This window comes from Microbacterium rhizosphaerae (genome assembly GCF_034120055.1).
GTDB classification, from domain to species: Bacteria; Actinomycetota; Actinomycetes; order Actinomycetales; family Microbacteriaceae; genus Microbacterium; species Microbacterium rhizosphaerae.
The window spans coordinates 626652-684322 of the sequence record NZ_CP139368.1; the positions used below are offsets into that span (position 1 = coordinate 626652).

Sequence of the window (57671 nt, forward strand, 5' to 3'; positions counted from 1 at the left end):
GGGCGCCCCGTCGCGACTGGACGAGAAGCAGCGCCATCGAGACGACCCCGGTGATCACGCCCCCGGCCAGCAGCGGGATGCGGAACAGCAGGTTGAGGGCGACGGCCCCGCCGATCACCTCTGCGATGTCGGTCGCCATCGCGACGAGCTCCGCCTGGAGCCAGTACGCCCGCCGGCCCCAGGGATTGCGGATGCGGCGCCCCATCGCCTGCGGAAGGCTTTCGCCCGTGATGAGCCCGAGCTTCGCGGAGAGGTACTGGACGAGCCAGGCGATGAGGTTCGCGAGGACGACCACCCACACCAGCAGGTAGCCGAACTGCGAACCGGCGGTCATGTTGCTGGCGACGTTGCCCGGGTCGATGTAGGCCACCCCGGCGACGAGCGCAGGCCCGAGGAGCCACGCGGCGCGTCGCGTCGTCGCGGGCTTCGCGGGCGCGCCGCGGCGGATCTCGGGAGCCGTTTTCGGCATGCCGAAATCGTACGCCGGTTTTCGGGCTGCCGAAACCGGCCGGGTGGATACCCTGGGCCGATGACCGACCACCTGCACGAGCACGGAGATCTGCACGCGAGCGGACTCGATCGAGAGGATGGATCCGCGGGAGCGCAGATCTCCGCGCGGGCGGACGACTCCGATCACGGCATCGGTCCCGACCACGGCGTCGGGCCGTGGCCCGGCGGCCCCGAGCACTGGCCGGCCGACCCGCGCTACGACCGGGAGCTGCTCGAACACGGCGACCGCCGCAACGTCGTGGACGGCTATCGCTATTGGACGATGGAGGCCATCGTCGCCGATCTCGACGCGCGCCGGCACGCCTTCCATGTCGCGATCGAGAACTGGCAGCACGACATGAACATCGGCTCGATCGTGCGCAGCGCCAACGCCTTCCTCGCCGCAGAGGTGCACATCATCGGCAAGCGGCGCTGGAACAAGCGCGGCGCCATGGTCACCGACCGCTACCAGCATGTGCGGCATCACGAGGATGTCGCCGCGTTCGCCGCGTGGGCGAGGGATGCCGGCATCCCGATCTTCGCCGTCGACAACATCGAGGGCGCGGTCCCCGTCGAGCGGGCCGAGCTCCCGGAGCGCTGCGTGCTGCTGTTCGGGCAGGAGGGGCCCGGCCTGTCCCCGGAGGCGCTGGCCGCCGCATCCGGCCATGTCGAGATCACCCAGTACGGCTCGACGCGGTCGATCAACGCCAGCGCCGCGGCCGCCGTCGTCATGTACGAGTGGTGCCGCCGCTGGGCCTGAGCGCGCTCTCAGACCGGGATGGCAGTCCAGGCGGAGCCCCGGACGCGGAAGCCGAGCGTGCCGAGTCGCGCGAGCATGTACACGCCGAAGAAGGCGACCGACAGCCACGCGAGTCCCGCGGCGCCGGAGCCGAACACGGCGACCAGCAGGAGCGCCGGCGCGTAGACCACGAGGTTGATCAGCCCGGCGAGGGCGAGATAGCGTCCGTCGCCCGCGCCGATGAGCACGCCGTCGAGCACGAACACGATGGAGCAGAGAGGCTGGGCGACCGCGAGCACGACGAGGGCGGGCTGGATGGGGGTGGATGCTGCGGCATCCCCCGTGAACAGGAACCCGAGTACTCCCGAGAGCGCGCCCACCCCGCAGCCGACGATGACGCCGAACCACGCGCCCCACGCGACGGTGCGCGCGAGCACGTGCCGCACCTCGTGGACGTCGCCGGCGCCGAGGGACTTGCCGATGAGGGCTTGGGCGGCGATGGCGAGCGCGTCGAGCGCGAACGCCGCGGTGGAGAAGATCGTGAAGACGATCTGCCAACCCGCGAGCTCCTTCGTCCCCAGACCGGAGGCCACGGCGACGGTCGAGAGCAGCGCGATGCGCAGGGACAGCGTGCGCAGGAAGAGCCACCCTCCCGCGCGCGCCGAGCCCCGCACGCCCTGGGAACGCGGCAGCACCGGTGCGCGATGGCGGCGAGCGAGGCGCCCGACGATCCACACGTAGGCGGCGACCATCGCCCACTGCGCGACCACCGTTCCGGCCGCCGAGCCGGCGACGCCCCACTGCAGGCCGTAGATGAAGAACGCGTTCAGCAGGATGTTGGCGCCGAACCCGGCGGCCGCGATCCACAGCGGTGTGACGGTGTTCTGCATGCCGCGCAGCAGGCCGGTCGCCGCGAAGACGATGAGCATGGCCGGCAGGCCCCACACCGAGATGCCGAGGTACGAGCGCGCGAGCTCGGAGACCTCAGGGGTCGCGCCGAACAGCTGCACGATGAGCGGCGTCGCGACGAACCCGGCGAGGGCCAGTGCCGCGCCGATGCCGAGGGCGAGCCACATCCCGTCGACACCGGCGGACACCGCCGTCGAGAAGTCTCCGGCGCCGAACCGGCGGGCGACCGCCGGTGTCGTGGCGTACGCGAGGAACACCATGAGCCCGACGATCGTCTGCAGCACCGCGGAGCCGATCGCGAGCGCGGCCAGCGGTGCAGGCCCGAGGTGGCCGACCATCGCCGAGTCGGCGATGAGGAACAGCGGCTCCGCGATGAGCGACCCGAGCGCCGGCACCGCGAGGCGCAGGATGTCGCGGTTCAGGGTCGCATGGGCAGGCACCCTCCGAGCGTAGAGGGGTGTCAGCGCGCGCCGAAGTCCACGTCTTCGGACGTGACGACCGCGGCCGTCTTGCCGGGTGCCGACTGGAAACTCCAGTAGAGGTTCGTATGAGCGATCACCTGGTCGACGGGCGGCGCGCCCCACTCGGTCTTGTCGCCGGCGGTGTGCGCATCCGACACGAGCGTCGTGTCGTAGCCGCGGACGAAGGCGCCGTGGATGGTCGATCGGATGCAGGCATCCGTCTCGGCGCCGGCCACGACGAGTCGATCGACACTGAGGCCCGCGAGGACGTCTTCGAGGTCGGTGCCCTCGAACGAATCGCCGTGCTGCTTGTGGATGTGCGCCTCGCCGTCGGCGGGAACGAGCTCGGGCACGAGCGCCCACTCGGTCGTTCCGACCTCCATGCCCTCGTCGTTGTGCTGCACCCAGATCACGGGCACACCCGCGTCGCGGGCGCGGTCGACCAGCCCGACGATCCGCCCGACGACCGCGTCGCGCTCATAGGCCGAGCCCACCACGTCGTTCTGCACATCCACCACCAGCAGCGCCGTCCGGCCACGGTTCTCGAGAGTCGACATCCTGTCCTCCATCCGTCCCCCGCGACGCTACGCCTTGCCCCGGACATCGGCGCCGAGCAATAGTGTTGGAACCATGACCGTCTCCCCCCGTTCCGGTCTCGCCCTCGATGAGCTGAGCGCCGAGATCCGCCCGCAGGACGACCTCTTCCGGCACGTGAATGGCAGCTGGATCGAGACCACCGAGATCCCGGACGACAAGGCGCGATGGGGCTCCTTCCACCTCATCGCCGAGCAGGCCGAGAAGGATGTCCGCACGATCATCGACGAGTCGCAGGATGCCGATCCCGACACGGAGGCTCGCAAGATCGGCGACCTCTACGCGAGCTTCATGGACACCGACCGCGTGGCCGAGCTCGGCGCGTCCCCGCTGGCTCCCCGGCTCGAGCGCGTCGACGCGATCGACTCGGTCGAGACGTTCCTGCGCACGGTCGGCGAGTTCGAGCGCGACGGCGTCGGCGGCATCATCGACCTGTACGTCGAGCCCGACCCGGGCGATCCCACGCGGTACGTGCCCTTCCTCGTGCAGGCCGGCATCACCCTGCCGGACGAGAGCTACTACCGGCTCGACAACTTCGCAGAGACGCGCATCGCGTATCGCGAGCACATCGAGCGCATCCTCGCCCTCGCCGGAATCGAGGATGCGGGCGCCCAGGCCGATCGCGTCTTCGCCCTCGAGACCGAGCTCGCCGCGCAGCACTGGGACAACGTCCGCAGTCGCGACGCGGTCGAGACCTACAACCTCCGCACGTGGGACGAGGTGGTCGCACTCGCGGGCGTCGATCTGAAGCCCTGGCTCGACGGCATCGCACCCGGCCGCCCCGAGGCCTTCGCCGAGGTTGTCCTCTATCAGCCGAGCTTCATCGAGGGGCTCGGCGGCCTTCTCACGGCCGGGCGGATCGAGGACTGGAAGGCCTGGCTGCGCTTCAAGATCGTGCACGGCGCGGCGGCGTTCCTCTCCGACGACTTCGTCGACGAGAACTTCTCGTTCTACGGCACGCAGCTCACCGGCGTGCCGGTCAACCGCGAGCGCTGGAAGCGCGGTGTGAGCGTCGTCGAGGCCGCGCTCGGCGAGGCCGTCGGCCGCGTGTACGTCCAGCGGCACTTCCCGCCGGCGGCAAAGGAGGCGATGGACCAGCTCGTCGCCGACCTCGTCGAGGCCTACCGCCGATCGATCGTCGAGCTCGAGTGGATGGGTGCCGAGACGCGCGAGCGTGCTCTCGCCAAGCTGGATGCCTTCACGCCGAAGATCGGCTTCCCGGTGAAGTGGAAGGACTACTCGACCCTCGAGATCGACGCATCCGATCTCGTCGGCAACATCCGGCGCGCCCACGTGCACGAGCACGACCGGCAGCTGGCCAAGATCGGCCAGCCGATCGATCGCGACGAGTGGTTCATGACGCCGCAGACCGTCAACGCGTACTACAACCCGCTCATGAACGAGATCGTGTTCCCCGCGGCGATCCTGCAGTACCCGTTCTTCGACGCAGACCGCGACGCTGCCGCCAATTACGGCGGCATCGGCGCGGTGATCGGCCACGAGATCGGCCACGGCTTCGACGACCAGGGCAGCCGTTACGACGGCGACGGATCGCTGCGCGACTGGTGGACCGACGACGACCGCGCCGCGTTCGAGGAGCGCACGAAGGCGCTCATCAGCCAGTACGACGCGCTGTCGCCCCGCGGTCTGCCCGAGCACCACGTCAACGGCGCCCTCACGATCGGCGAGAACATCGGCGATCTCGGCGGCCTCGGCATCGCCCTGAAGGCGTACGCCATCGCGCTCGAGCGTGAGGGCGGCCCTTCGACAGGCTCAGGGACCGATGGTGGCCCTTCGACAGGCTCAGGGACCGCGACAGGCTCAGGGACCGGGGCAGGCCCTTCGACAGGCTCAGGGACCGGGGGGGACGAGGTCGACGGATTCACCGGCATCCAGCGACTCCTGCTCAGCTGGGCCCAGATCTGGCAGCAGAAGGGGCGGGATGCCGAGACCATCCGCCTGCTGACAATCGATCCGCACTCCCCGAACGAGTTCCGCTGCAACCAGATCGTGCGCAACATCGACGCGTTCTACGATGCATTCGACGTCACCGAGTCGGACGCACTGTGGCTGCCTGTCGACCAGCGTGTCACCATCTGGTGACCGCCGCGTGACCCGCCGGTCGTGACGGACTCCGAGTCGGAGCCCGCATCCACTCCGTACCCGCCCCCATCCCCCTCAGGACCCATGTCCGAAACCCGAGCGTCGCGTCGCTCCCGCAATGAACCCCAGCCCGTTCCCCCGACGGGATCCTCAGCCGTACCCGAGGAGCGCGCCTCGGCGCCGATGTCGAGGCGCTCCCGCTCGACGCCTGCTCCACAGCGGTCGTCGACGTCACCCCGCCGGGAGGCCGGTGCCCGCCGCGCCGTCGCTGCATCGCCCCCGCCGGCACCGGGGCGCCGCTCGGCCAAGCCCGCGCGGCGGGGGACCGCCGCGCCGTTCCCCACGACGCTCGCTGCGCTCGACGAGCTCGCGGCCGCCGGTGCGAAGGTCGCGGTGCGCATCGTGGATCTCGACCGCGGCTCCGTCATCCTCGCCGGCGACGACAGCACGACCCTGCCCATCGCCGGGCTGGGCGTCGTCCCACTGCTGATCGAGGTGGCGACGGAGTTCGAGCGGGGCACGCTGCATCCCTACGAGATCATCGACCGGACCACGCTCGAGCCGGTGGAGACGGGCGGGGTGTGGCAGCACCTGAAGGCGCCGGCGCTGCCGCTCATCGACCTTGCCGTGCTCGCTGCGGCAACGGGCGACGCCATCGCGACGAACGCGCTGATCGACCGGGTCGGGCTGCCCGCGGTGCGCGCCCGCATCGAGTCGATGGGGCTGTCGCGGTCGGCGCTGCTCGACCGCTTCCGCGACCACCGCGGGCCCGACGACGCACCGCATTTCGCCCTCGGCTCCGCCGAGGAGCTGGCCTCGATGTTCGCGGCGCTCGTGAACTCCGAGGCGATCTCGGCCGGTGTGAGCGCCCAGGTCGCCGAGTGGCTGAGCCTCAACCACGACCTGTCGCTCGTCGCATCCGCCACCGGCCTTGACCCGTTCGCCCACGAGAACGACGACCACGGCCTGCTCTTCATCAACAAGACCGGCCGCGACGACGGCGTGCGCGTCGAGGCGGGCGTGCTCGCCGGACCGCGGGCCGGCGTCGCCTACGCCCTGATCGTCTGCTTCGACGACCTGTCGATCATGCACCGGCTGCGTGCGCACGGAGTCTTCCGGGCGCTCGGAGTCGAGCTGATGGAGTACGTCTACTAGAAGACGATCGTGTGGTTGCCGTGCCGGATGACCCGGTCCTCGGCGTGCCACAGCACCGCCCGGGACAGGACCTGACGCTCGACGTCGGCGCCGCGACGGGCGAGTTCGGCCGCCGAGTCGGCATGCGTGACGCGGACGGTGTCCTGTTCGATGATCGGCCCCTCGTCGAGGTCGCTCGTCACGTAGTGCGAGGTCGCGCCGATGAGCTTCACGCCGCGCTCCTTCGCCTTGCGGTACGGCTCGGCGCCGATGAAGGCCGGCAGGAACGAGTGGTGGATGTTGATGACCGGCACCCCGACCCGCTCGAGGAACTCCGGCGAGAGGATCTGCATGTAGCGCGCGAGCACGACGAAGTCGACGTTGCCGGCGAGCAGATCCAGGATGCGCGCCTCCGATGCGCTCTTGTCGGGCCCAGGTGTCGACGGCACATGGAAGAACGGCACGCCGAACGATCGCACGTCCTCCGCAGCCGTCGTGTGGTTCGAGACGACCATGGGGATCGACACCGGCAGGTCGCCGCGGCGGTGGCGCCACAGCAGGTCGAGCAGGCAGTGGTCCTGCTTCGAGGCCAGGATCGCCATCCGTTTCGGCGTCGACTGGTCGGTGAGCGACCACTGCAGGTCGAAGCCGCTGGCGAGCGTGCTCTCGAGATCGGCGCGGATCTCGGGCAGCGCCGCGGCGAGATCGGGCCGGTGGAACACGACGCGCTGGAAGTACGCGCCGCCCGTCGGGTCGTCGGAGTACTGGTCGAACGCGACGATGTTGCCCCGGTTGCGTGTGATCAGCGCCGAGACGGCCGCGACGATTCCCGGCTGGTCCTTCCCGTGCACGATCAGGCAGGCGTGGTCGGGGCGGAGGTGGGGGGCGGGCATGCATCGATTCTGCCCCACGGTCACGGCATCCATCTTGACAATTCTGAGTTCTGTATACAGAATACGGAGTGCCCGTCCAGCACCAGCGGGTGCGACCTTCAAAGACGAAAGAGGTAGGGACATGTCCCGCATCACCCCGAAGATGAGGTACATCATCGCGATCGGCGCAGCCTCCGCGCTGGCGGTCGGCATGGCCGGCTGCAGTGGAGGCAGCGGCTCGGGCAGCAGCGGGAAGACCGTCGTCTTCTCGACGTGGGGCTCGGCCGATGAACTCAAGCGGTTCAAGGAGTTCGACGCCGACTTCATGAAGCGCCACCCCGACATCACGGTCAAGCTGCAGCCCGTGGCCGACTACGGCGACTACCACTCGAAGCTGCTCGCGCAGCTGGCGAGCAACACCGCCCCCGACGTCTTCTACGTCGGCGACGACAAGATCGGCCAGTTCGTCGACTCCGGCCGGCTCATGGACATGACGACGCTCATGAACTCCAGCGCCAGCAAGTCCAAGCCCGACGACTTCTTCCCCGGCCTGTTCGGCGCCGCCGTGAAAGACGGCAAGTACTACGCCGCGCCCAACGACGCGAACCCCGATGTCCTGTGGTTCGACCTCGCCGCGCTGAAGAAGGCGGGCATCACCGACAACCCGGCCGACCTCGCCGCCAAGGGCGAGTGGACGACCTCGACGTACCTGGCCATGAACGACAAGCTGAAGGCGGCCGGCCTCACCGGCTCGATCTTCTGGAACTACTGGTCGACCCACTACAGCTGGATCTCGTCTCAGGGCGGGGTCGCCTACGACAGGTCCGGCGCCTTCGTCGGCAACACCGATCCGACGACCGAGTCCGCTGTCGGCCAGCTCGGCGATGGCTTCCAGAAGGGCAAGTTCGTCGTCGCGGACACCCTGCCCGAGGGCGCCGGCGCGGACAGCATGTTCGTGACGCACAAGGTGGGCTTCTACATCGAGGGCCGCTACGGCATCGCGACGGCCAAGCAGTCCGGCAGCCCCGCGGACTACGACATCGCGCCGTGGCCGACGCCCGACGGCACGCAGGCGCCCACCGGTGTCGCGACGTCGTACCTCGCCATGAACAAGGCGACGACCTCGAAGGATGCCGCGTTCACGTTCTGGACCGAGTGGCTGAGCGCCGAGGGCCAGACCTTCCGCCTCGCCGACGCGGGCAACGCCGTGCCGTCGATCAAGGGCGCGGACAAGGTCGTCCTCGAGGGCGGCTACCCGGCCCACGCGCAGACGTTCCTCGACATGCGCGACATCGGCTTCGAGGACTATGCGACCGAGGCGCGCGTCCCGAACCTGTCGACCGACATCAGCGACCTGTACCTCAAGCTGTATCAGGGCAAGGCGACGGCCAAGGAGACCCTCGACCAGAGCGCTGCGCTGATCAAGAGCAAGACCGGCGAGTGAGATGACGGGGATCGCCGCGGGCGAGCGGGAGCTGCAGGCTGAGCTTGCAGCTCCCGGCGAGCCGCAACTCCTGCGCAAAGAGGCGGCGTGGCGTCGCCGCGACCGCCGGTGGGGCTACGTCTTCGTCGCCCCGCAGCTGCTCGGCATGACGCTGTTCGTCGTCCTCCCGTTCGCGGCGAGCCTCGTCCTCGCGTTCGCCCAGTGGGACGGCCTCGGCACGCTCACCTGGGTGGGCCTCCAGAACTTCACGAAGGAGTTCCAGGATGCGCTGCTGTGGAAGTCCATCGCCAACACGCTGATCATCGCGGCCATCACCGTGCCGATCGGCCTCGGGCTGGCCGTCGTCATCGCGGTCGCCCTCGAGAAGCTGAAGACGCGCTCGCTCTATCTCATCCTGTTCTTCGCCCCGGTCGTGACCTCGACGGTGGCGGTCGCGATGATCTGGCAGCAGATGTTCCGCTCCGACGGCGCTCTGTCGACCGTCATCTCGAAGGTCTTCGGCATCGCACCGCCGGACTGGCTGCAAGACCCGCGCCTGGCTCTCCTGGCCGTCTGCATCGTCACGATCTGGTCGTCGCTCGGCCTCAACGTCGTCATCTTCCTCGCCGGGCTGCAGAACATCTCGCCGGCGGTCGTCGAGGCGGCCCGCATCGACGGAGCCGGCGCGACGCGCCTGTTCTGGAGCATCCGCCTGCCGCTCCTGTCGCCGATCGTGTTCTTCTCGTCGGTGATCGCGTTCATCTCGTCGCTGCAGACCTTCGACACGGTCTACGTGCTCGTGAAGAACGCCGGACCGGACAACGCGACCCGCACGATCGTGTACCAGATCTACGACCTCGGCTTCGGCCGGTTCGAGTTCGGGCCGTCGAGCGCGGCATCCATCATCCTGCTCGTTCTGACGCTCATCATCACCGCGATCCAGTTCGGCGCGCAGAAGAAGTTCGTGCACTACGAGGACGACCCGGCATGAGCATCATGAATCCCCCCGCGCCCGCGACAGAATCGACGATCGCGCTGACCGCGCCCGGACACGCGCCGCGCCCGGGCGGCGGCCGCACCCGTGCGAAGCGCCGCACCGGGGCCGTCCTGCTGCACGTCGTGCTCGTCGTCGTCGGGCTGCTGTTCGTCTTCCCGTTCATCTGGATGATCCTGACGTCGTTCAAGACGCTGCCGCAGCTGCTGAAGGCGCCGCTGTCGCTCCTGCCGCAGCCGTTCACCTTCCAGAACTACGTCGACGCGTGGAACGACGTGCCGTTCGCACAGGCGTACGTCAACAGCATCTACATCGCCGTGCTCGTGGTCGTCGGCACGATCATCACCGCATCGATGGCGGGCTACGCGTTCGCCCGCATCCGCTTCCGCGGCGCCCGTGCGATGTTCATCGTGTTCCTCGCGACCCAGATGATCCCGGCGCAGGTGACGCTCATCCCGTTCTACCTGCTGATGTCGAAGCTCGGCTGGGTCGACTCGCACCTCTCGCTCATCGTGCCGGCGCTGCTGGCGAACCCGTTCGCGGTGTTCCTCATGCGCCAGTTCGTGCTCTCGCTGCCCAAGGAGCTCGAAGAGGCGGCGCTCGTCGACGGCGCCGGTCGCTTCCGGATCTTCTGGAGCGTCGTGCTGCCGAACCTGAAGCCCGGCATCGCCGCGCTCAGCATCATCACGGCGATCAACGTGTGGAACGCGTTCCTCTTCCCGCTGGTGCTGCTGAACACGCCGGACCTCTTCACGGTGCCGCTGCTGCTGCAGAGCTTCCAGGGCCAGTTCGGCTCGGTGAACTACGGCCTCGTGATGGCGGCGTCGGCGATCTCGACGATCCCGATGCTGATCGTGTTCATCATCGGCCAGCGGCGGATCATCAGCAGCATGGCGGCTTCGGGGCTCGGCGGCCGATGACTCCGGCTGATCTCACGCGGCTCGCCGGCAGGCACCTCGATCTCGTCCGCGCGCCGTTCACGCTCCCCTCGTCGCGGATCCTGGTGTTCCGCGCGGCGGACGGCCCAGGCGTGCGCGTGCACACCGCAGAGTACGAGAAGGGGCTCGACGAGTGCCGGGTGCTCGACTCGCTGATCGTGCGGGATGCCGCGGGGTCGGCGCTGGCGATCACCGACGTGCAGCCGCACGCTGTGGAGCTCGGCGGCGGGGCGGCGACGCTCGTCTTCGACGGGACGGATGCGCTGTCCGTCGGCTCGGGAGAGCGCGGCCTCTCGGCGCAGTGGACCACGCCGGACGGGCAGACGCGGCGCGCGCCGCTCGACCCGGCGCTGCGGTTCGACGTGCATCCGGACCGGTCCGTCGAGGTCGCCGGAGCGGCAGGCCACCCGGAGGCGATGACGAGGTCGGCGGCCGTCTGGGCCGACTGGTTCACGAGGTGCCCGGCCGTTCGCGCCGACCTCCAGGAGATGACCGCGTTCTGCTGGTGGGTGCTGGGGGCGAACATCGTGTCTCTGCCCCGGCTCGGAGATGCCCGCGCCGTCGTGCCGTCCAAGATCGGCTACGTCGGCCTGTGGCAGTGGGACGCCTACTTCATTGCGATCGGTCTGCGTCACGGCGACCCGGCACTCGCCCGCGAGCAGCTGGACATCGCCTTCCGCTTTCCCACGGCTGCGGGTCAGCTGCCGGACGTCGTGCACGAGGAGGGGGTCCTCGCCTCGAGCGACGACCTGCCGCAGGCCGACCGCGACCGGCTGCGCCGCGCCGGCTCGCACATCGCCCAGCCGGATGCGCCGGTGCCGCTCACCAAGCCTCCGCTGTCGGCGTGGGCGCTGCGCAAGGTGCTCGAGGCCGAGCCGCTGACCGACGAGACCCGGATGTGGGCGCGAGCGCAGCTCGAGATCATCCGGCGCTCGCAGGACTGGTGGCTCGCCGCATCCGATCTCGATCACGACGGCATGCCCGAGTACGGCCACCCCTACTCGTCGGGCCTCGACGACAGCCCCATCTTCGACGGGCCCCTGCCGACGACGGCACCCGACCTCGGTGCGTATCTCGTGCTCCAGGATCTCGAGCTGGCCCGTTTCGGCGAGGAGTTCGGGTTCGATCCCGCGCCCCACCTCGCGCGTGCGGAGCGCACGACGGCGAAGCTGATGGAGATGTGGGATGCCGGTTCCCGCTCGTTCCGGGCACGGGCCGCAGGAGAACCGGTCACGTCGGACGCGATCACCGGCCTCATGCCGCTGCTCACGGGCCGACTGGCTGCCGAGGTCGTCGACGCTCTCGTGGCTGCACTCGATGACCCGCAGCGGTACGGCACGCCGTGGGGGTTGCCGACCGTGGCAGCGGGCGATCCCGACTTCTCCGCGACCCGCATGTGGCGCGGCCCGGTGTGGGTCAACACGAACGTGCTCGTCGCCGAGGGGCTCGCCGCATCCGGTCATCCCGAACGGGCGCGCGCTCTCGTCGAGCAGACCGTGGCCCTGGTGCAGCACGGCGGCGGGCCGCACGAGTACTTCAACCCGCTCACGGGCGAGAAGGCGCCGACCGCGACAACGGCCTTCGGCTGGTCGGCGGCGCTCTTCGTCGACCTCGCGGTGCAGCTCTCCCGCTGAGGGGTGCTCGCGCAGGGGGTCAGTCCGTGAAGTACCCGCTCGAGGCGTTGTCGAGGATGCGCTGCATCCCGTGCATCCAGTTCACGCGCAGGGCGGCGACGGCGGCCGGGATGTCGCCGGCGACGAGGTTGCGAGCGATCTCGGCGTGCTCCGCGGCGACGCGCTCGATCACCGCGTCGCTCGGCACGAGCAGCGACTCGTACCGGTGGAATGCGCCGCGCACGCTCTCGATGAGCGCCAGCAGGCGCCGGTTGGTGCAGGCGGACAGCATGATCGAGTGCCACTCGTCGTCCTTGGAGATGACGAGGGAGTGCTCGACGACCTCCTGGTCGAAGTCGGCGGCGAGCCGCGCGAGACGAGCCCCGAGCTCCTGCAGCTCGTCCACCGGGCTCAGCTCGAGCGCGAGGCCCTCCAGCGCCGCCATGATCGGAGCCAGGTCCTCGAACTCGTGCTTGCTGAGCGGCACGAACCGGAAGCCCTTGCCGTTCTCGCTCTCGATCTGGCCCTCGCTCTCGAGGGCGATGAGCGCCTCGCGCAGGGGCGTGCGACTGACGCCGAGCTCCGCGGCGAGCTGCACCTCGTTGATGCCCTCGCCGGGCTGGACGATCCCGGACCGCATGCGCGCGAGCAGTTCGTCGCGCACCTGCGACCGGAGGTTCTTGCGTTCGATCGCCATGTCAGTCCCTTGGTCGGTGCTTCAGCCTAGAGCTTGACCCGAGACGGCGACGGCCCTACGCTTAATGTATACAGAATACATTGAACAGGGATTCTGTACAGCCCCCGACTCGGAGAGGAGCCCCATGGCCGACACCCCCCGCGCCGTGCGCATCGATGCGCTGGCCTTCGGCGGCGACTACAACCCCGACCAGTGGTCGGAGGACGTCTGGGCCGAGGACATGCGCCTCATGCGCGATGCCGGCGTGAACATGGTGAGCCTGCCGATCTTCAGCTGGCCGCAGCTCGAGCCCGAGCCCGGCGTGTACGACTGGGGCTGGCTCGACCGCATCATGGATCTCCTCCACGAGAACGGCATCGCGATCGACCTCGCGACCGCGACGGCGACACCGCCCAGCTGGCTGCTGCGGGCGCATCCCGAGATGATGCCGATGGATGCCGACGGCCACCGCCTCGAGTTCGGCTCACGGCAGGCCTACTGCCCGAGCTCGCCGGTGTGGCGCCAGAACGTCGCCCGCATGGCCCGCGCGATGGCCGAGCGCTACGGCGACCACCCGGGGCTCGCCATGTGGCACATCTCGAACGAGTACGGCGACCACGTCTCGCGCTGCTGGTGTCCCGAGTCGGCCGCGCACTTCCGCCGGTGGCTGCGGGATCGCTACGGCGACCTCGACGGGCTCAACGACGCCTGGGGCGTGAACGTGTGGGGACAGCGCTACACATCGTGGGACCACATCGAGACGCCCAAGAAGGCGCCGGGGCCCATCACCCCGACGCAGCTCCTCGACTTCGAGCGCTTCTCGTCCGACGCGATGCTCGAGCTCTTCCGGATCGAGGTGGACGTCCTGCGCGAGGTCACGCCCGACATCGCGGTGACGACGAACTTCATGAGCATGTTCCGCGACCTGGACTACTGGGATTTCGCCGCGGCCGAGGACGTCGTGACCGACGACGGCTACCCCGACCCCGCCGACCCGACCTCGCACGTGGGCGCCGCCCTGAACTACGGGCTCATGCGATCGCTGAAGGGCGGCCGGCCATGGCTGCTGCTCGAATCGTCGGCGAGTGCGACGAGCTGGCGCGACATCAACGTCCCGAAGGCGCCCGGCAAGATCCGGGTCGAGAGCCTGCAGGCCGTCGCGCACGGATCCGACGCCGTGATGTTCTTCCAGTGGCGCCAGGCCGCCTACGGCCAGGAGAAGTTCCACTCGTCGATGCTCGGCCACCGCGGCGAGCGCTCGCGGTCGTTCCAGGAGACCAAGGCGCTCGGACACGAGCTGAAGCGCCTGGAGGTCGTGCGCGGCACCCGCGTCCGCTCGCGCGTCGCGCTCGTCGTCGACTGGGACTCGTGGTGGGGCTCGAGCGCCGTGGAGTCGCTGCCCTCGCAGCGCCTGAACTGGGCGCGGCAGGCCCGCGCGTGGCAGCGCGCGCTGCACCTGCTCGGACACCCGGTCGACGCCGTCAAGGCCGCCGGTCCGTTCGACGGGTACGACGTCGTCGTCGCCCCGAACCTCTACATCGCGGATGCCGAGCAGGCCGCAGCCCTCACCGCCTTCGCCGAAGCCGGCGGCACCGTCGTCGTCGGGCCGTTCTCCGGCGTCGTCGACGACACCGAGAAGGTGCACGAGGGCGGCGCACCCGGACCCTTCCGGGAGCTCCTCGGGGTCGAGGTCGACGAGCAGTGGCCCGTCGACGACGGCCTGGCCGAGATCGTCGCCTACGGTTCGCACGCCTACGACAGCCCGATCTGGGGCGAATGGATCGAGGTCCTTCCGGGCACCGAGGTCCGCGGGTCGTACGCGAGCGGTGAGCTCGGCGGGCTCCCGGCCGTCACCTCGCGGGCGATCGGCGCGGGGTCGGCCTGGTATGTCAGCTGCGTGCTCGACGACGACGGGCTCGTCGCCGTGCTGCGGGATGCGCTCGCCGGCGCAGGCCTGCCGGCCCGCGCGCGGGTCGACATCCATCTCGAGGCGGTCACCCGCTCCGACGCCGACACCGACTACACGTTCGTCCTCAACCACGGCCGTACGCCCCTGACGGTCGAGGTGCCGGACGGCGCACACGACCTCATCACCGGCGGCACGACCGCCCCGACCCTCACGCTCGAGCGCTTCGGCGTCGTCGTCCTCGCGACCCCGCGCGGCGAGAGCGCCCCGTTCATCACCCTCGCACCAGAAAGACTGCCGTGAGCGAACCGTTCGTCCATCCGTACATCCCCAACACAGCCCCCGAGGTCAAGGCCGAGATGCTCGCCGCGGTGGCGGCGGCAAGCGCCTCGGAGTTCTATGCGGACGTCCCGGCCGACCTGCGCCTGCACCGCCCGCTGAACGTGCCGGCACCGCTGCCGGCCGAGCAGGATCTGGCGCGCCACGTCCGGGGGATCCTCGCGCAGAACCGCACGACCGAGGAGCGTCTGAGCTTCCTCGGTGCGGGCACCTACAACCACTATGTGCCCGCGGTCGTGGACGAGGTGATCCGTCGGAGCGAGTTCCTCACGGCCTACGCCGGCGAGCCCTACGAGGACCACGGCCGCTTCCAGGCGCTGTTCGAGTACCAGTCGCTCATGGCCGAGCTGCTGGCGATGGATGTCGTGAACGTCCCCACGTACGACGGCTATCAGGCCGCGGCCACCGGGCTCTCCATGGCCGGCCGGCTCACGGGCCGCGGCCGCGTGCTCGTCGTCAGCGACGTGCTGCCCGAGAAGGACTCGAAGGTGCGCGACTACGTTCGTGCAGCACTCGAGATCGAGGTCGTGCCGACCGTCGACGGCACCGCCGATGTCGCGGCCCTGCGCGAGCGCCTCGGCGACGACGTCGCGGCCGTGTGGGTCGAGACGCCGAGCTTCACCGGCGCCGTCGAGACGCGGCTGCGGGAGATCTCCGACGCAGCGCACGCCGTCGGCGCGGTCGTCGTGGTCGGCACCGACCCGATCGGGTACGGCGTGCTGACGCCCCCGGCGCTCCACGGCGCCGACATCGTCACGGGCGACATCCAGTCGCTCGGCCTGCACCAGTGGTTCGGCGGCGCGCACGCCGGCTTCATCGCGGTGCACGACGACCCCCGGTTCGTGATGGAGATGCCCTCGCGCCTGTTCGGGCTGGAGTCGACGGACGTTCCGGGCGAGTACGGCTTCGGCGATGTGGCGTACGACCGCACGTCGTTCGCGCACCGCGAGGACGGCAAGGAATGGGTGGGAACCGCCGCCGCGCTGTGGGGCATCGCCGCCGGCGTGCACCTGTCGCTCATGGGTCCCCAGGGCATGGCCGAGCTCGGCGAGCTGCTGCTCGCCCGCACCCGCTACGCGCAGCGCGAGCTCTCCGCCATCCCGGGCGTCGCCCTCGGCGACGGCGCCCTGCACCTGCGGGAGTTCACGGTCCGGTTCTCCTCGGCATCCGCCCCCGACCTCGTCGCGGCGCTGCGCGCCGACGGCATCGAACCCGGAGTCGTCGTGGACGACAGCACGCTCCTCGTGTGCGTGACCGAGACGACCTCCGCCGCCGACATCGACCGCCTCGCCGCCGCGATCGCCGCGGCGCTGAACACCCGTGAGGAGCAGGCCGCATGAGCCTTCCCGTCGCCCCCAAGCCGAGTCCGCGCCGCTTCCACCAGGCCAGCTGGGACGAGCCGATCGTCTTCGAGCTGTCCACGCCGGGCGAGCGCGGCATCCTGATCCCGTCCGTCGAGCCCTCGGTGCGCGAGGCTGTGGGTGATGTCGTGGCAGCCCTTCCCGAGGGGATGCGGCGTCCCGCGCCGCCGGCGCTGCCCGAGATCGCCCAGATGCGCGTGCTGAAGCACTACCTGCGCCTCTCGCAGGAGAACCTCGGCTCCGACCTCAACGTCGACATCGGCCAGGGCACGTGCACCATCAAGTACTCGCCCAAGATCAACGACCAGCTGATCGAGGTGCCGCAGCTGCGAGCGCTGCATCCGGCTCAGGACCCGGCGGACACGCAGGGGGCGTTGGAGATGCTCTGGCGGCTCGAGCGCCTGATGGCGGAGATCTCCGGGATGGATGCCGTCTCCCTGGCATCGCCCGGGGGCTCGGCGGGCATCTGGACCAACATCGCGATGATCCGCGCCTACCACGCGTCGCGCGGCGAGGGCGAGCAGCGCGACGAGGTCATCACGACGATCTTCAGCCACCCGTCGAACGCGGCCGCGGCGAAGGTCGCCGGCTACAAGGTCATCACGATCCACCCGGACACCGACGGCTACCCCGACCTCGGCGCGCTGAAGGCCGCGCTCTCCGAGCGCACCGCGGCGATCATGGTCACCAACCCCGAGGACACCGGCATCTACAACCCGGCGATCCAGGAGTGGGTCGAAGCGGCGCACGCCGTGGGCGCGCTCGCATCGTACGACCAGGCCAATGCCGCAGGCATCCTCGGCATCACCCGCGCGCGGGACGCCGGATTCGACGTCTGCCAGTTCAACCTCCACAAGACGTTCTCGGCGCCGCACGGCTCCGGCGGGCCGGGCGCCGCGGCCAACGCCGTCAGCGCTGCGCTCGAGCCGTTCCTCCCCGGGCCGCGGGTCGAGCGGGTCGACGGGCGCTTCGTCGTCCGCGAGGCGGGCGACCTGTCGATCGGGCACGTCGCGCCGGCGCACGGCGTCATCCTGCACGTGGTGCGCGCCTACGCCTGGATCATGGCGCTCGGCGCGGAGGGGATGCTGGCCGCCTCGCAGATCGCGGTGCTCAACAACAACTATCTGCTCCAGCGCGTGCTCGAGATCCCCGGGGCGTCCGCACCCTACGCGACGGGGCGTCGCCGCATCGAGCAGGTGCGCTACTCGTGGCAGGAGCTGTTCGAGCAGACCGGCATCACGTCGGAGGAGATCGGCATCCGCATGGCCGACTACGGCTTCCACTACTGGACGAGCCATCACCCGTACGTCGTGCCGCAGCCGTTCACCCTCGAGCCGACCGAGTGCTACTCGAAGGCCGAGATCGACGAGTACGTCTCCGCCCTGGCCCAGGTCGCGCGCGAAGCGCGCGAGACGCCGGAGCTCGTGCGGACAGCCCCGCACAACCAGACCGTGCACCACACCCACCACGACGACCTCGACGACCCCGAGCGCTGGGCGATCACGTGGCGCGCCTATCGCCGGAAGTACTTCGGCGAGACGCCGGCGGACTTCTCGGCGCCGGCAGACCTCGCCGGAGCCGCGGCCTAGGCGCATGCTCGGGCTCATCGTCAATCCCGTCGCCGGCGTCGGCGGCCCCGCGGGGCTCGCCGGCTCCGACGGCGCGGACGTGCAGCGCTCGGCGCTCGAGCGCGGGGCATCCGCCCGCGCGTCGCAGCGTGCTGCGCTCGCGCTCACAGGGCTGCCGGCCGGCACATCCGTGCTGACGGCGGCGGGGACGATGGGGGAGGATGCCGTGCGCGATGCCGGGCTGTCGGCATCCGTCGTCTACGCGCCCGGCTCACCCACGACATCGGCGGACACGAGTGCCGCCGCGCAGGCCCTCGCCGAGGCCGGGGCGACCCTCATCCTCTTCGCCGGCGGCGACGGCACCGCCCGTGACGTCGCTGCCGGACTGATCCCGCATGAAGAGGTCGCGGCGCTCGGCATTCCGGCGGGCGTGAAGATGTACTCCCCGGTGTTCGCGGTGAGCCCGCGGGCCGCGGGCGGGCTGGCCGCCGCCTGGCTCGACGGGGGACTTCCCGTCCAGGAGCGGGAGGTGCTCGACATCGACGAGGCCGCGATGCGGCGGGCCCGTGTCGAGCCGCGGCTCTACGCCATGCTCCCGGTGCCCTACCGAGCCGGGCGCACGCAGGCCCGCAAGGCGGCGACCCCGGTGGACGAGCGGGATGCGGCGGCCACCGCGGCGCGGGGGGCGGCATCCCTTCTGCGACCCGGTGTGCGGTACCTCCTCGGTCCCGGCGGCACGATGGCCGAGCTTGCCCGCGCGCTCGGCGTCGAGAAGACGCCGCTCGGCGTCGACGTCGTGCTCGACGGGCGCATCGTGTGCGCCGGCGCGTCCGAGCAGCAGCTGCTCGCCGAGATCGCGCAGGGTCCGGCCCAAGCCGTCGTCTCGGTCATCGGCGGGCAGGGCTTCCTGCTCGGCCGCGGGAACCAGCAGCTGTCCGCGCGCGTGCTGCGTGCCCTGAGACCCGAGCCGCTCATCGTCGTCGCACCCGACTCGAAGCTCATCGACCTGCACGGCCGGCCGCTGCTCGTCGACACCGGCGACCCGGACGTGGATGCCGCGCTCGCGGGGTATGTCCGTGTCGTCACCGGGGTCGGCGCATCCAGTCTCTACCCTGTCCACGCACCCGAACTCCTGGAGGAGAACCATGCGTCTTGAAGGCAAGAAGGCCATCGTCACCGGAGGCGCGGGCGGCATCGGCCGCGCCACGTCGCTCGCGTTCGCGGCCGAGGGCGCATCCGTCGCCGTCGTCGACCTGAACGCGGACGCCGCGGCGGCCGTCGCGGAGGAGATCCGCGCGGCGGGCGGAACCGCGATCGCCGTCGCCGCCGACGTCTCGAGCGAGCCCGACATCGAGCGCGTCATCGCCGCGGTCGTCTCGCAGTTCGGCGGCATCGATGTCGTGTTCAACAACGCGGGCATCATCCGCCGCACGACCGCCGTCGAGACCTCCGTCGAGGAGTGGGACCGCGTGTTCGGCGTCAACGTCCGGGCGATCTTCCTCATGTGCAAGCATGTCGTGCCCATCATGGCGGCCGCCGGCGGCGGCTCGATCGTCAACACCGGCTCCGGCTGGGGCCTCAAGGGCGGCGGGCAGGCGATCTCGTACTGCGCCTCCAAGGGCGCCGTCGTCAACATGACCCGCGCCCTGGCCATCGACCACGGCCCGCAGGGCATCCGCGTCAACTCCGTCAATCCGGGGGATGTGGACACCGGGATGCTGCGCGACGAGGCACGGCAGCTCGGCCAGGACCAGGCCGGCTTCCTCGCCGAGGCGGCCGACCGGCCGCTGCAGCGCATGGGACAGCCGAGCGAGATCGCGGCCGCCGTCGTGTGGCTCGCGAGCGACGATTCGTCCTACGTCACGGGGTCGGCGCTCGTCGTCGACGGGGGCGGCATCGCCTGAGAGGGTTTCGTGGAAACCCGCCGGGCGCGGGTCGGGGAAACCTCACGCCCGGCGGGCGCTGCCGGCCGGAGCACGCGGAGCGCGCCGGTGGCCGGCACGTTCGCCGACGTGCCGGCCACCGTTCACCGCCCTCAGTGGTTCAGGATGGTGAACTGCTCCGTGCCACAGGTCGACGTGGCGGACTTGTTGTTGGTGTCCCCGCCGTAGCTGGAAGCCCAACGCCAAGTCCCTTCAGTGCTTGCCACGAAGGACGTGTTGCTGGTGGAGTAGGTGCCGTTCCCGCTCGCGACGGGGACGGTCTCGGTGTACTGCACTGCGCCCGTGCAGGTGGTGTCGCCAGGCGCATACAGGTTGAACGTGATCGAACCGGTCGGGTTGAAGCCGCCCGACAGGGTGAACGAGTCGTTCGGGATCAGGCTCTGCGCGGTGGAGACACTCGGCTGCTTCGGGTTGACCGTCAGCACCTCGGACGTGCACGCGCTCGTGGCGGTGTTGTTGTTCGCGTCGCCCGAGTAGACCGCCTGCCAGTAGAACGTTCCGACGCTGTTGAACGCGAGGCCGTTGGAGTCGGTCACGACGCCGTTGGTCACGGCTTTCGTGCCGGCATCCCGAGCGCCCAGCGAGCACGCGCTGTCGGTGTACACGGTGTATGTCACCGTTCCCCCTGCGTTCCCCGAGGCGCCGCTCAGCGTGGCCGAGTCATGCACCGTCGAGCCCACATCCACGCTGGTCGCCGACAGCGTCGTCGCGATCGTCGGACTGTTCGTGTAGTGGTTCGTGTACGTGCAGGTCACGTTCTGGCCCGGACTGAGGCTGATCGAGACCGCCTTGCCGGTGATCTGCTCGGCGGTATCGCAGGTCAGGCTCACGAAGTCCCACCCTGTCGGGTTGGTGCCCTCGGTGACGCCGTAGGTACCCTGGCCGAGGTTCTGGAAGACCCGCTGGCCGCCTCCTGCGAGGCTGAAGGACGCAGGCGTCAGATTCGACGTCGTGTACGGGAACGTGGTCGTGTCACCGGCCGGAGCGTTCTGCGTGACCTTGTTGATCGTGATGCTGCCGCAGTTCGAGATGTTCACGCCGATCGGGGCGATGAAGTCCTTCACCTCGGCCGTGAACGACGACGACGAGCGGCTCTTGATGAACGCCGACCCGAACGCCTCGCACACCCCCGGGGGGAAGACCCCGGCAGCCGTCAGGTTGATCGCCGCCTCGCCGAACAGCCCGACACCCAGGTTGCCCCCCGCGATCGGCTCCGCGATCTGCGCGGTGTTCACCGCGCCTTCCGCGGTCGTCGAGCCGAGCGTCTTGTGGTTGCCCCAGCACGGCAGCGCGTTCGCCGAGAAGCAGCTCGAGACCGAGTCGCCGTGCGCGGCCGTGAGCCACGTGTTCAGACCCAGCGTCGGAGTGCCGCTGCCGCCGAAGTCGTACGTGACCAGCAGGTCACCCGCCGTGCGGTTGAGCGTGACGGCTCCCGTCGTGTTCGCCGTGAACCCCGTCGTGGTCTTCTGGTTGATCTCGAAGTCGAGGTTCGCGTTGCCGATGTTGACCAGGCGCTCCCAGGCGAGGTAGAGGAAGATATCGCCGTTCGAGACCTGCTCCGACGCCTCGTAGAAGCGGGTCAGGTCGTTCTTGTTGGGGGGAATCGAGCCGTTGACGACAGTGACGGCGGGGTTGTCCTCCTTGGTGCCCTGACCGAACGCGTTGTCGCTCGAGCCCGAGGCTTTGTCGATGCCGGTGTTGAGGCCGGCGACGTTGTCCCAGTCGGTGTTGGTTCCGGTGTGGACCATGTTGCCGTCGTTGCCCTCGAAGGTGCTGCCGGTCAGGATGGCGTCAGCGGCACCGGGCGTCAAGAACGCGACGGCGAAGGCGCTGACGACGCCGATACAGATGAGCCCCCGCCGGCGCGCCGGTGGGAGGTCGTGCGTGGACATGGTGAAACTCGCTTTCCGGGCGTCATGCGCCCTGCGCGCCGGCTTCTTTCCACCGGCATGCGGATATGGTCGGCGACCGGGTCGGCGCGCAGCGAGTGACGGCGCGGAGATGCTCTCCGCGCAGGTTGATGGTGCGTGTGAACGTGTGCGAGCGGGATCGCTCGAATGCGTGTGGTCCCCAGTCTCGGCGGTCCCTGCCCGTGCATCGCGAGTTTCGGGTGGCGACATCCGGAATATGTCCGTGGCTGGTCCGCCTGCGTCGGTGCCCCCACAGCACCGGCTCGGTGCGGAATTCTACACTCAGTTCAGATTCGCGGTCAAGGAAAAACTGGACGAGGGCGAATGCTCGCGATCGCCGCGGGCGGCGCGGCGGTCGGTGCGGTGCTCGCCTCGCGTCGCGTCGGGCGGCGGCCGGTGTAGCGCCGACCTGCGGAGCGTCGGCGTGGCGCCGAACACGTCCATGCCACGCCGAGCGTGGGCAGAATGGCCACATGCTCACCGACGACGAAGTGGCGGAGCTCGCTGCTCTGCGCGCGAGGGCGTTCGGCCCCGACGCGGATCTGACCGACGATGCCGCCGGGCTGGCGCGGCTGGCCGAGCTGGAGAGTCGCGCTCATGCCCCGCTCTCCGATGGGGAGACCGCACGGACGAGGGGCGCGGATGCCGCGCCGTCACCGCTTCCCGCGGAGTCGGCGGCACCGTCGGCATCGACATCCATCCCCGACGAGTCTGCCGTGAGCCCGGCCCCGCGCGCCGCGAGCGAATCGTCCGGCCAGGTCCATTCCCCCCCGGCTCGCACTGCGTCGGCCACAGCGCCGTCGGATGCGGCGGCATCCTCAGATCAGGCGCTCCCGCCGTCGTCGACCTCGGCCGGCGACGCCCCGGGTCCGGCCGCACCGCGCTCGCCGCGCTCGCCGCGCCGGACGTGGAGCCGTCGCGCCGTCCTGCTCGTCGGGATCCCGATCGTCGCGGTCGCGTGTGCGGTCGGGGCCGGGGCCGGAGCTGTGGCCGCCTCGCAGACGGCGGGCACCACGCCGTCCCCGAGCACGACGCTCGCGGCGGCGTATGTGGCCAGCCTGCGATCGGTCAGTCAGACGCACACGTGGGATGAAGGCTCCCCCCGGCTGCTCGGCGACCTCGATCGCACCCTCGTATGGGGAGGCACGACCGCCGGCGGCAGCGTCACGTGCGTCGTCGTGGACAACGTCCCCGGAGGCCCGATCAGCACCTGTCAGGCGACAGATGCCCTCACGACGAGCGGCGTCGGCGTGAGCATCTCGGATCCGAGGAGCGAGGCCGTGCGCACGTACGTGGCATGGCCGAACGGCGCTCCGACGCTCACCTACTCGACGGACGACCCGAATCCCTCACCGTGACGAGGACCGCCTGCGCGGCTCAGCGCGCGGCAGGACGGGCAGTGGATGCGCCGCCGCCGTTGCCGCGACCACCCCGACGTCGTCCGCGCGCGGGAGCACCGCCATCCGTGGCACGTCCACCGGAGCCGTTGCCGGAGCCGCTCGCGGTGCTGTAGACGCTGCTGTATCCGGAGCCCTTCGCCGCGCCGTATCCAGCGCCACTGCCGGCCCGGCTGCGGGGAGCTCCGGCCCGAGCGGGAGCGCCCTGCGCGCCACCGGCACGCGATCCGTTGCCGGAGCCGCCGCGGCCGGATCCGTTGCCGGAGCCGCCGCGCGAGCCGCCCTGGACGGGCTGGGCCACGATAGTCGGCTTCACGGTCGGCGCGAGGTCGCCCACGAGCGCCGACACGGCGGGAGCGCCCGGGGTCACGGCCTCGAGCGGCACGGAGATCTGGGCCTTCTTCAGCAGATCGGACACGTCGCGACGCTGCGCGTCGAGCGCGACCGTGACGACCGTGCCCTCCGCGCCTGCGCGGGCCGTGCGGCCGGAGCGGTGCAGGTACGCCTTGTGCTCCATCGGCGGGTCGACGTGCACGACCAGTTCGACGTCGTCGACGTGCACACCGCGCGCAGCAACATCCGTCGCCACGAGCACGCGCACACCACCCGCATCCGGCGCGGCGCTGAACGCGGCGAGGTTGCGCTCGCGGGCGTTCTGGCCGAGGTTGCCGTGCAGGTCGACGGCGGGGATGCCGGAGGCCGTGAGCTGCTTCGCGAGCTTCTTGGCCTGGTGCTTCGTGCGGGTGAAGAGGATGCGCCGGCCGCGGCCGCCCGCGAGGTGGCGGACGAGCTCTGTCTTCTCCTCGGCCGAGGGGACGACGAAGACGCGGTGGGTCATGACGCCCTGCGGCACGCTCGCCTCGTCGACCTCGTGCAGCACCTCATCCTGGAGGAAGCGGCGGACGAGTGTGTCGACGCCACGGTCGAGCGTGGCGCTGAAGAGCATGCGCTGCCCGCCCTGCGGCGTGGCGGCGAGGATGCGGGTCACGCCCGGCAGGAAGCCGAGGTCGGCCATGTGGTCGGCCTCGTCGAGCACGGTGATCTCGATGCGGTCGAGGCGCACGACGCCCTGCTTCATGAGGTCTTCGAGACGGCCGGGGCACGCCACGACGATGTCGACACCCGCCCGGAGCGCCTGCTCCTGCGGCTTCTGGCTCACGCCGCCGAACACGGTCGTGACGGTGAGGCCGGAGGCATCCGCCAGGGGCTTGATGGTCGCGGCTATCTGGGTCGCGAGCTCGCGTGTCGGAGCGAGGACGAGGCCGCGCGGGCGGCCGGAGGTTCGGGCCGCCGCTCCGGCGCCGGAGAGGCGGGCGACGAGGGGCAGGGCGAACGCGATGGTCTTGCCGCTGCCTGTGCGGCCGCGGCCGAGCACGTCACGGCCGGCGAGGGCGTCGGGCAGCGTGTCGCGCTGGATCGGGAAGGGCTCCGTCTTGCCGGATGCGGTGAGGACGGAGGCGAGGCGTGCAGGGACGCCGAGGTCGAGGAAGGAAGGCATGGGTGCTTTCTGAGATCGCCGCGAGGAAGCGGCGGGAAGGCGGATGCGGGGTATCCCGCAGGACATCGCCGATCGACAGTTCGTCTGGCTCACGGGCCAGGCACGGCTCGCTGCATGAGCAGGGCCGGAAGCGACGTCGACGCAGGCGGGCATTCGGGAGCACCGCCGGGCACAACGCTATCAGGCGAAGCTGGGGGACAGCGGCGAGAGGACGGCTTTCGGGTCGTTGATCGGAATTATGTTCTTGTCTTGCTTGGTGACCTGGCGTACTATAAGGTACAGAGATTCGGATGTGGATGCGGTGGCATCCGGTGGATGGGTGAGCTGCGTGGCGTGAGCCGCGGGACTGTTGACGATCGAGTGGTGCCTTCTGGCGCAGGAATCTCGTTCGATCCGTCCCCTGATCTCGAGAGCTCCCATGACCACCGCTCCACCGTCTTCACCGTCTCCGGACGCCCCTCCACCCGACGATGCGTCGTCTCCGTGCGCGAGGGATTCCGTGCTCGCCGCCGGTGATCTCGTCGATGAGTTCGCGGCGGGACGCGTGGCGCGGGCGGTGGCTGATGCGGCCGAGATCCGGTTGCTCGACCGCGCGTGGGCAGGGGTGCTGACGTCGCCCGTCGCGAACCGGGATGAGCGACGGAGCGCGGAGATCGCCCAACGCTCCCTGGTCGCGGAGTTCGCGACCGCCGTGCGGGTCAGCGAGTGGACGGCATCCCGCCTGCTGGGCGAGGCGCACGACCTGTGCCGACGATTCCCGGCCGCGGTCGCCGCGCTCGAAGAGGGACGCATCTCGCGTCAGCACCTTGCCGTCATCCACGATGCCGGCGGGTCCCTCCTTGATGACGATGCCCGCGGGGCGTTTGTGGCGGCGGTGCTCAATCGGGCGGTGACTTTGACTCCGGGCCTGCTGAAGCCGGTCGCCCGAATTCTGGCCGACCGATATGCCGAGCGACCCGTGGACGACCGGTGTGCCGAAGCCGCGGCAGGGCGCCGAGTGGAGGTGTGCGATCTGCCGGACGGTGTGAGCCAGCTCGTGTTCAACGGCCCCGCGACCCTCGTCCACGGGATCGACGATCGGCTCACGGCGCAGGCCCGGCAGATCATCGCCGACCGTGAGGCTGATGCGACCGGCCATACCGTCCCCGACGTCGACTCCGCGCCGCCGAGGGACACACGCACGCTGGCGCAGATCCGCGCCGATCTGTTCACCGATCTGCTGCTGTGCGGCGCGCCGAGTCCGCAGCTCGGTGACGGTCTGGAGGCGATCCGCGCTGTGGTGCAGGTGACGGTCCCCGTTCTGCGGATGGCCGGGGCGAGCGACGAGCCGATCGTGCTGGCGGGGTACGGCCCCGTCGACAGCGAGACCGCACGACGACTGGCCGCCGGCGCACGCGGCTGGGAGCGCGTGATGACGTGCCCGACGACGGGAACCCCCGTGGCGGTGGACCGCTACCGGCCTGGGAAGGCTCTCCAGCGCTTTCTGCGTGCTCGGGACGAGGGATGCCGCTTCCCCGGCTGCACCCGGCCTGTCTGGCGGGCAGACCTCGATCACACGATCGCCGCCGCCGACGGCGGCCCCACGACCCCCGGCAACCTCGCTCACTTGTGCCGAAGGCACCACACCCTCAAGCACGCGACCGCGTGGACGGTGCACCAGCAGGAGGCCGGTGTTCTCGTGTGGACCAGCCCGCACGGGCGCAGACACACCGATATTCCGAGGCCGACGGTCCGATTCGAGCCCGATGACGACACCCTCAGCCGCAGATCGGTCTTCCACGAACCGTGGCTGTTCACACCCGAAGACGAAGACGACACCGACCGGCCGGAGTTCTGAGGCGTGCTTCCGGTCTGCCATCGCGCGGCGCGAGGGCAGACCGGCGCTCGCACACGCAGCACTCCGCCCTTCTGCGGCGACTGCGTATCGTGGCATCCGTGCAGAGCGTCACGCCGCCCCCGGCCGCGGGCGACTCGGGTCGGGCCGCTGGTCACGGGAATCCGACCGGGCGCGACCGCCGTCGGCTCGACATCCGTCGGCTCGACATCCGTCCGCCCGACATCCGTCCGCTTGACATCCGTCCGCTTGACACCGTCGAGAGCGTCTTCGCGGCCTCCGACGTCCTGTCCCAGGTGTGGGGCGGCGACCGCACCGGGATGCCGGCCAACCTCCTGCGCGCCCTCGCTCACTCCGGCAACTACGCCGTCGGCGTGTACGACGGCGCCCGGATGGTGGGTGCATCCGTCGCCTTCTTCGGGCCGCCCGCCGACGCCGTGCTGCATTCGCACATCACGGGCCTGCTGCCGGAATACCGCGGCCACGGCGCCGGTCGGGCGCTCAAGCTGCATCAGCGCGCGTGGGCGCTCGAGCGCGGCGTCTCGCGCATCACATGGACCTTCGATCCGCTCGTGGCCCGCAACGCGCACTTCAACCTGGAGGTCCTCGGCGCGCGGGTCGTCGAGTACCTCGTCGACCACTACGGGCGGATGGATGACGGCGTCAACCGCGGCGACGAGTCCGACCGGCTGATGGTCTCGTGGGAGTTGACGGCCCCCCGCGTCGAACCGGGCGAGGCGCTCGCGTCGGTCGCGGTGCCGCGCGACATCGAGGCGGTGCGATCGGCATCGGCGACGGATGCCGCCGCCTGGCGCGTCCGCGTCCGGGAGGGGATGCTGGCCGACCTCGCGGCCGGCCTGGTCGTCGGCGGCTTCGATGACGAGCGCGGCTACCTGTTCGTGCGTCCCTGACCGTCGAGACGGATACGCTGGCGCGCATGCCCGAGTACCGCGCGCACCTCGATTTCGACATCTCCTTCGTCAACGGCGGCGGGCTGAGCGGCACCGGATTCCGCCTCGACCTGCCCTCGGCCGACCTCGACGAGCCCGCGATCGCCGTGCTGCTCATCCGGCATCTGGGCCTCGCTCTCGTCGATGACGTGCAGCTGCGGAGCGTCCGGATCGTCGCGGAGTCGCACCGCGGCAGCCGCGGCGTCGACATCGACGCTCCCGGAGGGGGTGTGCGGATCGTCGACCTCAGCCACCGCATCCATGCCGGTCTCACCACGTACCCGGGACTGCCGGCGCCCGTCATCACGCCGCACCTGACCCGCGAGGACTCGCGCGCGAAGTACGCCCCGGGCACCGAGTTCGCGATGGACGTCATCACGATGATCGGCAACACCGGGACGTACCTCGATTCTCCGTTCCACCGATACGCCGAGGGGCCGGACCTCGCCGGCCTCGACCTCTCGACCCTCGTCGGCCTGCGGGCGGAGGTCTTCCATCTCTCCGACGGCCTCACGGCCGAACGCCGCGGCATCCGTCGCGAGACCCTCGTCGACCGCGACGTGCGTGGCGCCGCCGTCCTGCTGCACACCGGGTGGGACAGCCGCTTCGGCACTCCGGAGTACGCGGTCGGTGCTCCCTTCCTCACCGGCGAGGCGGCGCAATGGCTCATCGACGCCGGTGCCGTGCTCGTCGGCATCGACTCGGTGAACATCGACGACACCGAGTCGGGCGGCGAGCGGCCGGCTCACTCGCTGCTGCTCGGCGCGGGGGTGCATGTCGTCGAGCACCTCACCCGGCTCGGTGAGGTGCCGCCCCGCGGCGCCCGCTTCACGGCCGCGCCGCCCGCTGTCGAGGGCTTCGGGACGTTCCCGGTGCGCGCCTACGCGGAGGTTCCCGCGTGATCGAATCCGACTGGACACCGCACCGCCGCGACGACGGCGAGCTCCTGGGCTGGATCAGGCCCGAGGACGACGAGTGGGTCGCCGTCGACCTCTTCGGGCACGAGGTCTCGGGGCCGCTGGACTGGCTCGACGCCGAGGCGATCCTCGAGGAACGGGGGATCTCCTGGCTCGCGGACATCTGGGTGCTCGAGGGCGAGTCGGTGGATGCCGGGCCCCTCCGTGTGCGGATCGTCGAGGTCACCCCCGAGCGCGTGGTCGTGCAGACCGACGACTACGGCGCGATCGACGCGCCCGTCGAGCGCTTCGAGCTGCCCTGGCCGGCGCCCGCGAGCCTGCGCCGGCGGCGACCCGACGACCCGGATGGGCGGATCTACCCGTCCCGTCGAGGTGTTACCGAATCGTGATGCGACGCGCGTCATAGGAAGCGGCATCCCGACTCTCTCCATGTGAAGGCAATTTCACGGAGGGAGACGCCATGACCCGCACCATCACCGCACTGTCACGCTCGCTGCAGGGCTGGAGCCGGCGTCACCACCGCCCGCGTCGCCGCTCGACCTTCGTGCCGCTCGTCAACGCGCCCGCCCGCCGCGCCTGACCCGCTCCCGCGGCCCGCGGAGGCCCCGAGCGTAGCCTGGGGCCATGCCCACCGCTGAGCTGGCCCCGATCACCCTCGACGGCTTCGAGCTGCGGGTGCTGCACATCCCGCTCGTCTCGCCGTTCACGACGTCGTTCGGAACCGCGACCGTCCGCGAGGTCATCGTCGTCCGAGCACTCACGCCGGACGGAGGCGGCTGGGGCGAGGTCGTCACGCAGTACGACCCGTCGTACTCCAGCGAGTACACGCACGGAGCGTGGGATGTGGCGCAGCGCTTCCTCATCCCCGCGCTGCTGGAGCGGCGCATGCTCTCTCCGTCCGACATCTCCGACGTGCTGGCGCCTGTCAAGGGCCACCGGATGCCGAAGGCCGGCCTCGAGCTGGCCGTGCTGGACGCGGCGCTCCGCCGCGACGGCACACCTCTCGGCGCGCACCTCGGAGCCGTGCGCGACCGCGTGCCCTCCGGCGTCTCGGTCGGCATCCAGCGCGATCCGGCCGCGCTCGTGGATGCCGTGGGCGCCTACCTCGACGAGGGGTACGTGCGGATCAAGATCAAGATCAAGCCCGGCCGCGACGTCGGCGACACGGCGGCGGTGCGTGACGCGTTCGGTGCGATCCCGCTGCAGGTCGACGCGAACTCCGCGTACACGCTGGCGGATGCCGATACCCTCGCCGAGCTCGACCGGTTCGACCTGCTGCTCATCGAGCAGCCGCTGCAGGACGACGACCTCGTCGACCACGCGACTCTTGCCCGGGAGCTGAAGACGCCGGTGTGCTTGGACGAGTCGATCGTCTCGGCCAAGGCGGCTCGCGACGCCCTCGCCCTCGGCTCCTGCAGCGTCATCAACATCAAAGCGGGCCGCGTGGGCGGATACCTCGAAGCCGTCCGCATCCATGATCTGGCGCAGGATGCCGGCATCCCGGTGTGGTGCGGCGGAATGCTCGAGACCGGCATCGGCCGCGCCGCCAACGCGGCGCTCGCCGCCCTGCCGGGATTCACCCTGCCCGGCGACGTGTCGGCATCGGCCCGGTTCTACGCCCGCGACATCGTCACAGAGCCCGCCGTGCTCGAGGACGGGCACGTGCGCGTGCCGACTGCACCCGGGCTGGGTGTCGACATCGACATGCTGGCCCTCGAGGACTTCACGGTCGAGCGGGCGGCCATCCGCCGCTGAGGTCCCGCGACGCCGAGCGGCTGGCGCCCGTCGCCAGGGAACGCCGAGCGGCCGGCCGCTCGAGGGCGACCGGCCGCTGTGGTCACCGCATCGGCGCGTCAGCTCACGCGACGGCGGGCGATCATGACCACGAACACGCCCATCCCGATCAGGATCGAGCCGACGAGCCAGCCGGCCGTCAGGATCTCGCCGCCTGTCGTCGGCAGGGTCCCCGACGGCGCCGTCGGGACCGGAGGCGTCGCCACGCCGGCGATCGTCACGGTCACGGGGGAGGCTGCCGGTCCGACATGGCCGGCGGCGTCGGTGGCTGTCGCGCTGATGGTGTGGGTGCCGTCGCTCAGCGGGGTCGTCGGCGTGAACGTCCAGTCGCCCTCGCCGTCGGCCGTGGTCGTGCCGGCCGCGCTGCCGTCGATGATCACGGTCACGGTCGAGCCGGGCTCCGCCGTGCCGGTGACCGGAGGCGTCGCGTCGCTGGTCGTCGATCCGTTCGCCGGGCTCGTGATGACCGGTGCCGCGGGTGGCACGGTGTCCACCGTGAACGACACCTGGTTGGATTGCGGGCTGACGTTGCCTGCGGCATCCGTCGCGGTCGCGACCACGGTGTGCCCGCCCTCGCTGAGCGGTGCGGGCGGTGTGAACGTCCAATTGCCGGAGCCATCGGCGGTGGCGGTGCCCGCGACGCTGCCATCGATGATCACCGATACCGTGCTGTTCGCCTCAGCCGTTCCAGTGATGGGCGGCTGGTTGGTCGTCAGGATCGCGCCGTCGGCGGGGCTGACGATCACCGGTGCCGCGGGCGGCGTGGTGTCGATGGTGAACGTGTTGGTGCTCGACGGTGCGGAGATGTTGCCCGCGGCGTCCGTCGCCGTCGCGCTGACGGTGTGCGAGCCGGGCGTGAGTGTCGGGGCGGTGAGGGTCCAGTTGCCCGAGCCGTCCGTGGTCGTCGTCGTGCCGAGCGGGCTGCCGTCGATGCTGACGGTCACGGTGCTGTCCGGCTCGGCGAGGCCGGAGATCATCGGAGTCGTGTCACTCGTGGATGACCCGTTCGCCGGCGTCAGCACGATGGGTGCGGTTGGCGGCGTTGTGTCGATCGTGAACGTGTTCGTGTTCGACACGGCTGACACGTTGCCGGCGGCGTCCGCCGCCGTCGCGTTCACCGTGTGGGTGCCGGGGGTCAGTACGGGCGACGCGAGGACCCAGTTCCCGGACCCGTCCGTGGTCGCGGTGGTGCCGAGAGGGGTGCCGTCGATGCTGACCGTGACGGTGGTGTTCGCCTCCGCGGTGCCGGAGATCGGCGGAGTCGGGTTGTTGGTCGACGACCCGTCCACGGGGGTCACCACGACCGGTGCCGGCGGCGCGGTGGTGTCGATGGTGAAGGTGTTCGTGTTGGAGACGGGTGAGACGTTGCCGGCGGCGTCTGTCGCCGTGGCGTTGACGGTGTGCGGTCCGGGCGTGAGCGTCGGGGCGGTGAGGGTCCAGTTGCCGGCCCCGTCCGTTGTCGCGGTCGTCCCGAGCGGCGGAGCGCCGTCGATGCTGACGCTGACGGTGCTGTTCGGTTCGGCCGTGCCCGAGATCGTCGGGGTCGTGTCGTTGGTCGACGACCCGTCCGCGGGGGTCACCACGACCGGCGCGGGCGGCGGGGTGGTGTCGATCGTGAAGGTGTTCGTGTTGGAGACGGGTGACACATTGCCGGCTGCATCCGTCGAGGTGGCGTTGACGGTGTGCGGCCCGGCCGTGAGCGTCGGGGCGGTGAGCGTCCAGTTGCCCGAGCCGTCAGCGGTCGTCGTCGTGCCGAGCGGGGTGCCATCGATGCTGACGGTCACGGTGGAGCCGGGCTCCGCGGTGCCCGAGATGGCCGGGGTCGTGTCGTTGGTCGACGACCCGTCGGCGGGGGTCACCACGACGGGCGCGGGCGGCGGGGTGGTGTCGACGGTGAAGGTGTTCGTGTTGGAGACGGGTGACACATTGCCCGCCGCATCCGTCGTGGTCGCGTCCACGGTGTACGAACCCGGGTCGAGGGTCGGCGCGATGAGCGTCCAGTTGCCCGACCCGTCCGCGGTCGCCGTCACCTCGAGCGGGCTGCCGTCGATGCTGACGGTGACGGTGCTGTTCGGCTCGGCGGTGCCCGAGATGGCCGGGGTCGTGTCGTTGGTCGACGACCCGTCGGCGGGGGTCACCACGACCGGCGCGGGAGGCGGCGTCGTATCGACCGTGAACGGAACGTCGGCGGTCGCGGGCCCGGTCGTGCCGGCCACGGTCTGCGTGGCGCTGACCGTATGGGCTCCCTCGGCCAGAGGCGTCGACGGGGTGAAGGTCCAGCTGCCGGATCCGTCTGCGGTGGCGGTGCCGGTCTGTGCGCCGTTGTCGATGTCGACGTTGACCGTCGCGCCCGCCACTGCCGTGCCCGTGACGGCCGGCGTCGAGTCACCGGTCACCTGACCGGACGTCGGCGCGGTGATGACGGGAGCCGGCGGTGGGCAGTCGATGCCGCCCGCGGGGGCCGTCGCGGCGGCATGCAGAGGGAGCACGTCGACCGTCGCAGAGGTGACGGCGGGAAGCGGTGCGGCGGGAACGCGCACGTCGACCGTCAGGAGCGAGACGGATGTCGTCGCCGAGGTCGCCGTCGTGGTCGACGTGGGCGTGTTCATCGTCACCGTCACACTGCCGACGCCCAAGACGTCGATGGTGATGTTGCCGCCGACAGTGAGCGTCGTCGTGGTGGATGTCGCCGTGTCGGTGACCTGCACCGTCGCAGGGACGTAAGCCGTCGCGCCGGCGCTGGTGCCGCTCGCTGTGGCGGTGAGTGTCGAGTTGCCCTGCACGTCGATCGTGACCGCGCCTCCGAGAACGCTCAGCCCCGAGACAGTGCCCGATCCGACACTCTGGATGCCGTAGTTCAGGCCGCTGTTCTGCACGAGCGATGTCGTGCCCTTGGATTGCGAGACGCCGAGGCTGAGGATGCCGCCGTCCAGCGCGGGCAGCACACCCAGGCTCGCGACCTGGGTCGTCGCAGCCGACAGCACGCCCGTCGTCGTGCACGCCGTGGGCAGGCTCCAGTGCGCCTCATTCGTCGTCGTGATGGCGCCGATGTCGATGAGCCCGGTGACGGAGGCGGCGATGCCGCCCACGACGGGGCCGGCGTCAGGAGGTGCCGTCTCGGTATTCGTCGCCACCGAGATCGGCAGCCCGACGGCGGTCGCCGAGATGTTGCTCGAACTCGACTGCACGGGTGGCACAAGGGTCGAATCGGCCGCTGCGCTGCTGACCGCGATGCCGAGATCAGCGACATTGAGCGCGGCCGTCGTCGTCGTCACATCGGCGACGTCTCCGCCTGCCGAGCCGCTCCATGGGTCGCTCGGCGGAGCGGCGGACGCGGGAATCGCCGCGACGCCGATCGTGCCGATCGTGAGAAGAACAGCCGCGGACGCGGCCGCGAACCAAGAACGCTTCATGACTATGACTCCCCCTGAGCAGGTCCCTCGCCGCCCTTGCCTGGAGCCGGGGGAGCCTTCGGTTCGGAAGCTATCGTCGCGAAGGGGTGAACGGGTATCCCCCATTTGGGGGACAAAGCCCTGGCAGCCCCGTGTTTCTGCGCTTCGCGCGGCCCCGAGGGCCGATGCGACGGTCCTAGGGTGGCGACATGACCACAGTCGCTCCCGACGACCCCGCCGCGGCGCGCGGGATCGGCCGCCGCGTGCAGTCCGACATCTACCGCGCGGGCATCTCCGGTGCGCGCCCGGCCGTGCCGGTGCATCCTGACGCGCTCGAACGAGCCGCGCGCAGAGCACTGAGCGCCGAGGCGTTCGTGTACATCCAGGGTGGCGCGGGTACCGGACGCACGATGGATGCCAATCGCGCGGCGTTCGCTCGCAGGCAGGTGTGGCCGCGCCCCCTCCGGGACGTGTCCAGCCGCGACCTCTCGACGACGTTCCTCGGGAGGACCCGCCCCACCCCTCTGCTGCTGGCCCCGCTCGGGGTCATGGAGTTGGCGCACGCGCAGGCCGATCTCGCCGTGGCACGGGCCGCGGCATCCCTCGGCATCCCGTATGTGCTCAGCAATCAGGCCTCATTCCCGATGGAGCAGGTCGCGCACGAGGCGCCCGCCGGACCGCGGCTGTTCCAGCTGTACTGGTCGTCGTCCGACGAGCTCAACGCGTCGCTGCTGCGGCGGGCGGAGGCATCCGGATGCGAGGCGATCGTCGTCACCCTCGACACGCACCTGCTCGGCTGGCGCACCCAGGACCTCGACCTGGCCTATCTGCCGTTCACCCGCGGACTCGGCATCGCACAGTACACGAGCGACCCGGTGTTCCAGCAGCTGGTGCGGGAGCGCGCGCGGGCGTCAGCCGACCAGCCCGCCGCGCGCGTGCGGATGACGGCCAAGACGGTGGCGGCCGGCGTCTCGATGGCGCGCAAGACGCGGGGGATCACGGGCGCGGGTGTGCGCGATGGTCTGCGCTCGCCGCTGCCGCGCGTCGCGGTCGAAACGTTCCTGGACGTGTTCTCGACCCCCGCCCTGACGTGGGACGACCTGCCCAAGGCTCGCGCGTGGACGTCTCTGCCGATCCTGCTGAAGGGCATCGTCCATCCCGACGATGCCGTGCGGGCGATGGATGCCGGACTCGACGGCGTCTGGGTCTCGAACCACGGGGGCCGGCAGATCGACGATGCGGTGCCGACGCTCGATGTGCTCGAGAAGATCGTCGCCCGCGTCGATGGCCGTGCCCCGGTCGTCTTCGACTCCGGCGTGCGTGGCGGAGCCGACGCCTTCATCGCCCTCGCGATGGGGGCGACGGCGGTCGCGATCGGCCGCCCGTACGCGTACGGCCTCGCGGTCGCCGGTGAGGACGGCGTGCGCGAGGTGATGCGGAACATCCTCGCCGAGCTCGACATCACCCTCGGTCTGTCCGGGCACACCGCGATCGCGGAGGTCACCCGCGACGCGATCCGCGACGTGCCCTGACCGTCAGCGCGGTCCGGTGTACCGCCCGTGCGGCCGGAGGCGCAGAGGTCGCTCCTCGTACTCCCGCTGGGCATGGGCGATCCAGCCGGCGGAGCGGGCGACCGCGAAGACGAGGGCACCGGCATCGTGCGGCAGGTCGGCGGCGACCGCCAGCGCACCGAGCGCCAGATCGACGTTCGGCTGCAGTCGCGTCGATCGCATGGCGTGGCGCAGCCCGTCGACGGCCTGGAGCACGACTGGTCCCTGCGGCAGCGCCTCGATGAACTCGAGCAGGCACGCGGCGCGGGCGTCGATGCCCGCATAGAGCGGCTGTCCGAACCCCGGCACCCGACGCCCCAGCGTCTGCAGCTGGGTGCGGATCGCGAGCTCCGGCGGTGCGCCGGCCGCGACCCGGTCGATCAGCTGGGCGGCCGCGACGCTCGCGGTGCCGTGCAGCGGCGAGTCGAACGCGCCGAGCGCGGCGGTCACGACGGCGTAGCCGGACGCCCGGGCCGACGCCGCGATGCGTCCGGCGAACGTCGAGACCGCGAGGTCGTGATCGATCGACAGCACCATCGCCGCGTTCAGGGCCGCCCGTTCCGCGGGCGACGGCGCTCGTCCGGACAGTGCCCGCCACAGCGCGTCGGGAACGGTGGGCGCCGCGCCGACCGGTCCGAGCGCCCGCGGCAGTCCCGCGACGATCGCCTCGCCGACGCGGGGGAGCGCCGAGACGTCGACGTCGTCGCGCAGCGGGTCGGCGATGGCGAGCCCGCGCACCGCGACGACCGCGCGATCGATCCAGGATGCGGTCGCCGGCAGGTGCGCGAGGAGGGCGCGCGCCGCATCCACCGTCTCCTCGCCGACGCCGAGTCGGCGCTGCGCCCTGAGCGGCTCGCCCCACAGCCACGCCGCGACCGCGTCGAACGCGTACTCGCGGGCGAGGTCGTCGGCGGCCCTGCCGCGCAGGTACAGCCGGTCGTCTTCGATGAGCGCGATGTCGGTGTCGAGCACCATGAGCGGTGCGCCGCCGGCACTCGTGACCGCCGGCGTCCGCCGCGCGCGCTGCGACGCGAACGCCTCGATCTCCAGCGGGTCGAACGACGAGCCGTTCGCATCGCGGACTCGCGTGATCCAGCCGCGCGAGACGTACGCGTACAGCGACTGGGGCTTCACGCCGAGGCGCGAGGCGGCCTGAGCCGCCGTGAGGCGGGGGGCGTCTGCATCCATATTGATCCGATCAACGTTGACCGACGATTGATCAACTCTCACACTGATTCTCATCCACCGGACGATCCAGCGGAAGGCCGACAGCCACCAGAACAGGAGGAGCGACATGGATGCTGCACAGATCGACGTCCCGCGCGGACTCGCGGGCGTCGTCGTCGCGGACACCGCGATCAGCGAGGTCAACGGCATCGAGGGCTGGTACCAGTACCGCGGTCACTCCGCGATCGAGCTCGCCCGCCACGCGACCCTCGAGGAGGTCTGGCACCTGTTCCTGTTCGGAGAGCTTCCGGATGCCGCGCAGGCCGCCGGGTTCGCTGCCGAGCTGCGGGCACCCCGGCCGGTCGTGGCCGAGGTCGCCCGGAGCCTGGGCTCGGACCGTCCCGACGTGCTCCACGGAGTGAAGGCCGCGTGGCCGCTGCTCGCGTCGCGCCTGGGGATGAAACCCGTCTACGACCTCAGCACCGACGAGCGCCGCTCAGACGCACTGGTGCTCACGGCGGCTCTGCCGTCGCTGCTCACCGAGCTCCATGGAGCGCCCGCCGCCGCCTTGCCGGACCGCGGAGTCGTCGCGAACTACCTGCACCGGCTCACCGGAGGCCTGCCGAGCGCGCAGGAGGAGCGTGCGCTCACCGCCTACCTCATCGCGGTCGTCGATCACGGGCTGAACGCCTCCACGTTCGCCGCACGCGTCATCGCGTCGACCGGGGCGGATGTCGCGTCCGCTCTCGCGGGCGGACTCGGCGCCCTTTCCGGGCCGCTGCACGGCGGCGCGCCCTCGCGGGTGCTCGATGCCCTGGATCGGATCCACGACCCGGCCGACATCGCAGACTGGATCCGCGGCGAGCTCGCCGCCGGCCGCCGCCTCATGGGCTTCGGCCACGCGGTCTACCGCACGACCGATCCGCGATCGGAGCTGCTCAAGGGGATCGCCGTCGACCTCGGCGGGGATCGGGTCGAGCTCGCCCTGCGCTTCGAGCGCGAGGCCGAGCGGATCCTCGCCGAGGCGAAACCCGGGCGCGGCCTGCACGCGAACGTCGAGTTCTACGCATCCGTCGTCCTGGAGCGGGTGGGCGTGCCGCGCGAGATGTTCACGCCGACGTTCGCCCTCGCGCGCTCCATCGGCTGGTCGGCGCACATCCTCGAGCAGGCGGCGGACCCGAAGATCATCCGTCCGGCGGCACGGTACGTCGGCCCGCCGCTGCGCCGTCCGACGGCGGCCTGACGGGCGTCACCGGCATCCCCTATCCTGGCGACATGGCGACCCCACCTCCCCCGCCGGCCTACGGCGCCGGCGCACCGCAGCCCCTGACCCCGTCCGACGAGAAGCTCTGGGCCACCCTCATCCAGGTGGGAGGACTTCTCTTCGGATTCCTCGCACCGCTGATCGGCTACCTGATCCTGAAGGACCGCGGCCCGTTCGTCCGCGCCTACTCGGCCACGGCCCTCAACTTCCAGCTCACGCTCCTCATCGCATACATCGTGGGCGGCATCCTCACGCTCGTGCTCGTCGGCTTCATCATCCTGGCCCTCGCGGGGATCCTGAACATCGTGTTCTCGATCATCGCGGCCGTGAAGGCGAACCAGGGCGAGTGGTACACCTACCCGCTCACCATCCCGTTCGTGAAGTAGAGCTTCCGCGGGTCGGGTGGGGCGGGGGCACGGCGAGGAGGCCGGCGACCGGCCGATAGAATCGACGGATGCCGCGGCATCCCGCGCGCCTTTCACCCCACCCGACCATTGGAGCCACCGTGGCCGAGCAGTCCCGCCTCGACAAAGTCATCGCTCTCGCGCGTCACCGCGGGTTCGTCTTCCAAGCGGGTGAGATCTACGGCGGATCGCGGTCGGCGTGGGATTACGGCCCCCTCGGCACCGAGCTCAAGGAGAACATCCGCCGCCAGTGGTGGCAGACGTTCGTGCGCGGCCGGGGCGACATGGTCGGCCTCGACTCGTCGGTGATCCTGCCCAAGCGCGTGTGGGAGGCCTCCGGTCACGTCGAGACCTTCACCGACCCGCTCGTGGAGTGCCTGCACTGCCACAAGCGCTTCCGCGCCGACAACCTGCTCGAGGACTTCGAGGCGCGCAAGGGGCGTCAGGCCGAGAACGGGCTGCTGGATGTCCCGTGCCCGAACTGCGGCACGAAGGGCCAGTACACCGAGCCCAAGGCCTTCTCGGGTCTCATCAAGACCTACCTCGGGGTCGTCGACGACGAGTCCGGCCTGTACTACCTGCGCCCCGAGACGGCGCAGGGCATCTTCGTCAACTTCACGAACGTGCTCACCGCGAGCCGCAAGAAGCCGCCGTTCGGCATCGGCCAGGTCGGCAAGGCGTTCCGCAACGAGATCACCCCCGGCAACTTCATCTTCCGCACGCGCGAGTTCGAGCAGATGGAGATCGAGTACTTCGTGCCGCCCGCCGACGCGCAGGAGTGGTTCGAGCACTGGGTCGAGGAGTGCTGGAACTGGTTCACCGACCTCGGCATCGACCCCGCCCACATGCGCCGGTTCGACGTGCCCGAGGAGGACCGGGCGCACTACTCCGACGGCACCATCGACATCGAGTACCGCTTCGGCTTCGCGGGCAAGGAGTGGGGCGAGCTCATGGGCATCGCCAACCGCACCGACTACGACCTCTCGTCGCACACCGAGATCTCAGGCCAGAGCCTCACGTACTTCGACCAGGCCTCGGGCGAGCGCTACATCCCGTACGTGATCGAGCCGTCCTTCGGCCTGACGCGATCGATGATGGCGTTCCTCGTGGATGCCTACCGTGAGGAGGAGGCGCCGAACGCCAAGGGCGGCACCGACACCCGCACGGTCCTCGGCCTCGATCCGCGCCTCGCGCCGATCAAGATCGCGGTCCTGCCGCTCAGTCGCAACGAGAACCTGTCGCCGCTCGCGCGCCAGGTGGCGGACGACCTGCGCGGCCGCTGGACCGTCGACTTCGACGACGCCGGCGCCATCGGCCGCCGCTACCGCCGCCAGGACGAGATCGGCACGCCGTTCTGCGTCACAGTCGACTTCGACTCGCTTGAGGATCGCGCGGTGACCGTCCGCGACCGCGACTCGATGGCGCAGGAACGGGTGCCGCTCGAGGGCCTGCACGCGTTCCTCGCCGAGCGGCTCCGCGGGGCCTGATCCCGACCTGCCGTCCCCTCATGCGGCCTACGCTGGTCGCATGAGGGATGCAGTCATCGTCGACGCCGTCCGCACGGCCGTCGGAAAGCGCAACGGCGCACTCGCGCAGCAGCATGCCGCGTCGCTGTCGGGACACGTGCTGAACGCACTGGCGCAGCGCACGGGTCTCGACCCGGCATCCGTCGACGACGTCGTGTGGGGATGCGTCGACCAGGCCGGCATGCAGACCGGCAGCGTCGGTCGCGCCGGCGTCCTGGCCGCCGGGTGGCCGGAGTCGGTGCCCTCCGTGACCGTCGACCGGCAGTGCGGGTCGTCGCAGCAGGCCGTGCATCAGGCGGCGGCCGGCGTCATCAGCGGTCAGTACGACATCGCCGTGGCCGGAGGCGTCGAGATCATGAGCGCCGTGCCGCTCGGCGCGCCGGTGTTCGACGGCCGCTTCGGCGAGCCCTTCGGCCCGAAGGTCTGGGAACGCTACGACGGCATCCGTTTCGACCAGGGCGTGGGCGCTCAGCTCATCGCCGACGAGTACCGCATCACCCGCGCGGAGATGGATGCCTTCGGTCTCGAGTCGCACGTGCGGGCCACCGCCGCGATCGACGAGGGCCGTTTCGCGGGCCAGATCACCCCCGTGGTGCTTCCGGACGGCACGGTGTTCGACACAGATCAGGGCGTTCGGCGCACCTCCACCCTCGAGGCGCTCGCCGGCCTCAAGCCCGCGTTCCGCGAGGACGGCTCGATCACCGCGGGCAACGCCTCCCAGATCTCCGACGGCGCCGCGGCGCTGCTGGTCACCACGAGCGACATCGCCGCCGCCAACGGCTGGACGCCGGTGGCCCGCATCCACACCGCCGTCCTCGTGGGAGTCGACCCGGTGACCATGCTGAAAGGGCCGATCCCGGCGACCGCGAAGGCGCTCGCGAAGGCGGGCCTCGCGCTCGACGACATCGGGGTGTTCGAGATCAACGAGGCGTTCGCCTCCGTCACCCTCGCGTGGCTGCGCGAGACCGGCACGGACCCGGCGCTGCTCAACCCGCTCGGCGGGGCGATCGCGCTGGGGCATCCGCTCGGCGCCTCCGGCGCCCGCCTCATGACGACCCTCGTGCACCACATGCGCGATGCCGGCATCCGCTACGGGCTGCAGTCGATGTGCGAGGGCGGCGGCATGGCCAACGCCACGATCCTCGAACTGCTGTGATCGGGCGTTCTTAAGCATCAGCTGAATGCTGCGGGCGCCACTCGCGCGGGTGCTGCGTCGGCGAGGACCGCGGGTCTACGATCGCCGTGTCCGCATTGCTGCGCAGTCGAGCGCACCCCGGGCGGTCCGAGCGAAGGAGCACCGATGAGCACGTCAGCCGCCACGCCGACCCGCGGTCTCGAGGTCCGCTCCATCGACTACGTCCCGCTCGCGGAGCGGCATGGCAAGGTCTCGCATATCGGGCCGCTCTGGTTCATGAGCAACGCGCAGATCGCGACCCTCGCCACCGGGCTCATCAGCATCACGAGCGGCGGCAATCTGATCTGGTCGTTCATCGCCATCGTGCTCGGCATCCTGATCGGCACGTTCTTCATGGCGGCGCACTCGTCGCAGGGCCCGCAGCTGGGGCTGCCGCAGATGATCCAGTCGCGGCCGCAGTTCGGGTACATCGGCGCCCTGCTCGTATGGCTGTTCGCCTACATCCAGTACGCCGGGTTCAACATCTTCAACACCGTGCTCGCGGGCGAGGCCGTCGGAGGAGCTTTCAGCACGGAGCAGTCCAGCAATCCGCTGTGGATCTGGGTCGTGACGATCATCGCCGTGGTCATCGCGCTCGTCGGGTACGACCTCATCCACTCGTTCGAGCGCTACCTGATGTACGTGACGGTCGTGATGCTGGTCCTGCTGACGGTGTCGGCGGTCGTGCACCTGCACGTGCCCGCGTCGCAGTTCGACCTGTCGCACTTCAACGGGCTCGCGTTCTTCGGCCAGCTGGGCGTGGCGGCGGGCTACCAGATCTCGTGGGCGATCTATGTGTCCGACTACTCGCGCTATCTTCCGCCGACGACCCCGACCAACCGCACCTTCCAGTGGACCTTCTGGGGGAGTGCACTCGGCGGCATCTGGGTGATGTTCCTCGGCTCATGGGTCGCGGTCTCGGCGAAGGACATCGGCAGCAACACCGTGGTGGACCTCAAGCACGTGGCCGACCTGCTGTTTCCCGGCTTCGGCGTCATCGCCCTGATCATCGCGGCCCTCGGGCTCGTCTCGGTCACCGCGCTGAACATGTACGGCGGGTCACTCACGCTCATCTCGTCGATCGACAGCTTCGTCAAAGTGCGGCCGACCCTGACGATCCGCATCGTCACCCTCGTCGTGACGGCGGCGATCTCGCTGGTGTTCGCCCTGTTCGCCACGGAGAACTTCCTCGGCGACTTCAACGCGTTCCTGCTGCTGATCCTCTACCTGTTCATTCCGTGGACCGCGGTCAACCTGACGGACTACTTCATCGTGCGGCGCGGCCATTATGCGATCGCCGAGATCTTCAAGCCGAACGGCATCTACAAGCGGTGGGGCTGGCCGGGCATCGTCGCGTATCTGCTGGGCTTCGTCGTGATGATCCCGTTCTTCGATGTCGCCGGGTTCTACGAGGGGCCGGCATCGAAGGCGATGGGCGGCATCGACATCTCGCTGTTCATCGGGCTGCCGGTCGCCGCGATCGCCTACTGGCTGATGACGCGCCACATCGATGTGCCGGCCGAGCAGGCGCTCGCCGAGACGCAGGCGCGCGAGATCGAGGAGGCTGCGGCGATCCACGAGCTTCCCTGAGCCGGGCGCGGGTGCGGTCACGCTCGAAGAACGATCCTCCGTGACCGGTTGCGGTGGGATGCGGGGACCGCCAGGATGCTGTCATTTCATCGGCCCGCCGCGGAAGGTCCACCATGACGTCGAAGGTCCGGCCCCGCCGCGGGCTCCGCACCGGCACTCTCGCCCTCGCCGCGCTCGCGCTCGCCCTCGGGTTGACCGCATGCGGCAGCGGCGTGCCGCTTCCCAGCGGCTCGCCGACGGTCGCCCTGCCCACGGCGCTCCCGACACCCACCCGGCCGACGCCGACCCTGCCGACGCGCACGCCTCTGCCGATTCCCACCCCGACGAGCACGGCGATCGTTCCGACGGCGATCCCCACGGCGGAGCCGACCCCGACCGCCGAGCCGACACCCACGCCGACCCCCGAGCCGACCCCGACACCCACACCGACCGCCGTTCCGCCGGTGCCGGTGGTCACTCCCACGCCCACGGAGTCGGCGACTCCGACACCGACACCGACACCGACACCCACACCGACCGCCACCGCGACGCCGACCCCATCGCCGACGCCGATCGAGGAGCAGAACGCGGTCTCGGAGTTCGGCTGGCTGTGGCTGCTGATCATCCTCGCCGTCGGCGGAGGGACGACGGCGATCGTCCTCGCGGTCCGTCGCCGGAGGGCGCAGCGCTAGGCGCTTCTCAGCCCTTCGCGGCCGCCTTCATCGCGCGCTTGTGCTCGCGCACCTTGGCGAGCGACTCCGGCGACACGATGTCGGCCACGCTGCGGAACGACCCCTCCTCGCCGTAGGGAGCGGATGCCTCGCGCCACCCGTCGCCGTCGAAGCCGCACTGCTTGCCGATCAGCGCGAGGAAGATCTTCGCCTTCTGCTCGCCGAAGCCGGGCAGCTTCTTCAGCCGCTTGAGCACCTCGGCGCCCGACGGCGCATCCCGGGTCCAGATCGCGGATGCGTCGCCACCCCAGTCGTCCTGCACCGCCGCGCACAGCGACTGCACGCGGGCGGCCATCGACCCGGGGTATCGGTGCACGGCCGGCGGCTGACGGAAGGCCTCGACGAGCGCCTCGGGGTCGTACGCCGCGAGGGTCTGCGCATCCATCCGTCCCACTCGCTGCTCGATCTTGAGCGGTCCGGAGAATGCCGTCTCCATCGCGACCTGCTGATCCAGCAGCATGCCGATGAGGAGGGCGAGCGGATCCCGCGTCAGGAGGTCGTCGGCGGCGGCATCGGCGGTGATGTGCAGGCTCATGCCCCCAGTGTCCCATTCGGCGAGTGCGAGGATGGAGGAGATGGCCAGCGAACCCTCCCCCACGCCGCCCGACTTCGCCGCGGAATCCGCGCTCGAGCGCATCGCGAAGCGCGCCCACGCGACACCCGTCGTCGTCATCGGCGGAGGCATGGCCGGCCTCGTCGCCGCGCACGAATGCGCGAAGGTCGGATTGAAGGTCACCGTGCTCGAGGCATCCGACCGTCTCGGCGGCGTCGTGCGGGCGACGGATGTCGCGGGCCTGCGCCTCGACGCCGGAGCGGAGAGCTTCGCCACCCGCGGTGGACACGTGCGCGCGCTGATCGACGAGCTCGGCCTCGGCGACCACGTGGTCACGCCCGCCGCCGGCGGCGCGTGGGTCGCCGGACTCGGCGGGTCGACGGATGCCGCCCCTCTCCCCGGCGGCGGAGTGCTCGGCATCCCCTCGAATCCCTGGGCTCCGGAGGTCCGCCGCATCATCGGCACGAACGGCTCCTGGCGCGCGTACGTCGACCGCCTGCGTCCGCCCCTGACGATCGGCCACGAGCACAGCCTGGGCAAGCTCGTGCGCTCACGCATGGGCCAGCTCGTCCTCCAGCGTCTCGTCGCGCCCGTGACGACGGGCGTGTACTCCGCGAGCCCGGACGACATCGACGTCGACCTCGCCGCGCCCGGTCTGAACGCCGCCCTCACTCGCGCCGGGTCGCTCTCGGGAGCCGTGGACCTCCTCCAGTCCGAGCGCGCCGGCGCCGCGCCCGGCTCTGCCGTGGGAGGCATCGACGGCGGGATGACGCGGCTCGTCGACGCGCTCGTCGCGCGGCTGCGTGATCTCGAGGTCGAGCTGCGCACGGAGTCGCCGGTGGCGCGGATCGAATCCACCGCCGGCGGCGGCTGGGTCGTCGTCACCGAGCCGTCTGCGCTCGACGAGCCGGCCCTGCCGCTGGCCACGTCCGCTCTGCCGGTGGCGGAGTCGATGATCCCCCTCGCCGAGGCCGTCTCGGCATCCCTCCCGGCCGCAGCCGTCATCGTGGCGACCGACGAGGCCGCCGCCCGCTCTCTTCTCGCACCGCTGGTGCCCGGGCTGGCGGCGGAGGTGGGGCCGTCGCCCGTCGTCGAGATCATCACGCTCGTCATCGCGGACGAACGGCTGGATGCCGCCCCCCGCGGCACGGGCGTGCTCACTGTCCCCGGCTCGTACACCGCGAAGGCGCTCACGCACTCCACGGCCAAATGGGAGTGGATCGCGCGGGCAGCAGGCCCAGGTGTGCACGCCGTCCGGGTGTCTTTCGGAGCCCAGGGCGAGGAGCCGGCGACCGCGGGTCTCGACGACGCCGCAGCCGCCGAGCTGGCGCTCGCCGAGGCATCCGCCCTCCTCGGAATCCCGCTCCAGCCCGCGTCCCTGCGGGGCGCGAGCCGCGCGCGGTTCGCCCAGTCGCAGCCGGCCGCGGTCATCGGCCGTCCCGAGGTCGTCTCGGCGGCGCGCACGGCGATCGCGGCGGTGCCCGGACTCGGCGCCGCCGGTGCGTGGCTGTCGGGCACGGGCCTCGCACAGGTCGTCCCGGATGCCCGCGCCGAGGCCGACCGCATCCGCGACGCCCTTCTCTGGGAGTATCCGGCGGCCTCCTGAGATGGGATGCCGGAATCGGAATATAGGGATACGCTGGGTCAACGACAACCCACGAAGACCAGGCGTGAGGGGGCCTCATGAGAGGCAAGGCAGGACTCGTCATCGGAATCGCCATCGGCTACGTGCTCGGTACGCGCGCGGGTCGCGAGCGATACGAGCAGATCAAGGCGCAGGCGCTGAAGCTCTGGGAGCTCGAGCCCGTGCAGAACCAGGTCGACAAGGCCAAGGACTTCGGCAAGTCCGCCGCCATGGCGCTGCCCGTCGCCCTGTGGGACGGCGCGGTCAAGGTCACGAAGGCCGCGCAGAACAGGGGCACCGCGGGTGAGCGGCTCGATGCCGCGATGGCCGCCGGCAAGGACTCGGCCGACGACATCGCCCAGGCTGCGGAGACCTCGGCCGACGCCGTGAGCGCGGCGGCCGCCGAGGCGGCTGCGAAGGCGAAGAAGGCGGCCGAGAGCGCTGCGAAGAAGTCCGCTGACGAGGAGTGACGCATGACCAATCCGCGCGCGTCCCGTGATCGGGCGGACGACGGTCTGCTGACCCTGATCGGCGAGCTGCCGGAGCTCTTCCGCAACCTGGTCATCGCCGAGGTCAACGCCGCGAAGGTCTGGCTGCAGAAGACCACCAAGGACGCGGGCATCGGTGCCGGATGGATGGCCCTCGCGCTGTTCTTCCTGTTCTGGTCGATCCCGGTCTTCGACGCTTTTCTCATCGCGGGGCTGTCGTCGTGGTGGCCCGTGTGGCTGTCCGCGCTCGTGGTGCTCGGGGTCACGCTCGTGCTCGTCGCGCTGTTCGCGCTGCTCGGCATCCTGCGCTTCCGCAGGCTGACGCGGCGTGAGAACCCGGTGGAGTCCATCACCACCGACGTCAAGATCGTGAAGGATGTGGCCGATGAGTTCTGACAAGCCCCTCCCGGCCACGGCGGTCCCCGCGGGCATCACCGATCCGGTCACGCAGGCGCGCGCCGAGCTCAAGGCCGCACTGGCCGCCATCGAGGTGAAGGCCAACGTGCCCAAGCGGGTGGCGGAGGCCACCGAGCGGCGCGTGGTCGTCCTTCGGCGCATCGCCAGGCGCAACCCCGCCGGCGTGACGGCCGCTGTCGTCGCCACCGCTGCGGTGGTCGGCGGCGTCGTGTGGGGATTGGTCCGCCTGTACACCCGTTAGGGGACGATCCGATAACGCCTGGGCCGGGGGGATGGTCCAGGCGGCGACCTCCCGGGGTATGCTCGAAAGCAAGGCAGTGGCAATGGTGCGGACGCTGCCGACGGCACGAACCCCGTTTTCACACGCGATCGCGCGATCGGGACAAGAGCCTGTCGGCTGCTCGAACGTGGGGCGGCTGACGTGTCACCACGAGAATCGACCCCCATGAACACAGCCCCCCGCTCTCATACCGGCCCCCTCGACACGACGCCGCCCAAGCCGCTCGCCGGCTGGCGGGTGCTCGTGCCCCGTGGCGGCCCCTGGGGCGACGGGGTCGCGGCATCCCTCCGCGCGCAGGGAGCCGTGCCGGTCGTGGCGCCGCTCATCGATTTCGCCCCCGCTCACGACGTCGCGCCGCTCGAGCAGGCGCTCGCCGACCTCGCCGCCGGCAAGTTCGACTGGCTGACGCTCACGAGCGCCACCACCGTCGACGTGCTCTACGCGTACCGCGCGAAGATCCCCGCGGCGACCAAGGTCGCGGCGGTGGGCGAGACGACCTCTGCGGCGCTGCAGGCCGCCGGCTATCGCGTCGACCTCGTGCCCGACCGCGACAACTCGGCCGCGGGGATGGCGGAGCAGCTGCTCGCCCTCGAACCGGAGGCGCGCGACATCCTGACCCTGCGCAGCGAGATCGCGAAGCCGGTCCTCACCAAACGACTGATCGAGGCGGGCCATCGGGTCCGCAGCGTGGTCGCCTACCGCACCGTCGGGGTGCCCGTGACGGAGCGGATCATGCGGGATGTCACATCCGGCCGCATCAACGCGATCCTCGTCACGAGCGGATCCGTGGCCCAGCAGGTGCACGATCAGTTCCCCGACCTTCCCGACGCCACCGTCGTCGCGGCGATCGGCCCGCGCACGGCGAAGGATGCGCGCCGCATGGGGCTCGACGTCGACATCATCGCCGAGACGCAGACCGTCACCGCGCTGGTCGACGCCGTCTCGAAGCTCCCCCTCCCGCACGCCCTGGACGAGTTCCAGCCGTGAGTTTTCCGACCCACCGTCCGCGGAGGCTGCGGCAGTCTCCGGCCGTCCGCCGCCTCGCCCGCGAGACGCATCTCGTGCCGTCGCAGCTGGTGCTGCCGATGTTCGTCAGGGAGGGACTCGTCGAGCCGCAGCCGATCGGCTCGATGCCCGGCGTCGTGCAGCACTCCATGGATTCCCTGCGTCGCGCGGTAGCGGATGCCGCCGCATCCGGCATCGGCGGAGTCATGCTGTTCGGCGTGCCGGAGGTGCGCGACGCGCAGGGCTCCGGCGCCGACGATCCGGCCGGCATCCTCAACGTCGCGACCGCCGCGGTGGTCGAGGAGGTCGGCGATGCCCTCGTCGTGCAGACCGACCTGTGCCTCGACGAGTTCACCGATCACGGCCACTGCGGGGTCCTCGCGGCCGACGGCTCCGTCGACAACGACGCGACCCTCGAGCGGTACGCCGCGATGGGGCTCGCGCAGGCACGTGCCGGCTCTCAGATGCTCGGCCTGTCCGGCATGATGGACGGCCAGGTCGCGCACGTGCGCGCAGCGCTGGATGCCGAGGGCTTCAGCGACACGTTGATCCTCGCCTACTCGGCGAAGTATGCCGGCGCGTTCTACGGCCCGTTCCGCGAGGCCGTCGACTCCCAGCTGAAGGGCGACCGCCGGACGTACCAGCTCGACCCGGCCAATGGCCGCGAGGGTGTGCGCGAGGCGCTGATCGACGCCGAGGAGGGCGCCGACATCGTCATGGTCAAGCCGGCGCTGCCGTACCTCGATGTGCTCGCCGAGGTGCGCGCATCCGTCGACATCCCGGTGTGGGCGTACCAGGTGTCGGGGGAGTACGCGATGGTCGAGGCTGCCGCAGCGCACGGCTGGATCTCGCGTGAGCCCGCGATGCTCGAGAGCCTGCTGTCGATCCGGCGCGCCGGGGCCGACGCCATCCTGACGTACTGGGCGGTCGAGGCCGCCCGGCTGCTGCGCCCGTCGCTGTGACCGCACCCCACCCCCGCCACCGCACCCCCGCCACCCCGCCACCCCGCCACCCCGCCACCCCGCCCCCGCCACCGCCACCCCGCCCCGGTGACATGGCGACGCGTCGACGTTCGGGATTCAGTCTGGGGGGGGCGGCAACGACCGGGGAGGTCCCTGGACTCACGGGTCCGCGACGCCGCAGGTTCGGGTGGAGACTGAATCGTGAACACCGAGAGCGTGGAGAGGAAGCATCTCAGCATGACCGATCGCAACGATGAGCTGTTCGACGAGGCGCGACGCGTCATCCCGGGCGGGGTCAACTCGCCGGTGCGCGCGTACGGGTCCGTGGGCGGCAGCCCGCGCTTCCTCGCGTCCGCCCGCGGACCGTATGTGACGGATGCGGCGGGCCGCGAGTACGTCGACCTCGTCGCGTCGTGGGGTCCCGCGCTGCTCGGACACGCCGAGCCCGAGGTCGTCGAGGCGGTGCGGGAGGCCGCATCCCGCGGTCTCTCCTTCGGCGCGCCGACCGAGGGCGAGGTCGAGCTCGCCGAGCTGATCGCGGGGCGCGTCGTGTCGGGCGAGCGGCGGCCGGTGGATCGCGTGCGGCTCGTGTCGACGGGCACCGAGGCGACGATGACGGCGATCCGACTGGCCCGGGGTTACACCGGACGCGACCTGCTCATCAAGTTCGCCGGTCACTACCACGGACACTCCGACGGGCTGCTGGCCGCGGCCGGATCCGGCGTCGCCACCCTCGCGCTCCCGGGCTCGGCCGGCGTCCCCGCGCCCATTGCGGCGCAGACGCTCGTCCTGCCGTACAACGACCTGTCCGCGGTCGAGGAGGCCTTCGCCGTCCACGGCGACCGCATCGCCGCGATCATCGTCGAGGCCGCGGCGGCGAACATGGGCGTCGTCCCACCGCTCCCGGGCTACAACGCCGCTCTCGCCGATCTCGCTCACAGCCACGGCGCGCTGCTCATCCTCGACGAGGTGCTCACGGGCTTCCGCGTGCACCCCGCCGGTTTCTGGGGACTGCAGCAGGAGCTCGGCGAGACCTACTTGCCCGACCTCTTCACGTTCGGCAAGGTCGTCGGCGGAGGGATGCCGCTCGCCGCCCTCGGCGGTCGCGCCGATGTCATGGATGCCCTCGCCCCGGTCGGCCCGGTCTACCAGGCCGGCACGCTGAGCGGTAACCCGCTCTCGGTCGCCGCGGGCCTCGCGACGCTGCGGCTGGCGACGCCCGAGGTGTACGACCGGGTGGATGCCGCGGCATCCGCCGTCGCCGACGCCCTCGCGGGCGCGCTCGACATCGCCGGCGTCACGCACACGGTGCCGCGCGCCGGTTCACTCTTCGGGCTCGCTTTCCGCGACGAGGTGCCGACGACGTACGCCGAGGCGCAGGATCAGGAGTCGTGGCGCTACGCGCCCTTCTTCCACGCCATGCTCGACGCTGGCGTCTCGCTTCCGCCGAGCGTGTTCGAAGCGTGGTTCCTCACGGCCGCGCACGACGAGGAGGCGCTCGGCCGCGTCGTCGGCGCGCTGCCCCGCGCCGCGCGCGCCGCCGCCGAGGCACAGGCCGCCCAGTGACACGGACGGTCGTGCTGGCCGGCGGCGTCGGCGGGTCGAAGTTCACGCTCGGCGTGCGCGAGGCGCTCGGTGCCGACGCGGACACCACCGTCGTCGTCAATACGGGCGACGACCTGTGGCTCTCGGGCGTCCGCCTGCAGCCGGACGTCGACTCGATCGTCTACGCACTGGCGGGGGTCAACGACACCCAGCGCGGCTGGGGCCGCGCGGGAGACTCGGAGCGCGTCAACGAGGAGCTGCAGGCGTGGGGCGCGGGATGGCCGTGGTTCACGCTCGGCGACCTCGACCTGGGCACGCATCTGGCCCGCACGGGCTGGCTGCGCGACGGTCTCACTCCCACGCAGGTGATCGAGCGGATGCAGCGGCGGTGGCCGCTCGGCGTGCGCCTGCTGCCCATGACCGACTCCGAGGTCGACACGCACATCCTGCTCGCGGACGGCTCGCGGATGCACTTCCAGGAGTGGTGGACGCGCCACCGTGCCGCCCTCGAGCCGGCCGCGTTCGAGAACCCCGGCATCGTGGACGCCGTGCCGGCGCCCGGCGTCGTGGAGGCGATCGCCGAGGCCGACGTGGTGCTGCTCGCGCCCTCGAACCCCGTCGTCTCCATCGGCCCGATCCTCGCCGTGCCGGGCGTGCGCGAGGCTCTGCAGACCACGAAGGCGAACGTCGTCGGGGTCTCCGGGATCATCGGCGGACGAGTCGTGCGCGGCATGGCCGACGTCTGCCTGACCGCGATCGGCGTGGAGACCCGGGCCGATGCGGTGGCCGCCCATTACGGCGCCCGCTCCGCGGGCGGCATCCTCGACGCGTGGCTGATCGCGGAAGAAGACGCATCCCTCGCCCCCGCGGTGGACGCACTCGGCATCCGCGCGGTCGTCGCGCCGCTCTGGATGACGGATGCGGCGGCCTCCGCCGCGATCGTCCGCGCTGCGCTCGACGCCTGAACGCCCTATTGGCGACGCGTCAATGAGGAGCTTCCGGCGGACGTAGGATCGCTCTCATGCCTGAATCCGTGCCTGAGCGCACCCCTGCGACGGTCCCCACGCGTCCACACGGCGCCGGCGCGCCGCGCGGAGCCTCGGGGCGCGTGGGCCCGTCGTCGCGCCTGTCCACCTCGACGGTCGCCCGTTATGCGATCGGTTCGCTCGGCACGGGCGGCTTCGCCACGCTGCCCGGGCTCGTCCTCGTCTTCTACCTGACCGACACGCTGGGTGTCGCGGCATGGGCCGCGGGCATCGCCGTGTCGGCGGCCAAGGTGTGGGATGTGCTGATCGATCCGGTGATCGGCGGCTTCTCCGACACGAACCTGCACCGCACGGGGTCCCGCCGCCGGGTCATGATCGTCGGCGCCGTCGCCCTGCCGGTCTTCTTCCTGCTGACCTTCGCCGTGCCGGCCGGGGTGTCGCCCGTCGTCGCGGGGCTGTGGGTCGCGATCGCGTTCATCCTCGCCTCGACCTCGTTCAGCCTGTTCCAGGTGCCGTACATCGCGCTGCCGGCCGAGCTGTCGGACCACTACGACCAGCGCACGCGCCTGCTGACGACACGCGTCGCCGTGCTGAGCGTCGCGATCCTGCTGTTCGGCGCCGGCGGCCCGATCCTGCGGGGCATCGGCAACGCGTACACGGGGTACCTCGTCATGGCACTCGTCGCGGGTCTGGTCATCGCCGCGGGCATGCTCATCGCGACGACGGTGGCTCCGAAGGGCGTGCCTCAGCCGGACGCCCCCGCGGTCCCCGTCTCGGAGGGCTACCGCGAGGGCTTCGCCGCCCTGCGCCGCAGCGCTCCGTTCCGCGCTCTGCTCGGCACGTTCGTGCTGCAGGCGCTCGCCACGGGCATGATGCTCGCGGCCGCGAACTACGTCGCCGTGTGGGTCATGCACTCGAGCGACGCCCTGACATTCCTCTTCGTCGCGCTGATCGGCCCCGCCATCCTGTTCTCCCCGATCTGGAACGCGATCTCGCGACGCGCCGGCAAGGAGCGCTCGTACGTGGCGGCATCCATCGTCTTCACGCTCGCCGCAGCCTCGCTGAGCCTCGCCATCTGGTCGCCCGGCGCGTGGATGTACCTCTCCGTCGCGGTCGCCGGCGCGGCGTACGCCGGGATGCAGGCGCTGCCGATGGCGATGCTCCCCGACGTGATCTCGCACGACGCCCGCCGCACCGGAGCGCCGCGCGCCGGCGTCTTCGGAGGCATGTGGACCGCCGGCGAGACGACCGGCATGGCTCTGGGCGCCGCCGCGCTGACCGTCGTCCTGACGGTGACCGGCTACATCCAGACGACCGCAGGTCACAGCGTGGAGCAGCCGGCGAGCGCGGTCAACGGCATCGCCGCGGCCTTCGGCCTCATCCCCGCCGCGCTGACGCTGCTCAGCCTGCTGTTCCTCTCCCGCTACCGTCTGCGCCGCAGCGACATCGACGGTCCCGACATCGACCTGCCCGAGGAGGCCATCGCATGATCGAACCCGCTGAGGTCGTCGCCCGGCTCGAGGCGCTGCGCGCCCTGGACGCGCCGACGCACGGCGGCCGCCTGCTGTCGTACGTCTACGACTCGGGCCGTCCGGAGCTCGACGACGTTGCGGCGGCCGCGGTCCGCGCGATGCAGCCCGTCAACGGTCTCGACCCGACCACCTTCCGCTCGGTCGGGGTGATCGAGCGCGAGCTCGTCGACTTCGCGCGCGGGGTCTTCCACGCCGACGACGAGGTCGTCGGCACCGCGACCTCCGGCGGCACGGAGAGCTGCCTGCTCGCCGTCAAGACGGCCCGTGATGCGTGGCGCGCGCGCGGCGGACGCGGGATGCCGCGGCTCGTCGCCCCGACCACCGTGCACGCCGCGTTCCGCAAGGCGGCGGCGCTGTTCGACCTCGAGCTCGACCTCGTGCCCGTCGATCCCGCCACGGGTCGTCCCGATGCGGCCGACATCGCCGGACGACTCGCACCCGACGTCGCGCTCGTCGTCATGAGCGCGCCGTCCTACCCCTACGCGACGCTCGACCCGATCCCCGAGGTCGCCACGGCCGCGATCGAGGCCGGCGTCGACCTGCACGTGGATGCCTGCATCGGCGGGTTCGCGCTCGCGTTCTGGCCGGAGCACGCCGCGGGCGCCCCCGCGTCACCGTGGGACTTCGCGGTTCCGGGCGTCACGAGCCTCTCCGCCGATCTGCACAAGTACGGCTACGCGCCGAAGGGCGTCTCGGTGCTGCTGCAGCGCGGCCGCGATCGCCAGCGCCACCAGTGGTTCGCCACAAGCGCATGGCCCGGCTACCCCGTCGTCAACCCGACGCTGCTCGGCTCCCGCTCCGCCGGTCCGCTGGCGGCGGCGTGGGCGATCGCGTCGGTGCTCGGCGTCGCCGGCTTCCGCGAGCTCACGGCCTCGATGGCCGCCTCGACGGAGGCGATCGTGGATGCCGTGCACGCCATCGACGGCCTCACCGTCGTGGGGCGGCCGACCGGTCCGATGGTCGCGCTCGCGGCGGATGCATCCGTCCCCGCCGAGCGCCGGGTCGACCCGCACCTCTGGGCCGACGAGATGCGGGTCCACGGCTTCGTGGTGCAGCTGCAGCCGGCATCCGTCCAGCCCGATCGATCGATGCTGCCGTCGACGGCGCACCTGACGATCACGCCCGTTACGGAGCAGGTCGTGGACGACCTCGTCGTGGCGGCGGCCGCCGCGGCGGACGCGGTGCGCGGCATGCCGCACCTCGACGGCACCGCCCTGGCCGCGGGGCTCCTCGGCGGGGTCGCTCCGGCCGGCACGATCGACTCCGCTACCGCGGTCGCGATCCTCGGCGCCGCCGGACTGCTCGACCCCGCGGGGCTCGGTCCGCTGGCACCGGTGCTGTCCCTCGTCGAGGCGCTGCCGCCCGCGCTCGTGGAGCGCCTGCTGATCGAACTGCTCGCCGCCGGCCTCGAACGCTGACGGAGCTCACGGCCGGTGCCGGTCGCCGAGCGAGGCGGAACGCGGCTTCCCAGACCGCGTTCCGCCTCGCTCGGCGCATGCCTCAGTTCGCGACGATGCCCTCGCCACCGGCGGCGCCCGGCACGAGCACCGAGCCGATGGCCGTGAGCGTCCCGTCCGAGCCGACGCGGAACTCGTCGACCATACCGGCGAGTCCCGTCTGCACGTACAGGTACTGGCCGTCCGAGCTCACCGCGGCATCGACCGTGCCGGCATCCGTGTGGGTCACCCCGACGCTCGTGAGCGAACCGCTGCCGCCGATCCGGTAGCCGCTGAGCGTGCCGGAGCCGGCGTTCGAGGCGTAGACGTACGAGCCGTCCACGACGATCCAGCAGGTCGCCGCCTGCCCGGTCGCGGCGATGTCGAGCTGCGTCAGGCTGCCGTCCGCGCCGACGTGGAAGGTCGCCACCGAGTTCGTGGCGGCCTCACTCGCGACCACGTCGCCGGCGGCGTCGAACTGGAACCCGAACGGCACGGCGCCGGGGACGCTCGTGACCACGGGTGATGCCGACAGCCCGCGGTGGTCTGTGAGGAACACGTCGAACGAGCTCGTGTTGCCCTTCGTCGAGACGATGAGCTTCGAGCCGTCCGGGGTGAACGCGATCTGCGCGGGCGTGTGCGTGAACTCCGGCGTCGCGTTCGGGTCGAGCCCGAGGTCGCGGTGCCACGACGGGACGGCGACCAGGTGCCCGCCGAAGTTCAGGTAGCCCTGCACCGAGCCGCCGCCGCGCGCGTTCAGGACGAACACGCGATTGTCGTGGGCGGTGACACTGACGGGCGCCTGCCCCCACGAGCCGACGATCTCGCGATCGGCCAGCCGGCTGCCGTGGATCGAGAACGACGTGATCGTGTTGCTGCCGCCGTTCACGGCGAGCAGCGATCCCTCGCCGCGGGCGAGGCCGCTCTGCGATGCGAGGTGGTCGACGACCGAGCCGGCCAGCTGGACGCCGTTGCCGCCGGTCGCGTACGTGCCGGCCTGCTGCAGCGTGCCGTCGGCGAGCCGGTCGTAGGCGACCACGGCATTGCCGGACAGGCCATCGGTCTGCACGAATACGGCGCCGACCGGGTCCTGCCCCGTGGACGCGTTGGCCGCGCCCGAGCCGAGCAGAGCTGTGGCGACCGCGGCGGCCGCTGCGACGCCGGCCGCCGAGATCTTGAGTGAGAGTCTCATGGTGGTTCCTTTCCAGGTGGATGCGATCACCGTCCCACCGCGAGCTCGGGCGGGGAACCGGCATCCGCTTACCGAACCGTGACGGTCCGTGTCACCGTTTCGTAAGGCGTGACGAACCGAGGACAGACGCGGGATTGCGCGGACACCCGCGGTACGGCGGACCTATCCTGAGCGCATGGGGACCGAGGCGGCGACGAGCGAGCTGACGGATCGGCGCATCCTGCTCGTCGAGGACGACGAGACGGTGCGCGAGGTGGTGCGCACGTATCTCGAGGACGCCGGGTACATCGTCGACGAGGTCCCCGACGGCTTCAGTGCGATGGACCTCGTCGCGCGTCGGCTGCCCGATCTCATCGTGATGGACCGGATGCTGCCCGGGATCGACGGCGTCGAGGTCTGCCGGCGCATCCGCGCCGAGCACGACATCCCGGTCATCATGCTGACCGCGCTCGGCGCGACCGACGACCGGATCGACGGCCTCGAGGCCGGTGCCGACGACTATCTCACCAAGCCCTTCTCTCCGCGCGAGCTGGTGCTGCGGGTGACCTCGGTGCTGCGCCGCAGTCTTGCCGAGTATGCGCCGGAGGCGCCGTTCGACCTCGGCGCGTTCACGCTGCATCCGTCTGCGCGATTCGTGCAGAAGGACGGCGTGCCCCTCGCGCTGTCCGCCCGCGAGTTCGACCTCTTCTCGTTCCTGCTGAAGCATCCGGAGCGCGCGTTCACACGCGAGGAGCTGCTCGGCGCGGTGTGGGGATGGAGCTACGGCGACCTGTCGACGGTCACCGTGACGATGCGGCGGCTGCGGGAGAAGGTCGAGGACGACCCCACGCATCCGCTCATCCTTCAGACTGTGTGGGGCGTCGGCTACCGGCTCGTGCCGGCGCCGTCTTCGACACCGGGCGTGGCATGATCCGCGCCGGCGACCTCGGCGCGATCGTCGGCATCGCCGTGGTCTGCGGACTGGTGGTCGGCGCGATCGGGCTCGTCGCGCTGCGGCTCGCGCGGCGCGCGCCGATGGCGGTGCAGGTGTCGATCGTCGTCCTGACCGGCACGCTCTCGGTCGCCGTCGGGATGGTCGCCGTCGCGCAGGCGATGTTCCTCTCGCCCCACGACCTGGTCGTGAGCCTGTGGGTGGCCGGCATCGCCGCCCTCGTCTCGCTCGGCGTCGCCGCGGTGCTGGCCGTGACCTTCGTCCGTCAGGCCCGCAGGGTGCGCAGGCTCGCGGCATCGCTCGGCGGCGCGCGCGAGGACGGGGCGATCGTGCCGATGGATGCCTCGGGCTCCGAGCTCGCCGCCGTCGCCGAGGAGCTCGCCCGCACGAGCCTCCGGCTGGAGGAGGCCCACGCCGAAGTGGACGCGATGGACCAGTCGCGCCGCGAGTTCATCGCGTGGATCTCGCACGATCTGCGCACGCCGCTCGCGGGCCTGCGGGCCATGGCGGAGGCCCTGGAGGACGGACTCGCCGACGACCCGCAGCGGTTCCACCGCCAGATGCGCCTGCAGGTGGACCACCTCTCCGATCTCGTCGACGACCTGTTCGAACTGTCGAAGATCGAATCGGGCCGCCTGATCCTCGCGATGGACACCGTCTCGCTGCACGACCTCGTGAGCGACGCGGTCGCGGAGCTGCGCGTGCTGGCGGAGACGCGGCGCGTCACGATCCGCGAGTCGCCGGATCAGGATGCGCTGGTCCGCGGCGACGCGCGGGAGCTCGGCCGCGCCGTCTCGAACCTGCTGCTGAACGCGATCCAGTACTCGCCGCCGGGGACCGCCGTCGCCGTCGAGACGGAGGTCGACGCCGACGGCCACGCGGTGCTGAGCGTCGTCGACCAGGGCGGTGGCATCCCTCCGACCGACCTCGAGAATGTCTTCCGCGCGGGGTGGCGGGGTGCCGAGTCCCGGACCCCCGCTCCGCTCTGGGGACGCTCCAGCGGCGCCGGGCTCGGGCTCGCGATCGCCCGCGGGATCGTCGTCGCCCATGACGGCGACCTGCACGCGCGGAACGTCGACGGCGGCTGCCGGTTCGAGATGGTGCTGCCCGCGCTGCCGCATGCGGCGGCCTGAGGACACTCCCCGCCCGCCGGGCTCGGGTCGTACGATTCGGCCATGGATCAGCAGCGCTGGCAGAAAGCCATGGAATGGCCGCTCGTGGTGGCGGCCCTCGTCTTCCTCGTCGCGTACGCCTGGGAGGTGATCGCCGACCTCCAGGGCTCCGCCCTGATCCTGGCGGAGGTCATCCAGGGGCTGACCTGGGCATTGTTCCTCCTCGACTACGGGATGAACCTCTACCTCGCGAAACCGCGTGCCGCGTGGTTCCGCAGCCACCTCTTCGACCTCGCCGTCGTCGTGCTGCCGATGCTGCGACCGCTGCGCGCGCTCCGGTTCGTGACCCTGCTGCGGGTACTCGACCGCACCGCGGGGGTCGCGTTCCGCGGCCGCATCACGACCTACGTGGCGGGCGCCGCCTCCCTGCTGATCTTCGTGGCGGCGCTCGCGGTCCTGGATGCGGAGC

The 57671-nt window shown here is 70.9% G+C and carries 49 protein-coding genes (2 of these 49 cut by a window edge); 38 read left to right on the top strand and 11 right to left on the bottom strand.

The features are described 5' to 3' along the window. Positions 1 to 469, bottom strand: the start of a protein-coding gene (locus SM116_RS02930) for an Nramp family divalent metal transporter (RefSeq protein ID WP_320942968.1). The gene continues 773 nt to the left of window position 1, outside the view; 469 of the gene's 1242 nt are visible here — the first part of the coding sequence; the start codon lies at positions 467 to 469; its stop codon lies beyond the left edge, outside the window. A 60-nt stretch (positions 470 to 529) separates the two neighbouring features. Between SM116_RS02930 and SM116_RS02935 the strand changes: the two genes are divergently transcribed. Beyond that, positions 530 to 1249 (top strand): TrmH family RNA methyltransferase, encoded by a 720-nt coding sequence (locus SM116_RS02935; RefSeq protein ID WP_320942969.1) that lies wholly within the window; start codon positions 530 to 532, stop codon positions 1247 to 1249. Between the two features lie 8 nt (positions 1250 to 1257). On the opposite strand, the gene SM116_RS02940 is transcribed toward SM116_RS02935, so the two are convergent. Together SM116_RS02940 and SM116_RS02945 are read right to left on the bottom strand one after the other, a co-directional pair. Beyond that, a complete protein-coding gene (locus tag SM116_RS02940) occupies positions 1258 to 2577 on the bottom strand; it encodes an MATE family efflux transporter (protein WP_320942970.1) in 1320 nt (439 codons plus the stop codon). Positions 2578 to 2597: 20 nt separating this feature from the next. Then, complete coding sequence (locus SM116_RS02945) at positions 2598 to 3155, bottom strand: isochorismatase family protein (RefSeq protein WP_320942971.1); 558 nt, start codon at positions 3153 to 3155, stop codon at positions 2598 to 2600. A gap of 73 nt (positions 3156 to 3228) precedes the next feature. Between SM116_RS02945 and SM116_RS02950 the strand changes: the two genes are divergently transcribed. Both SM116_RS02950 and SM116_RS02955 read left to right on the top strand, forming a co-directional pair. Further along, entirely contained in the window at positions 3229 to 5295 is a 2067-nt protein-coding gene (locus SM116_RS02950; protein ID WP_320942972.1) for a M13 family metallopeptidase, read from the top strand. A 183-nt stretch (positions 5296 to 5478) separates the two neighbouring features. Continuing rightward, the gene (locus SM116_RS02955; protein ID WP_320942973.1) at positions 5479 to 6450 is read left to right on the top strand and encodes a serine hydrolase; all 972 of its coding nucleotides are present in this window, start codon (positions 5479 to 5481) and stop codon (positions 6448 to 6450) included. Here SM116_RS02955 and purU read toward each other — a convergent pair. Beyond that, positions 6447 to 7322: a formyltetrahydrofolate deformylase gene (gene purU, locus SM116_RS02960; protein WP_320942974.1), complete on the bottom strand. Its 876-nt coding sequence runs from the start codon at positions 7320 to 7322 to the stop codon at positions 6447 to 6449. The genes SM116_RS02955 and purU overlap by 4 nt on opposite strands. Positions 7323 to 7443: 121 nt before the next feature. Between purU and SM116_RS02965 the strand changes: the two genes are divergently transcribed. Genes SM116_RS02965 through SM116_RS02980 form a run of 4 tightly spaced genes read left to right on the top strand, consistent with a single transcriptional unit; the run spans position 7444 to position 12290 of the window. Next, on the top strand, positions 7444 to 8745 hold the full coding sequence (locus SM116_RS02965) for an ABC transporter substrate-binding protein (RefSeq protein WP_320942975.1): 1302 nt from the start codon (positions 7444 to 7446) through the stop codon (positions 8743 to 8745). Position 8746: 1 nt separating this feature from the next. Then, a complete protein-coding gene (locus SM116_RS02970) occupies positions 8747 to 9715 on the top strand; it encodes a carbohydrate ABC transporter permease (RefSeq protein WP_320942976.1) in 969 nt (322 codons plus the stop codon). Further along, positions 9712 to 10638, top strand: a complete 927-nt coding sequence (locus SM116_RS02975; RefSeq protein WP_320942977.1) for a carbohydrate ABC transporter permease — start codon at positions 9712 to 9714, stop codon at positions 10636 to 10638. The genes SM116_RS02970 and SM116_RS02975 overlap by 4 nt, the downstream gene beginning before the upstream one ends. After that, positions 10635 to 12290, top strand: a complete 1656-nt coding sequence (locus SM116_RS02980) for an amylo-alpha-1,6-glucosidase (RefSeq protein ID WP_320942978.1) — start codon at positions 10635 to 10637, stop codon at positions 12288 to 12290. Before SM116_RS02975 ends, SM116_RS02980 begins: the two co-directional genes overlap by 4 nt. A gap of 19 nt (positions 12291 to 12309) precedes the next feature. On the opposite strand, the gene SM116_RS02985 is transcribed toward SM116_RS02980, so the two are convergent. Then, positions 12310 to 12966: a GntR family transcriptional regulator gene (locus SM116_RS02985; RefSeq protein WP_320942979.1), complete on the bottom strand. Its 657-nt coding sequence runs from the start codon at positions 12964 to 12966 to the stop codon at positions 12310 to 12312. 124 nt (positions 12967 to 13090) lie between these two features. Here SM116_RS02985 and SM116_RS02990 point away from each other — a divergent pair, with 124 nt between their 5' ends. Genes SM116_RS02990 through SM116_RS03010 form a run of 5 tightly spaced genes read left to right on the top strand, consistent with a single transcriptional unit; the run spans position 13091 to position 20023 of the window. Continuing rightward, positions 13091 to 15154, top strand: coding sequence for a beta-galactosidase (locus tag SM116_RS02990; RefSeq protein ID WP_320942980.1), 2064 nt, complete (start codon positions 13091 to 13093; stop codon positions 15152 to 15154). Next, on the top strand, positions 15151 to 16530 hold the full coding sequence (gene gcvPA, locus SM116_RS02995) for an aminomethyl-transferring glycine dehydrogenase subunit GcvPA (RefSeq protein WP_320942981.1): 1380 nt from the start codon (positions 15151 to 15153) through the stop codon (positions 16528 to 16530). Before SM116_RS02990 ends, gcvPA begins: the two co-directional genes overlap by 4 nt. After that, positions 16527 to 18140 (top strand): aminomethyl-transferring glycine dehydrogenase subunit GcvPB, encoded by a 1614-nt coding sequence (gene gcvPB, locus SM116_RS03000; RefSeq protein WP_320942982.1) that lies wholly within the window; start codon positions 16527 to 16529, stop codon positions 18138 to 18140. The genes gcvPA and gcvPB overlap by 4 nt, the downstream gene beginning before the upstream one ends. Before the next feature lie 4 nt (positions 18141 to 18144). Then, positions 18145 to 19275, top strand: a complete 1131-nt coding sequence (locus tag SM116_RS03005; RefSeq protein WP_320942983.1) for an ATP-NAD kinase family protein — start codon at positions 18145 to 18147, stop codon at positions 19273 to 19275. Beyond that, complete coding sequence (locus tag SM116_RS03010) at positions 19265 to 20023, top strand: SDR family NAD(P)-dependent oxidoreductase (RefSeq protein WP_320942984.1); 759 nt, start codon at positions 19265 to 19267, stop codon at positions 20021 to 20023. Before SM116_RS03005 ends, SM116_RS03010 begins: the two co-directional genes overlap by 11 nt. Before the next feature lie 131 nt (positions 20024 to 20154). On the opposite strand, the gene SM116_RS03015 is transcribed toward SM116_RS03010, so the two are convergent. After that, positions 20155 to 21954 (bottom strand): hypothetical protein, encoded by a 1800-nt coding sequence (locus tag SM116_RS03015; protein ID WP_320942985.1) that lies wholly within the window; start codon positions 21952 to 21954, stop codon positions 20155 to 20157. Between the two features lie 491 nt (positions 21955 to 22445). Between SM116_RS03015 and SM116_RS03020 the strand changes: the two genes are divergently transcribed. Next, positions 22446 to 23330, top strand: coding sequence for a hypothetical protein (locus SM116_RS03020; protein ID WP_320942986.1), 885 nt, complete (start codon positions 22446 to 22448; stop codon positions 23328 to 23330). Positions 23331 to 23349: 19 nt separating this feature from the next. Here the strand turns inward: SM116_RS03020 and SM116_RS03025 are convergent, their stop codons facing one another. Then, positions 23350 to 24867, bottom strand: coding sequence for a DEAD/DEAH box helicase (locus SM116_RS03025; protein WP_320942987.1), 1518 nt, complete (start codon positions 24865 to 24867; stop codon positions 23350 to 23352). Between the two features lie 499 nt (positions 24868 to 25366). On the opposite strand from SM116_RS03025, the gene SM116_RS03030 reads away from it, so the two are divergent. The 5 genes from SM116_RS03030 to menC all read left to right on the top strand — a co-directional run bounded on the left by SM116_RS03030 (position 25367) and on the right by menC (position 30323). Continuing rightward, positions 25367 to 26704, top strand: a complete 1338-nt coding sequence (locus SM116_RS03030; RefSeq protein WP_320942988.1) for an HNH endonuclease signature motif containing protein — start codon at positions 25367 to 25369, stop codon at positions 26702 to 26704. A gap of 221 nt (positions 26705 to 26925) precedes the next feature. Next, complete coding sequence (locus tag SM116_RS03035) at positions 26926 to 27612, top strand: GNAT family N-acetyltransferase (RefSeq protein WP_320944232.1); 687 nt, start codon at positions 26926 to 26928, stop codon at positions 27610 to 27612. 26 nt (positions 27613 to 27638) lie between these two features. After that, complete coding sequence (locus SM116_RS03040) at positions 27639 to 28553, top strand: cyclase family protein (protein ID WP_320942989.1); 915 nt, start codon at positions 27639 to 27641, stop codon at positions 28551 to 28553. Beyond that, positions 28550 to 28957, top strand: coding sequence for a hypothetical protein (locus SM116_RS03045; RefSeq protein WP_320942990.1), 408 nt, complete (start codon positions 28550 to 28552; stop codon positions 28955 to 28957). Before SM116_RS03040 ends, SM116_RS03045 begins: the two co-directional genes overlap by 4 nt. Before the next feature lie 235 nt (positions 28958 to 29192). Next, positions 29193 to 30323 carry an o-succinylbenzoate synthase gene (gene menC / locus SM116_RS03050; RefSeq protein ID WP_320942991.1) on the top strand — a complete coding sequence of 377 codons (1131 nt, stop codon included), beginning with the start codon at positions 29193 to 29195 and terminating at the stop codon, positions 30321 to 30323. A 98-nt stretch (positions 30324 to 30421) separates the two neighbouring features. Here menC and SM116_RS03055 read toward each other — a convergent pair whose 3' ends face one another. Beyond that, positions 30422 to 33775 (bottom strand): Ig-like domain-containing protein, encoded by a 3354-nt coding sequence (locus SM116_RS03055; RefSeq protein WP_320942992.1) that lies wholly within the window; start codon positions 33773 to 33775, stop codon positions 30422 to 30424. Positions 33776 to 33963: 188 nt separating this feature from the next. Between SM116_RS03055 and SM116_RS03060 the strand changes: the two genes are divergently transcribed. After that, positions 33964 to 35286, top strand: coding sequence for an alpha-hydroxy-acid oxidizing protein (locus tag SM116_RS03060; protein WP_320942993.1), 1323 nt, complete (start codon positions 33964 to 33966; stop codon positions 35284 to 35286). 3 nt (positions 35287 to 35289) lie between these two features. Here the strand turns inward: SM116_RS03060 and SM116_RS03065 are convergent, their stop codons facing one another. Continuing rightward, positions 35290 to 36492, bottom strand: a complete 1203-nt coding sequence (locus SM116_RS03065) for a citrate/2-methylcitrate synthase (protein ID WP_320942994.1) — start codon at positions 36490 to 36492, stop codon at positions 35290 to 35292. Between the two features lie 106 nt (positions 36493 to 36598). Here SM116_RS03065 and SM116_RS03070 point away from each other — a divergent pair, with 106 nt between their 5' ends. The 6 genes from SM116_RS03070 to SM116_RS03095 all read left to right on the top strand — a co-directional run bounded on the left by SM116_RS03070 (position 36599) and on the right by SM116_RS03095 (position 43100). Continuing rightward, complete coding sequence (locus SM116_RS03070; protein WP_320942995.1) at positions 36599 to 37714, top strand: citrate synthase; 1116 nt, start codon at positions 36599 to 36601, stop codon at positions 37712 to 37714. 32 nt (positions 37715 to 37746) lie between these two features. After that, positions 37747 to 38121, top strand: a complete 375-nt coding sequence (locus SM116_RS03075; RefSeq protein ID WP_320942996.1) for a DUF4870 domain-containing protein — start codon at positions 37747 to 37749, stop codon at positions 38119 to 38121. 119 nt (positions 38122 to 38240) lie between these two features. Further along, on the top strand, positions 38241 to 39626 hold the full coding sequence (locus SM116_RS03080; protein ID WP_320944233.1) for a glycine--tRNA ligase: 1386 nt from the start codon (positions 38241 to 38243) through the stop codon (positions 39624 to 39626). Between the two features lie 40 nt (positions 39627 to 39666). Then, a complete protein-coding gene (locus tag SM116_RS03085) occupies positions 39667 to 40821 on the top strand; it encodes a thiolase family protein (RefSeq protein ID WP_320942997.1) in 1155 nt (384 codons plus the stop codon). 144 nt (positions 40822 to 40965) lie between these two features. Next, complete coding sequence (locus tag SM116_RS03090) at positions 40966 to 42429, top strand: purine-cytosine permease family protein (RefSeq protein WP_320942998.1); 1464 nt, start codon at positions 40966 to 40968, stop codon at positions 42427 to 42429. A 113-nt stretch (positions 42430 to 42542) separates the two neighbouring features. Next, positions 42543 to 43100 carry a hypothetical protein gene (locus tag SM116_RS03095; protein ID WP_320942999.1) on the top strand — a complete coding sequence of 186 codons (558 nt, stop codon included), beginning with the start codon at positions 42543 to 42545 and terminating at the stop codon, positions 43098 to 43100. 7 nt (positions 43101 to 43107) lie between these two features. Here the strand turns inward: SM116_RS03095 and SM116_RS03100 are convergent, their stop codons facing one another. Beyond that, on the bottom strand, positions 43108 to 43674 hold the full coding sequence (locus SM116_RS03100; protein ID WP_320943000.1) for an HhH-GPD-type base excision DNA repair protein: 567 nt from the start codon (positions 43672 to 43674) through the stop codon (positions 43108 to 43110). 40 nt (positions 43675 to 43714) lie between these two features. Between SM116_RS03100 and SM116_RS03105 the strand changes: the two genes are divergently transcribed. From SM116_RS03105 to SM116_RS03150, 10 genes are all read left to right on the top strand, one after another. Continuing rightward, positions 43715 to 45298, top strand: coding sequence for a protoporphyrinogen/coproporphyrinogen oxidase (locus tag SM116_RS03105; protein ID WP_320943001.1), 1584 nt, complete (start codon positions 43715 to 43717; stop codon positions 45296 to 45298). Between the two features lie 77 nt (positions 45299 to 45375). After that, the gene (locus tag SM116_RS03110) at positions 45376 to 45786 is read left to right on the top strand and encodes a hypothetical protein (RefSeq protein WP_320943002.1); all 411 of its coding nucleotides are present in this window, start codon (positions 45376 to 45378) and stop codon (positions 45784 to 45786) included. Positions 45787 to 45789: 3 nt separating this feature from the next. Further along, positions 45790 to 46200 carry a phage holin family protein gene (locus SM116_RS03115; RefSeq protein ID WP_320943003.1) on the top strand — a complete coding sequence of 137 codons (411 nt, stop codon included), beginning with the start codon at positions 45790 to 45792 and terminating at the stop codon, positions 46198 to 46200. Then, entirely contained in the window at positions 46190 to 46462 is a 273-nt protein-coding gene (locus SM116_RS03120; RefSeq protein WP_320943004.1) for a hypothetical protein, read from the top strand. The genes SM116_RS03115 and SM116_RS03120 overlap by 11 nt, the downstream gene beginning before the upstream one ends. 204 nt (positions 46463 to 46666) lie before the next feature. Further along, positions 46667 to 47488 carry a uroporphyrinogen-III synthase gene (locus SM116_RS03125; RefSeq protein WP_320943005.1) on the top strand — a complete coding sequence of 274 codons (822 nt, stop codon included), beginning with the start codon at positions 46667 to 46669 and terminating at the stop codon, positions 47486 to 47488. Then, a complete protein-coding gene (gene hemB, locus SM116_RS03130; RefSeq protein ID WP_320943006.1) occupies positions 47485 to 48468 on the top strand; it encodes a porphobilinogen synthase in 984 nt (327 codons plus the stop codon). Before SM116_RS03125 ends, hemB begins: the two co-directional genes overlap by 4 nt. 237 nt (positions 48469 to 48705) lie before the next feature. Then, positions 48706 to 50034: a glutamate-1-semialdehyde 2,1-aminomutase gene (hemL, locus tag SM116_RS03135; RefSeq protein ID WP_320943007.1), complete on the top strand. Its 1329-nt coding sequence runs from the start codon at positions 48706 to 48708 to the stop codon at positions 50032 to 50034. Beyond that, on the top strand, positions 50031 to 50978 hold the full coding sequence (gene cofD, locus SM116_RS03140) for a 2-phospho-L-lactate transferase (RefSeq protein ID WP_320943008.1): 948 nt from the start codon (positions 50031 to 50033) through the stop codon (positions 50976 to 50978). The genes hemL and cofD overlap by 4 nt, the downstream gene beginning before the upstream one ends. A gap of 56 nt (positions 50979 to 51034) precedes the next feature. Beyond that, positions 51035 to 52489 (top strand): MFS transporter, encoded by a 1455-nt coding sequence (locus tag SM116_RS03145; protein WP_320943009.1) that lies wholly within the window; start codon positions 51035 to 51037, stop codon positions 52487 to 52489. After that, positions 52486 to 53949 (top strand): pyridoxal phosphate-dependent decarboxylase family protein, encoded by a 1464-nt coding sequence (locus SM116_RS03150; protein WP_320943010.1) that lies wholly within the window; start codon positions 52486 to 52488, stop codon positions 53947 to 53949. The genes SM116_RS03145 and SM116_RS03150 overlap by 4 nt, the downstream gene beginning before the upstream one ends. 82 nt (positions 53950 to 54031) lie before the next feature. Here the strand turns inward: SM116_RS03150 and SM116_RS03155 are convergent, their stop codons facing one another. Beyond that, complete coding sequence (locus SM116_RS03155) at positions 54032 to 55159, bottom strand: lactonase family protein (RefSeq protein ID WP_320943011.1); 1128 nt, start codon at positions 55157 to 55159, stop codon at positions 54032 to 54034. A gap of 175 nt (positions 55160 to 55334) precedes the next feature. On the opposite strand from SM116_RS03155, the gene SM116_RS03160 reads away from it, so the two are divergent. The 3 genes in view from SM116_RS03160 to SM116_RS03170 are tightly spaced (at most 42 nt apart) and all read left to right on the top strand, a layout consistent with a single transcriptional unit that may run on beyond the window. Further along, positions 55335 to 56069, top strand: coding sequence for a response regulator transcription factor (locus SM116_RS03160; protein ID WP_320943012.1), 735 nt, complete (start codon positions 55335 to 55337; stop codon positions 56067 to 56069). After that, a complete protein-coding gene (locus SM116_RS03165) occupies positions 56066 to 57223 on the top strand; it encodes a sensor histidine kinase (RefSeq protein WP_320943013.1) in 1158 nt (385 codons plus the stop codon). Before SM116_RS03160 ends, SM116_RS03165 begins: the two co-directional genes overlap by 4 nt. Before the next feature lie 42 nt (positions 57224 to 57265). After that, positions 57266 to 57671, top strand: partial view of a potassium channel family protein gene (locus SM116_RS03170; protein ID WP_320943014.1) — the 5' portion only. The gene runs 305 nt beyond the window's last position; 406 of the gene's 711 nt are visible here — the first part of the coding sequence; it begins with the start codon at positions 57266 to 57268; the stop codon falls past the right edge of the window.

Excerpts from the sequence above, each read along its gene's own strand:
- SM116_RS02935 (WP_320942969.1), top strand. The coding sequence starts at position 530 with ATGACCGACCACCTGCACGAGCACGGAGATCTGCACGCGAGCGGACTC.
- SM116_RS02945 (WP_320942971.1), bottom strand. The coding sequence starts at position 3,155 with ATGTCGACTCTCGAGAACCGTGGCCGGACGGCGCTGCTGGTGGTGGAT.
- SM116_RS02950 (WP_320942972.1), top strand. The coding sequence starts at position 3,229 with ATGACCGTCTCCCCCCGTTCCGGTCTCGCCCTCGATGAGCTGAGCGCC.
- SM116_RS02955 (WP_320942973.1), top strand. The coding sequence starts at position 5,479 with ATGTCGAGGCGCTCCCGCTCGACGCCTGCTCCACAGCGGTCGTCGACG.
- purU (WP_320942974.1), bottom strand. The coding sequence starts at position 7,322 with ATGCCCGCCCCCCACCTCCGCCCCGACCACGCCTGCCTGATCGTGCAC.
- SM116_RS02965 (WP_320942975.1), top strand. The coding sequence starts at position 7,444 with ATGTCCCGCATCACCCCGAAGATGAGGTACATCATCGCGATCGGCGCA.
- SM116_RS02970 (WP_320942976.1), top strand. The coding sequence starts at position 8,747 with ATGACGGGGATCGCCGCGGGCGAGCGGGAGCTGCAGGCTGAGCTTGCA.
- SM116_RS02975 (WP_320942977.1), top strand. The coding sequence starts at position 9,712 with ATGAGCATCATGAATCCCCCCGCGCCCGCGACAGAATCGACGATCGCG.
- SM116_RS02980 (WP_320942978.1), top strand. The coding sequence starts at position 10,635 with ATGACTCCGGCTGATCTCACGCGGCTCGCCGGCAGGCACCTCGATCTC.
- SM116_RS02985 (WP_320942979.1), bottom strand. The coding sequence starts at position 12,966 with ATGGCGATCGAACGCAAGAACCTCCGGTCGCAGGTGCGCGACGAACTG.
- SM116_RS02990 (WP_320942980.1), top strand. The coding sequence starts at position 13,091 with ATGGCCGACACCCCCCGCGCCGTGCGCATCGATGCGCTGGCCTTCGGC.
- gcvPB (WP_320942982.1), top strand. The coding sequence starts at position 16,527 with ATGAGCCTTCCCGTCGCCCCCAAGCCGAGTCCGCGCCGCTTCCACCAG.
- SM116_RS03005 (WP_320942983.1), top strand. The coding sequence starts at position 18,145 with ATGCTCGGGCTCATCGTCAATCCCGTCGCCGGCGTCGGCGGCCCCGCG.
- SM116_RS03010 (WP_320942984.1), top strand. The coding sequence starts at position 19,265 with ATGCGTCTTGAAGGCAAGAAGGCCATCGTCACCGGAGGCGCGGGCGGC.
- SM116_RS03015 (WP_320942985.1), bottom strand. The coding sequence starts at position 21,954 with ATGTCCACGCACGACCTCCCACCGGCGCGCCGGCGGGGGCTCATCTGT.
- SM116_RS03020 (WP_320942986.1), top strand. The coding sequence starts at position 22,446 with ATGCTCACCGACGACGAAGTGGCGGAGCTCGCTGCTCTGCGCGCGAGG.
- SM116_RS03025 (WP_320942987.1), bottom strand. The coding sequence starts at position 24,867 with ATGCCTTCCTTCCTCGACCTCGGCGTCCCTGCACGCCTCGCCTCCGTC.
- SM116_RS03040 (WP_320942989.1), top strand. The coding sequence starts at position 27,639 with ATGCCCGAGTACCGCGCGCACCTCGATTTCGACATCTCCTTCGTCAAC.
- menC (WP_320942991.1), top strand. The coding sequence starts at position 29,193 with ATGCCCACCGCTGAGCTGGCCCCGATCACCCTCGACGGCTTCGAGCTG.
- SM116_RS03055 (WP_320942992.1), bottom strand. The coding sequence starts at position 33,775 with ATGAAGCGTTCTTGGTTCGCGGCCGCGTCCGCGGCTGTTCTTCTCACG.
- SM116_RS03060 (WP_320942993.1), top strand. The coding sequence starts at position 33,964 with ATGACCACAGTCGCTCCCGACGACCCCGCCGCGGCGCGCGGGATCGGC.
- SM116_RS03065 (WP_320942994.1), bottom strand. The coding sequence starts at position 36,492 with ATGGATGCAGACGCCCCCCGCCTCACGGCGGCTCAGGCCGCCTCGCGC.
- SM116_RS03070 (WP_320942995.1), top strand. The coding sequence starts at position 36,599 with ATGGATGCTGCACAGATCGACGTCCCGCGCGGACTCGCGGGCGTCGTC.
- SM116_RS03075 (WP_320942996.1), top strand. The coding sequence starts at position 37,747 with ATGGCGACCCCACCTCCCCCGCCGGCCTACGGCGCCGGCGCACCGCAG.
- SM116_RS03085 (WP_320942997.1), top strand. The coding sequence starts at position 39,667 with ATGAGGGATGCAGTCATCGTCGACGCCGTCCGCACGGCCGTCGGAAAG.
- SM116_RS03090 (WP_320942998.1), top strand. The coding sequence starts at position 40,966 with ATGAGCACGTCAGCCGCCACGCCGACCCGCGGTCTCGAGGTCCGCTCC.
- SM116_RS03095 (WP_320942999.1), top strand. The coding sequence starts at position 42,543 with ATGACGTCGAAGGTCCGGCCCCGCCGCGGGCTCCGCACCGGCACTCTC.
- SM116_RS03100 (WP_320943000.1), bottom strand. The coding sequence starts at position 43,674 with ATGAGCCTGCACATCACCGCCGATGCCGCCGCCGACGACCTCCTGACG.
- SM116_RS03105 (WP_320943001.1), top strand. The coding sequence starts at position 43,715 with ATGGCCAGCGAACCCTCCCCCACGCCGCCCGACTTCGCCGCGGAATCC.
- SM116_RS03110 (WP_320943002.1), top strand. The coding sequence starts at position 45,376 with ATGAGAGGCAAGGCAGGACTCGTCATCGGAATCGCCATCGGCTACGTG.
- SM116_RS03115 (WP_320943003.1), top strand. The coding sequence starts at position 45,790 with ATGACCAATCCGCGCGCGTCCCGTGATCGGGCGGACGACGGTCTGCTG.
- SM116_RS03120 (WP_320943004.1), top strand. The coding sequence starts at position 46,190 with ATGAGTTCTGACAAGCCCCTCCCGGCCACGGCGGTCCCCGCGGGCATC.
- SM116_RS03125 (WP_320943005.1), top strand. The coding sequence starts at position 46,667 with ATGAACACAGCCCCCCGCTCTCATACCGGCCCCCTCGACACGACGCCG.
- hemL (WP_320943007.1), top strand. The coding sequence starts at position 48,706 with ATGACCGATCGCAACGATGAGCTGTTCGACGAGGCGCGACGCGTCATC.
- SM116_RS03145 (WP_320943009.1), top strand. The coding sequence starts at position 51,035 with ATGCCTGAATCCGTGCCTGAGCGCACCCCTGCGACGGTCCCCACGCGT.
- SM116_RS03150 (WP_320943010.1), top strand. The coding sequence starts at position 52,486 with ATGATCGAACCCGCTGAGGTCGTCGCCCGGCTCGAGGCGCTGCGCGCC.
- SM116_RS03155 (WP_320943011.1), bottom strand. The coding sequence starts at position 55,159 with ATGAGACTCTCACTCAAGATCTCGGCGGCCGGCGTCGCAGCGGCCGCC.
- SM116_RS03160 (WP_320943012.1), top strand. The coding sequence starts at position 55,335 with ATGGGGACCGAGGCGGCGACGAGCGAGCTGACGGATCGGCGCATCCTG.
- SM116_RS03165 (WP_320943013.1), top strand. The coding sequence starts at position 56,066 with ATGATCCGCGCCGGCGACCTCGGCGCGATCGTCGGCATCGCCGTGGTC.